Consider the following 57,671-nt stretch of genomic DNA (forward strand, 5'->3'; position numbering starts at 1 on the left):
CCTGAGGTCAATGCGGTGCTGGATAAGATGAAGGGCTTCTCAGAGCGCATCATCAGCGGCGAATGGAAAGGCTATACCGGTAAAGCGATCACCGACGTGGTGAACATCGGCATCGGCGGTTCTGACCTGGGTCCTTTCATGGTGACGGAAGCGCTGCGTCCTTACAAAAACCACCTGAACATGCACTTTGTCTCCAACGTTGACGGCACCCATATCGCCGAAACGCTGAAAGACCTCAGCCCGGAAACGACGCTGTTCCTGGTGGCGTCAAAAACCTTTACCACTCAGGAAACTATGACCAATGCGCACAGCGCGCGTGACTGGTTCCTGAAAACGGCCGGTGACCAGCAGCATGTGGCGAAGCACTTTGCGGCGCTCTCAACCAATGCCAAAGCGGTCGGCGAATTTGGTATCGACACCAACAATATGTTCGAATTCTGGGACTGGGTTGGCGGACGTTACTCACTCTGGTCAGCGATTGGCCTGTCGATCATTCTCTCTATCGGTTTCGATAACTTCGAACAGCTGTTGAGTGGCGCGCATGCGATGGACCAGCATTTTGCCACCACGCCAGCCGAACAGAACCTGCCGGTGCTGCTGGCGCTGATTGGCATCTGGTACAACAATTTCTTCGGCGCAGAAACCGAAGCGATTCTGCCGTATGACCAGTACATGCACCGCTTTGCCGCCTATTTCCAGCAGGGAAATATGGAGTCGAACGGCAAGTATGTCGATCGCGATGGCAATCCGGTGGATTACCAGACTGGCCCGATTATCTGGGGCGAACCGGGCACCAATGGCCAGCACGCGTTTTATCAGCTGATCCATCAGGGTACCAAGCTGGTGCCGTGTGACTTTATCGCACCGGCGATCACCCACAATGCGCTGGCGGATCACCATCCAAAACTGCTGTCTAACTTCTTTGCTCAGACCGAAGCGCTGGCGTTCGGCAAGTCACGCGAAGTGGTAGAGAAAGAGTTTACCGATGCGGGTAAATCGGCCGAGTCGGTGGCGCATATCGTCCCGTTCAAAGTCTTCGAAGGTAACCGTCCGACCAACTCCATCCTGCTGCGTGAAATCACGCCTTACAGCCTCGGCGCGCTGATTGCGCTGTACGAGCACAAAATCTTCACGCAGGGCGCGATCCTGAATATCTTCACTTTCGATCAGTGGGGCGTGGAATTAGGTAAGCAACTGGCAAACCGTATTCTGCCGGAGCTGGAAAATGACGAGAAAATTACCAGTCATGATAGCTCCACCAATGCCTTAATTAACCGCTATAAATCCTGGCGTTAATCTGCGGTAATTGCTCCGGGCGGCATCAGTGCCGCCCTTTTTTTGCCGATTTTTTGCCCGCCCAGGCTAATTTCCCGCTTATTATTACCCCGCTTCGGTTGGATAATTCTTAAAATGACCTAAGATAATTCTGAACATAACCTGGCCAGCATCGCCGGAATCCAGTTTAAACTGGACCTGAAACGCGAACCAACTAATAGTTACCTGTTGATTTTTAATGAGTTTAAAATTTAGCAATCCTGAGTAAATTCTGATTATTCTTATTCCGTACCAAATATAACTAAAAAAGAACAATCCGCTTTGCATCTATTTTATCCCTGGTGAAATATCCGGTATTAACCCGAAATCTTCCGATATAAAAAGGTGTTAAATTCAAACTGGCTTATTATCCCGCCATTTTTTCCTGCCCGTTCCCCTGCTTTTTCCCCTGCTGAACTCTGGTATTTTGTTGCCCTATACTGAACGCGCCCGCAATGGGACTGCCTGTGGCGTTTGCCGCGTTCTGCTCTGCGCGGCGAGTGTTGCGGGTCAGAAATCCTTCATTCACTCAATGCAGGAAACGTTGTTATGAAAAAAACCATGGTTGCCGGTGCAGCCCTGATTTTCGTTGCTGTCTCTTCCAGTGCTTTCGCAGCGCCGGAAGAAGCGGGTGCCGCAGCTGGCGCGCAGGCGGGAGCTATCTCCGCTGGCACGTCAACCGCTGTCGGTATCGGCGCACTTGGCGCGTTAGTCGGGCTCGGCATTGCTGCTTCTGGCGGCGGTGACGGTGCAAATACCGGTACAACAACCACGACCACGACGAGTACCACTCGTTGATGGATACCCAATGCGTTCGGGGACCAGACAGAGGCTGAGCAGCCACGGCGGAACCACTGACCTCGGTGAGTGATCGGCTAAGCCATGCAGCACGCTGCGCTGGAACGCGAACCCTGCGGGTATAGGACCTTTAAACATAACCACACGCCTGTGTGGTTATTTTTACTTTGGCATGACTTATCAGGGACACACAGTGCGCCAACTTCCTCTGCTGCTCGCTTGCCTGCTGCTGCAGGCCTGCACACAAACGCAAAAAGGCCTTGAACAGACCCTCATGCTGGCCGTTAACGGGCCGGATGACGTCACCGTTACCGACCAGCAGGTCGATGCCCTGCCCTATGCCAGCCTCTATGCCCGCCTCAATGACGGCCCGCGAATCTTTGTGGTGCTTGGCTACAACGAAGCAGGCCAGCAGAAATGGGTGACGCAGGATCAGGCGATGCTGGTGACACAGCACGGCCGGCTGGTTAAAACCCTGGGGCTGCCTGATAACCTGCTTAGCGTTACTAATCTGCAGCAGGATCCGCTGGCGGACAGCCTGCACCTCCGCAACGGTGCCAGCTGGACCCGCATCATGCAGTGGACCGAACAGGGCAATGTCCGCGGCGGGACGATTCGCTCCACCTTCCAGCGCGGCACCGATGAAGTGCTGACCGTCGCGGGCAACCGCATCGCCTGCCGCGTCTGGCATGAGCAGGTGAGCCTCGACAGTAGCAACCGCGAGTGGGAAAACACCTTCTGGATCGACAACAGCAGCGGCGATGTGGTGCAGGCCCGTCAGATGCTGGCGGCTGATGCCTTCCCCGTAGAGACCACCATTCTGAAGCCGGCGAAATCATGAAAAAAATTACACTCCTGCTGGCCGGATTGAGTCTGTTCAGCACTTCAGGCGCGCAGGCCGCTGCGCAGGTCACGGTCCATGCACCGCACAACGGCGCGCAGGCAGAGCTCAGCCAGGTCGCCGATCTGGCGCAGCTGGTCAGCCAGCCCGCACTTCAGCAATCGATCGACTGGCGCAGCAGCGTCATTGCGGAACGCGGCGCCAGCGCCGTCGCGCAGCAGCAGTATCAGCAGACGCTGGGCCAGTTACGCGCCTGGCGAGCCGACAGCAGTGGCGATCGTGCCGCCGCAATTGATGAAGTGATCCACCAGCTCAGTACGATAAAGGTCACCGGCCGTCAGTTCACCCCGCTCGACCCCGACTGGGTGCGTCTGCATCCGGCAGACAATCGCCGTCTTGAAGGCAGCTACGACCTCTATCTGCAAACCCGATCGGATTCCGTGTTACTGCTGGGTGCCATCGCCGGCGCGGGTAAGGTGAGCTGGCAACCGGGCCGGTCGGTACGCGACTATCTGGCCGATCACGCACGCCTGTCTGGCGCGGAACGAAATTTTGTCACGGTTATCGCGCCTTCAGGTGCGACGCAGCAGGTGCCGGTTGCTTACTGGAACCACCGTCACGCCGAAGTAGAGCCTGGCAGCATTATCTGGCTTGGCTTCTCATCGTGGAGCCTGCCCGGCGACTATGACGATCTGAATAACCGCATCCTTTCCGTTCTGACTCACCGGATACCAGACTGATGAAAAAACGTTATCTCTTCAGCCTGTTGGCTGTTTCTGTGGCGACAGCCTGTCAGGCGCAGGCGGAAACCTGGCCCGCGCCGGTGGGACCTTCACAATCTGATTTCGGTGGCGTTGGCCTGATGCAGGTGCCGACGGCACGCATGGCCAGAGAGGGCGAGTTCAGCCTGAACGCGCGCGACAACGATCAGTACCGCTATTACTCCGCGTCGCTGCAGTTGTTCCCGTGGCTGGAAACCACCGTGCGCTACACCGACGTGCGCACCCGCCGGTACAGCGCCGTGTCAGACTTCAGTGGCAACCAGAGCTACAAAGATAAAGCCTTCGATCTGAAGCTGCGTCTGTGGCAGGAAGGTTTCTGGCTGCCGGAAGTGGCGCTGGGTACCCGCGATCTTGGCGGTACCGGCCTGTTCGACAGTGAATATCTGGTCGCCAGCAAAGCATGGGGTCCATTTGATTTTACGCTCGGCCTCGGCTGGGGTTATCTCGGCAACAGCGGCACGGTTAAGAACCCGTTCTGCTCCTACAGCGACAGCTACTGTCAGCGTCCGCGGGTCGGCGAAGCCGGATCGATCAATGGCTCGCAGATGTTCCATGGCCCGACGGCCTTCTTTGGCGGCGTCGAGTATCAGACGCCGTGGCAGCCGCTGCGGCTGAAGATGGAGTATGAAGGCAACGATTATCAGGATGATTTCGCCGGCCGGCTGACGCAGAACAGCAAGGTTAACGTCGGGGCGATCTATCGCGTCACCGACTGGGCCGATATCAATGCCAGCTACGAGCGCGGCAACACCTTTATGTTTGGCGTGACCATCCGCACCAACTTTAACGATCTGCGCCAGGCGCATATCGACAGCGAGAAACCGGCCTATAACCCGCAGCCTCAGCCGAAGCTGCTGGAGCCAACCGTGGTCGGTAATCAGCTGACGGAGCTGAAGTACAATGCGGGACTCGACGGTCCACGTATTCAGACCAAAGGCCACACGCTGTATGTTTCCGGCGAGCAGACCAAATATCGTGATACGCAGGAAGGGGTCGATCGCGCTAACCGCATCGTCATGAATCACCTGCCAGCGGACATTGATACCATCAGCGTCACCGAGTCCCGTTTCAATATGCCGCAGGTCACCACCGTGACGCCGGTTGCCAGCCTGCATAATACGCTGGCCGGTTATCCGCTGGGCCATGAACAGCCGCTGCAGCAGACGCGTGAAAATCCGGTCGATCCCGGCCAGACCGAACAGGGGATGTTTATTCGTAAAGATCGCCTGAACTACAGTCTGTCGCCGGTGCTCAATCAGTCGGTAGGCGGCCCGGAAAGCTTCTACATGTATCAGGTTGGCGTAATGGCTAACGCTGATTACTGGCTGACCGATCACCTGCTGGTGGGCGGTAGCCTGTTCGGTAACCTCGCCAACAACTATGACAAGTTCAACTACAACGGCGCACCGGCGGATTCCAGCCTGCCACGCGTGCGGACCCATATCCGCGACTACGTTGAGAACAACGTCTACGTCAACGACCTGCAGGCCAACTATATGGGCCACCTCGGTAATGGCTTCTATGGTCAGCTGTATGGCGGTTATCTTGAGACCATGTATGGCGGCGTGGGCGGCGAGCTGCTCTATCGTCCGGTTGATGCTAACTGGGCGGTGGGCGTTGATGCCAACTATGTCCGGCAGCGTGACTGGGACAACATGATGGAGTTTACCCGTTACAAAGCCTCAACCGGCAACCTGACCGCTTACTGGCGTCCGTGGTTCATGCAGGATGTGCTGGTGAAAACCAGCGTCGGTCAGTATCTGGCGAAAGATAAGGGTGTCACGGTAGACGTGTCGAAACGCTTCGACAGCGGTGTGATGGTGGGCGTCTATGCCACCAAAACTAACGTGTCGTCTGAAGAGTATGGCGAAGGTGACTTTACCAAAGGGTTCTACATCTCCATCCCGATGGATCTGTTCACCGTGACCCCAACTCGCGGTCGTGCGCAGGTTAACTGGGTGCCATTGACGCGTGATGGTGGTCAGATGCTGGGCCGTAAGTACCAGCTGTATGATTTAACCTCCGATCGCGACGCGCGTTTCAATTAAGCAGGACGCGGCACCAGGCCTGATGCGCGTCAGTTGAGCGACAGGTGATAATGCAGTCTGGTGCCGTTCAGGGGCTGGCCTGCTCTGAAGCCTGAGTGCGTGTTGTTAAAAAGGGCACGATGGTAGAGGCCTGAGCGCCGCTGAAAGGGCTATCCGCAGCGCTGAGGCGTGACGTTGAGCCAGAACGCCACGCCGGGAAGCGTGGAGAGTTCGGGGCCGGCCTGGGAAGGCCGATCCCCGAACGGTTCGTCGGCACGACGTCAAAGCCGAAGGCACCGCGCAGCGGCGCGAGGATGGCCCGGCAGCAGCGGAGCTCAGGCCCGCACTGCGGCACGCCTGCCCAGAAAAAAGCCGCCACGTCTGACCGTGACAGCCTTTGCAAATTTAACCTTAACTGACGAGCATCAGGCCCTCAGCCCGCTTTTTTATTTAGTCCGCGTCGTAGCCGAGATTCGGTGCCAGCCAGCGCTCGACCTCGGTCACCGACATCCCTTTGCGCGCCGCATAATCCTCTACCTGGTCGCGCTGAATCTGTGCCACAGCGAAGTAGCGGCTATCAGGATGGCTGAAATACCAGCCGGAGACCGCTGCGCCTGGCCACATGGCAAAGGATTCGGTCAGCTGCATACCGGTCTGCTTTTCCACATCCAGCAGACTCCAGATCGCCGCTTTCTCGGTGTGCTCCGGACAGGCGGGATAGCCAGGTGCCGGACGTATGCCCTGATAATTTTCGCGAATCAACTCTTCGTTACTGAGGTTTTCGTTGGGCGCGAAGCCCCAGATCACTTTACGCACCCGCTCATGCAGATATTCCGCAAAGGCTTCGGCCAGCCGGTCAGCCAGCGCTTTCACCATGATCTTGTTGTAGTCGTCATGCTGACGATCGTACGCCTCTGCCAGCGCATCCTCTTCCAGCCCGCCGGTTACCGCGAAGGCACCGAGATAATCCGCTTTGCCGCTCGATTTAGGTGCGACAAAGTCCGCCAGGCAGTAGTTGGCGAAGTCGCTTTTTTCGGTCTGCTGACGTAAGTGATGACTCACTACTCGTACCTCGCTGCGGCGCTCATCGCGATAGATCTCGATGTCATCGCCGACCCGGTTAGCCGGGAAAATACCGACCACACCGCGCGGTTTCAGCAGTGCCTGCTGGCTTAGCTGATCCAGCATCGCATTCGCATCGGCGAACAGACGCTGCGCCTCTTCTCCCACCACGTCATCCTCAAGGATGCGCGGATATTTACCGGCCAGCGACCAGGTCATAAAGAACGGCGTCCAGTCAATGTAGTTGCGCAGCGTTTCAATGCTGGCTTCGACCGGGCTGACGCCGGGACGATGCGGCACCGGCGGCGTATAGCTCTGCCAGTCAATCGAGGTGGCGTTGTCGCGGGCCGCCTGCAATGACACCGGCGGCGTACGCGGTTTTTTACGCGCGTGCTGAATACGCACGGTTTCGTACTCTTTGCGGGTCCGCGCCACAAAATCGTCTCTCAGCGTAGCGGAGAGCAGCGAGGACACCACGCCGACGGTGCGCGAGGCGTTCTGTACGTAAACCGTCGGACCGCTGTAGTTCTGCTCAATCTTCACCGCGGTATGCGCTTTGGAGGTGGTTGCGCCACCAATCAGCAGCGGTAAGGTGAAGCCCTGCCGCTCCATCTCCTTTGCCATATTGACCATCTCATCCAGCGATGGGGTAATCAGGCCGGACAGACCAATGATGTCGGCATTCACTTCACGCGCCGTTTTCAGGATCTTCTCGCCCGGCACCATCACGCCGAGGTCAATAATTTCGTAGTTGTTGCATTGCAGCACCACGCCAACGATATTCTTTCCGATGTCATGCACATCGCCTTTCACCGTGGCCAGCACGATTTTACCGTTGCTGCGTCCCGCCTCTTTACTGGCTTCGATAAACGGCTCCAGATAGGCCACCGCCTGCTTCATTACGCGCGCCGATTTCACCACCTGCGGCAGGAACATCTTGCCTTCGCCAAACAGATCGCCGACCACGTTCATGCCGGACATCAGCGGGCCTTCAATCACCTCGATCGGACGTGGCACCTGCTGACGCGCCTCTTCGGTATCCTGCTCAATAAATTCGGTAATGCCTTTGACCAGCGAATATTCCAGTCGCTTCACCACGTCCCAGCTGCGCCACTCCGCCAGCTGTTTCTCCTGGGAGCCGTCACTTTTGCCGCCGCGGTATTTTTCCGCCAGATCCAGTAACCGCTCGGTGCCGTCATCGCGCCGGTTAAGGATCACATCCTCTACCGCGTCGCGCAGTTCCGCCGGCAGATCGTCATAAATCGCCAGCTGACCGGCGTTGACGATACCCATATCCATGCCTTTCCGGATGGCGTAGTAGAGGAATACCGCGTGTATCGCTTCGCGCACCGGATCGTTGCCGCGGAACGAAAACGACACGTTGGAGACGCCGCCAGAAATCATCGCGTGCGGCAGTTCGCGCTTGATATCTTCACAGGCGCCGATGAAATCCATCGCGTAGTTGTTGTGCTCATCAATGCCGGTCGCCACCGCAAAGATGTTGGGATCGAAGATGATATCTTCCGGTGGGAAACCGACCTGCTCGGTCAGGATGCGGTAGGCGCGGCGACAAATTTCAATTTTACGGGCGCGGGTATCCGCCTGGCCCACTTCATCAAATGCCATCACCACCATCGCCGCGCCGTAGCGGCGGACCTGACGCGCATGATGAATAAAAGCCGCTTCTCCCTCTTTCATCGAGATAGAGTTAACGATGCCTTTACCCTGAATGCACTGCAGCCCTTTCTCAATCACCTCCCATTTTGAGGAGTCGATCATAATGGGGACGCGGGCAATATCTGGCTCACCGGCAATCAGATTGAGGAAGCGCACCATCGCCGCTTCGGCGTCGAGCATCCCCTCATCCATATTGATGTCGATGATCTGCGCACCGCTTTCAACCTGCTGCAGCGCCACTTCCAGCGCTTCGTTATATTTCTCTTCTTTAATCAGCCGTTTGAATTTTGCTGAACCGGTGACGTTGGTCCGTTCGCCGACGTTAACAAACAGCGATTCGGCGGTGATGTTGAGCGGCTCAAGGCCGGCCAGGCGGCAGGCAACCGGGATGTCCGGCAGCTTGCGCGGGGCAACGCCCTCCACGGCCGCCACCATGGCGGCGATGTGCTGCGGTGTGGTCCCGCAACAGCCGCCGATAATATTCAGGAAGCCCGAGGTTGCCCATTCACCAATCTGCTGCGCCATCAGCGCCGCGTCGAGATCGTATTCGCCAAAGGCATTAGGTAAACCGGCGTTCGGGTGCGCCGTGACGTAGCCCTCGGCGATGCGCGACAGCTCCGCCACATACTGACGCAGCTCATCCGGTCCCAGCGCACAGTTCAGGCCAAAGGAGAGCGGCTCAGCGTGACGCAGGGAGTTGTAAAAGGCTTCGGTGGTCTGGCCGGAGAGCGTTCGCCCGGAGGCATCGGTGATGGTGCCAGAGATCATCAGCGGCAGCGTCACGCCGAGCGCTTCCATCTCGGTCTGCACCGCATAGATGGCCGCTTTGGCGTTCAGCGTATCAAAGACCGTTTCGATCATGATGATGTCGGAACCGCCCTCCACCAGCGCGCGGGTCGATTCGCGGTAGGCCTCCACCAGTTGATTAAAAGTGACGTTGCGGTAGGCGGGATCGTTAACATCGGGCGAGATCGAGCAGGTACGGTTTGTAGGTCCGAGCACACCTGCGACATAGCGCGGGCGATCCGGCGTTTTTGCCGTCCATTCATCGGCACAGGCACGCGCCAGACGGGCTGCTTCGTAGTTGATCTCTGCCGATAACGCTTCCATCTGATAATCCGCCATTGCGATGGCGGTGGCGTTAAAGGTATTGGTTTCGAGAATATCGGCACCGGCAGCCAGATAGGCGTCGTGGATCTCGCGGATCACCGCCGGTTTACTCAATACCAGCAGATCGTTGTTGCCTTTAAGATCGCAGGGCCAGTCGGCAAAACGGCTGCCGCGAAAATCCTGTTCATCCAGCTTATAGCTCTGGATCATGGTGCCCATACCGCCGTCCAACACCATAATGCGTTGTGCGAGTTGCTGATGTAGTGCGTCGATTTTATTGCTCACTGTTGGCCCATCCGCGTCAATCTGCTGGCTGAAATAGCTGTTCCTCATTCTGTCACAAGCGGGTTAACCCACAAAGCAACCTTAGCTGAGACATTTTCAGGTCGGCCGCTAACAGGTCTGACCAGAAAACCAGCGTTTGCAAAGCGCGTGATTAAAACGAAAATGATTTCCACATTCCTAAGGAGATTCGATCATGGCGACGCCTGTTCCCGTAAAGCGCGGCAAAAAACCTCGCGGCACTGCTGCCACTGCCGCACCCGCGGGCGGCCAGGTGCAATCCCTGACCCGCGGCCTGACGCTGCTGGAGCTGATTGCCGACTCGCACGGCAGCGTGGCGCTGACTGAACTGGCGCAGCAGGCCGGGTTACCCAACTCCACGACGCATCGTTTGCTCAGCACCATGCAGCAGCAGGGCTTTGTCCGTCAGGTGGGCGATCTGGGATTGTGGACCATCGGCGCGCACGCCTTTGTGGTGGGCAGCAGTTTTCTGCAAAGTCGTAACCTGCTGGCGCTGGTGCATCCGGTGCTGCGCAGCCTGATGGAGGCCTCGGGCGAAACGGTTAATCTGGCGGTACTGGATCTCAGCGATCATCAGGCGGTGATCATCGATCAGGTGCAATGTACTCAGCTGATGCGCATGTCCGCGCCGATCGGCGGCAAGCTGCCCATGCACGCGTCGGGAGCAGGCAAAGCGTTCCTGGCCCATCTCAGCGATGAGCAGGTTACCACGCTGCTGCATCAGAAAGGGTTGCATTACTACACGCCGAAGACCCTGATGTCGCCGCAGAGCCTGAAAGAGAATCTGGCCCAGGTACGTAAAGCGGGCTTCTCGTTTGATGATGAAGAGCACGCGCTCGGACTGCGTTGTGTCGCGGCACCGATCTATGACGAGCACGGCGAGGCGTTTGCCGCCCTCTCTATCTCCGGTCCAATCGCCCGGATGACCGACGATCGCATTACCGAGCTGGGTGCGCTGGTGATCCGGGAAGCGCGTCAGGTCACGCTGGCGTACAGTGGCCGCTGATCGCCTCCGTCGCGTAACGTACGCTGAAGCGCTGCGCCTGCCGCCAGGCGATGATTTCTTCAACATGGCCTTCGGCAATGCGTTGTTGCTGGGCTCGCCACCAGCGGGCTTCGAAGATCTCAGGATGCAGTTCCAGTAGCAAGGCACCGGTGGCGGCATCGCTGCATAAGGCGTAGCGGAAGGTCTCCGGAAACACATCGTCCGGCCCGACGCTATACCAGGGCTCGGCGCTGAGCTCATCCTCTTCGTAGCGTGCGGCCGGCACTTCACGGAAGTTCAGCTCCTGCATCGGCCGGATCTCATCGTAATCGTAAAACACCACCCGGCCATGGCGGGTTATGCCGAAGTTTTTAAACAGCATGTCGCCCGGAAAGATATTGGCTGCCGCCAGCTGCCGGATGGCATTGCCATACTCCTCAATCGCCTGGCGCCGTTGCGCAGCACTGGCCTGGGCCAGATAGAGGTTAAGCGGCTGCATACGCCGCTCCAGCCACAGATGCCGAATGATCAGCCGGTCGCCTTCAATCTGCAGCTTCTCCGCCGCACAGGCGTTCAGCTCCGCCAGCAGTTCTGGCGAGATACGCGCCAGCGGCAAGGCAAACTGCTCAAACTCCTGAGTATCCGCCATCCGTCCGACACGATCGTGCTCTTTGACCTGCTGATAGCAGGCACGCACCTGCGCTTCCGTCACCTCTTTTTGCGGCGCGAAGCGATCTTTAATCACCTTAAACACCCGATCAAAGCCCGGCAGCGTGAAGACCAGCATCACCATGCCGCGAATGCCCGGTGCGATCTCAAAGGCGGCCGTATTCTGCTCCAGCGCCTGCAGATATTCACGGTAACTTTCGGTTTTGCCATGCTTCTGGCAGCCAATCGCCATATAACGTTCGGCCAGGGTCTTGGCGGGCAGAATCGGTTGCAGCCACGCCACCAGCGCTGCCGGCATCGGCGCATAGATCATGAAATAGGCGCGGGCGAAACCAAACACAATACTGGCGTCATCCACCTCCGTCAGACAGGTATCGATCCAGAGTTCGCCCGCCTCACTGCGCTGAATCGGCAACAGGCAGGGATGGATGGCGTCCGGCAGGTGCAGGCGCGCCACCAGCCAGGCGGTTTTATTGCGATAAAACAGCTCACAACTGACTTCAAGCCAGCCCTGATCCAGATGAGAAAAGCGCGTCTGCAGATGACGGACAATCCATCCGACATCCCGTTCGCGCTGCTGCCACGGCAGCGTTAACGGCAAATCGCGCAGCACCTGCTCGATCAACGCCCGCCAGCCCTGCTGCGGATGATAGCCGCGCGCCAGCGGACGCGACGGGCTGCCCGGTGCCGAAGGTGATTGAGAGCTGAAGATAAACAGCCGTTCCGGCTGCAGATCGGCATGGCCATGCAGCCGGCAGTAGACCGAATTAAAGAAGCTCTCGGCAATTTCATAACGTGGATAGCCCGGCAATAAACTTTCATAGTGGCTTTTTACCCGCAGCCAGAACGCCTCATCCCAGCAGGCTGCGCCGTTCAGCACCCGCAGCTGATCGGCAACCAGCCCGACATGGTGATCGTAGAGATGAATTCTCGCTTTCATGGCCTGCTGCACTGCCTGCCATTCTGCCTGTTCAAAGCGCTGCTGAGCCCCGGCCGTGATGTCGAGAAAACGGCCATATTGTGCGTCGAAGCCCTGCAGGATGGTGTGTGCAATCAGCGATTCGCGTGGCGGCATTTTCAGCTCCGGTAAAGCCCGCCCGCGGCGTGCCGGGCGGAAGTCAGTCTGTCAGGGATTCACTCAGAACTGGTGCTCTTCGGTCGAACCGGTCAGCGCCGTTACCGACGATTTACCGCCCTGAATGGTGGTGGTGACCCGGTCAAAATAGCCGGTGCCCACTTCCTGCTGATGCGATGAGAAGCTGTAACCGCGATCGCGGGCGGCAAATTCGGGCTGCTGCACTTTCTCAACGTAGTGGCGCATACCCTCGCCCTGCGCATAAGCATGGGCCAGGTCAAACATGTTGAACCACATGCTGTGGATACCGGCCAGCGTGATGAACTGGAAGCGATATCCCATCTCGCTGAGCGCCTGCTGAAAGCGGGCGATGGTGCGATCGTCGAGGTTCTTTTTCCAGTTGAATGACGGTGAACAGTTGTAGGCCAGCAGCTTGCCAGGGAAGCGCGCATGAATCGCATCGGCAAAACGCTGCGCCATCGCCAGATCCGGCGTTGAGGTTTCACACCACAGAATGTCAGCGTACGGGGCATAGGCCAGCCCGCGACTGATCGCCTGCTCAATCCCGGCGTTAGTGCGGAAGAATCCTTCGGCGGTACGGTCACCACAGATAAAGGGACGGTCGTACTCATCGCAGTCTGAGGTAATCAGATCGGCCGCATCGGCATCAGTGCGCGCCAGCAGCAGCGTGGGGACGCCCATGACATCGGCCGCCAGCCGTGCCGCCACCAGTTTTTGTATCGCTTCCTGAGTCGGCACCAGCACTTTACCGCCCATATGACCGCATTTTTTCACCGCCGCCAGCTGATCTTCAAAGTGGACGGCCGCCGCGCCCGCCTGAATCATCGCTTTCATCAGCTCAAACGCATTCAGCACGCCGCCAAAACCGGCTTCCGCATCGGCGACAATCGGCAGAAAGAAGTCGGTATAGCGACTGTCGCCCGCTTCAATCCCGCTGGACCACTGAATCTGATCGGCGCGTTGAAAGGTCTGATTAATGCGCGTCACCACTTCCGGCACGGAGTTAACCGGATAGAGTGACTGATCGGGATACATCTGGCCCGCCACGTTAGCGTCGGCGGCCACCTGCCAGCCAGAGAGGTAGATCGCCTCAATCCCCGCTTTCGCCTGCTGCAAAGCCTGCCCGCCACTTAATGCGCCGAGGCTGTTGATGTAGCCCTTTTTCGCCTCTCCATTAAGCAGCGCCCACAGTTTTTCCGCGCCGCGCTGGGCCAGAGTACAGGCGGGCTGTACCGAGCCGCGCAGATTCACCACCTCTGCCGCACTGTAAGGACGGGTGATGCCTGCCCAGCGCGGGTGCTGCCAGTGCTGTTCGAGTTGCTGGATTTGTTGAGTACGTGTCATGGCAATGTCTCCGAGAGTCAGGGGATCAGGCGATAGCCCGGCAGAGTGAGGAATGAGACCAGCTCGCGTTCGGTGGTGATTTGCGCCATCAGCTGCGCCGCTTCGCCATAGCGACCGGCACTGAATTGGGTTTCGCCCAGGTTCTGCTGCAACAGGTGGAGTTCTTCGTTTAGCCAGCGCAGAAACAGTTCAGCGGTGACCTGCTGACCACTGCTTAGTGTTTGCTGATGACGTATCCACTGCCAGATTGAGGTACGGGCTATCTCTGCCGTGGCGGCATCCTCCATCAGGCCATCAATCGGTACGCAGCCGTTGCCACTGATCCAGGCTTCAAGGTATTGCAGCGCCACGCGGATATTGGCGCGCATGCCCGCTTCCGTGCGTTCACCGGTACAGGGCGCCAGCAGCGCCGCCGCCTCGATCGGCGCATCCTCTTCCCGAGTGACCGATAACTGATTAGGCCGGTTGCCCAGCACCGCATCAAACACCGCTATGGCGGTATCCGCCAGGCCGGGATGCGCAATCCAGGTGCCATCATGACCATTGTCCGCTTCCCGCTGCTTATCCTCTGTAACGCGTTGCAGTACCCAGGCATTACGCGCCGGATCTTTACTTGGGATCAGGGCTGACATACCGCCCATCGCAAACGCACCGCGTCGGTGACAGGTTTTGATCAGCAGGCGTGAATAGGCATCCAGGAAGGGCTGAGCCATGGTGACGGACTGACGATCCGGCAGTACCCGATCCGCATGCTGTTTCAGCGTTTTGATATAGCTGAAGATGTAATCCCAGCGGCCACAGTTAAGGCCGACGATGTGATCGCGCAGACTCCACAGGATCTCATCCATCTGGAAGACCGCCGGCAGGGTTTCAATCAGTACCGTGGCTTTGATGGTGCCGCGCGGCAGATCGAATCGATCTTCGCTGAAACTGAAGATCTCACGCCACCAGGCGACTTCCTGCCAGCTTTCGGTTTTGGGCAGATAAAAATAGGGGCCGCTGCCTTTCGCCAGCAACGGATGAACGTTGTGAAAGAAGTAGAGCGCGAAATCAAACAAGCCGGCGGGAATCGGATTGCCCTGCCAGCTGACATGCTTTTCCGACAGATGCAGTCCGCGCACCCGACACATCAGCACGGCGGGATCGGCGCGCAGCTGGTAAATTTTACCGGCGTCGCTGGTATAACTGAGGCTGCCCTGTACCGCTTCACGCAGGGTCAGTTGTCCCTCAATCAGCTTATTCCACTCCGGCGACAGTGAATCCTCAAAATCCGCCATAAAAACTTTTACGTTCGCATTCAGGGCGTTAATGACCATTTTGCGATCCGGCGGGCCGGTTATTTCAACCCGGCGATCTTGTAAGTCTGCCGGAATCGAACGGATCGTCCACTCACTAGCTCGAATGGAAGCTGTTTCCATATCGAAGTCTGGAAGATAGCCCCGATCGTATTGCTGCTGTCGCTGCTGGCGGACCATCAGTAACGCGTCACGCTGTGAGGCAAAGCGCGTCACCAGCGCATCTAAAAACAGAATCGCCTCGGCAGTAAGAAGCTGTTGTTCGGCGTGGTTAAAGGGCTGGCTGAAGGTCAGGGTATGGCTGATCACAGAATCTGTCATGCTGGCGCTCTCCTGTATTCAGAGGATCGAATAACGCGGATCCCCGGATCGACTGTTTTGTACACTACAGGATCAGAGCATATGCATTTAATTTATTAAATCAAAAACTATTTCCATTTTATTAGTTAAACATACTTATCCGATTGTTTTTAATGCAATTAAAGTTAGAAACTTTAAGGGAACAGTTTTCATCGCATCATTCAGGCGAAAAAAAACCGTGTCGCCAGCGGCTAACACGGTTCAGTTGAGGATAATCCCGGCCCTATTCGAGAGTAGGATTCATACGGCGTAAATCAAACGGTGTGATCTGGTAGACGTAATAGTTAAGCCAGTTGGAGAACAGCAGATTGCCATGACTACGCCAGGCGGCACGCGGCGGCAATGCCGGATTATCCTGCGGGAAGTAGTTATAAGGCACCTCAGGATTGAGGCCGGCTTCATAGTCACGGTGATATTCACCCGATAAGGTCAGTGCGTCATATTCCGGATGGCCGGTAACAAACACCAGTCGTTTGTCTTTACTCGCCATCAGGTAAGCGCCGGTTTGTTCCGATTCAGCAAATAATTCCAGATCGGTGTAATCAGTGATCAACTGGGTCGGAAAATCGGCATAACGTGAGTGCGGTGCCAGGAAATTATCATCAAATCCGCGGGTCAGTAAGGCATGCGGATGCAAGATTTGATGTTCAAAGACACCAGACAGCTTGTTGTGCCGGGTCTGCTTTGGAATGCCATACAATATATTCAATGCTGCCTGGACTGCCCAGCAAACAAACAGCGTTGAGGTGACATGCTCTTTGGCCCAGTGCAGCACACGCTGGATCTGTGGCCAGTACGCCACATCATTAAAATCGACCAGCCCCAGCGGGGCACCTGTCACGATTAAGCCATCAAAGTTGTCGTGCTGAATATCTTCAAAATTACAGTAGAAGTTATTGAGGTGCTCAGTTGGCGTGTTACGTGACTCCCGGCTGTCGATGCGTAACAGCTGAATATCGATCTGTAATGGCGAGTTGGAAAGCAGACGCAGAAACTGATTCTCCGTTTCGATCTTTTTCGGCATCAGATTCAGTATGAGCACTTTAAGCGGGCGGATCTCCTGAACACTGGCGCGCGACGATGTCATCACAAAGACATTTTCGTCACGCAAAAAATTCACTGCCGGTAATTCGTCGGGAACCCTGATTGGCATAACCTGCTCACCTCTTACAACCATATAAACGTTTAGACATCCAGATGCCCAACATTAGCCTGGTGGCTGTATAATGTCGAGGGTTCATGCGGAAAATGAAAATGTTTCAGCTTAAAGTGGCAAATAGCAGACGTAAAAAAGCCCCGCACTGCTGTGCGGGGCTTCTTCACTGGTATGATGCCTGGCAGTTCCCTACTCTCGCATGGGGAGACCCCACACTACCATCGGCGCTACGGCGTTTCACTTCTGAGTTCGGCATGGGGTCAGGTGGGACCACCGCGCTACAGCCGCCAGGCAAATTCTTTGTGCTCTGTCCTGTGTCTTTTGTGCTGATGCTGCGTTGGCCGCCCTCCCGCTACTCCGTCACATACTTCAGTATGCTCCTTCGTATCGCTCGGTTGCCGCCTTGCCTCAGCGCAAAATCCTCCGGACCCGGGTCCGCAGGACACAAACGTATCCGGTAACAAGCTGAAAATCTGTCTCTCAAAAACGCCTCTGGCGTTGTAAGGTTAAGCCTCACGGGTCATTAGTACCGGTTAGCTCAACGCATCGCTGCGCTTACACACCCGGCCTATCAACGTCGTCGTCTTCAACGTCCCTTCAGGACTCTCAAGGAGTCAGGGAGAACTCATCTCGGGGCAAGTTTCGTGCTTAGATGCTTTCAGCACTTATCTTTTCCGCACTTAGCTACCGGGCAATGCCATTGGCATGACAACCCGAACACCAGTGGTGCGTTCACTCCGGTCCTCTCGTACTAGGAGCAACCCCCCTCAATTCTCCAGCGCCCACGGCAGATAGGGACCGAACTGTCTCACGACGTTCTAAACCCAGCTCGCGTACCACTTTAAACGGCGAACAGCCGTACCCTTGGGACCTACTTCAGCCCCAGGATGTGATGAGCCGACATCGAGGTGCCAAACACCGCCGTCGATATGAACTCTTGGGCGGTATCAGCCTGTTATCCCCGGAGTACCTTTTATCCGTTGAGCGATGGCCCTTCCATTCAGAACCACCGGATCACTATGACCTGCTTTCGCACCTGCTCGAGCCGTCACTCTCGCAGTCAAGCCAGCTTATGCCATTGCACTAACCTCACGATGTCCGACCGTGATTAGCTGACCTTCGTGCTCCTCCGTTACGCTTTAGGAGGAGACCGCCCCAGTCAAACTACCCACCAGACACTGTCCGCACCCCGGATCACGGGGCCACGTTAGAACATCAAACATTAAAGGGTGGTATTTCAAGGTTGGCTCCACGCAGACTGGCGTCTGCGCTTCAAAGCCTCCCACCTATCCTACACATCAAGGCTCAATGTTCAGTGTCAAGCTGTAGTAAAGGTTCACGGGGTCTTTCCGTCTTGCCGCGGGTACACTGCATCTTCACAGCGAGTTCAATTTCACTGAGTCTCGGGTGGAGACAGCCTGGCCATCATTACGCCATTCGTGCAGGTCGGAACTTACCCGACAAGGAATTTCGCTACCTTAGGACCGTTATAGTTACGGCCGCCGTTTACCGGGGCTTCGATCAAGAGCTTCTCCTTGCGGATAACCCCATCAATTAACCTTCCGGCACCGGGCAGGCGTCACACCGTATACGTCCACTTTCGTGTTTGCACAGTGCTGTGTTTTTAATAAACAGTTGCAGCCAGCTGGTATCTTCGACTGGCTTCGGCTCGGGGAGCGAGTCCCTCCACCTACGCGCCAGCGTGCCTTCTCCCGAAGTTACGGCACCATTTTGCCTAGTTCCTTCACCCGAGTTCTCTCAAGCGCCTTGGTATTCTCTACCTGACCACCTGTGTCGGTTTGGGGTACGATTTTGTGTTACCTGATGCTTAGAGGCTTTTCCTGGAAGCAGGGCATTTATCACTTCAGCACCGTAGTGCCTCGTCGTCACGCCTCAGTGTAAAGTGAACCGGATTTGCCTGGAACACACACCTACACGCTTAAACCGGGACAACCGTCGCCCGGCCGATATAGCCTTCTCCGTCCCCCCTTCGCAGTAACACCAAGTACAGGAATATTAACCTGTTTCCCATCGACTACGCCTTTCGGCCTCGCCTTAGGGGTCGACTCACCCTGCTCCGATTAACGTTGAACAGGAACCCTTGGTCTTCCGGCGAGCGGGCTTTTCACCCGCTTTATCGTTACTTATGTCAGCATTCGCACTTCTGATACCTCCAGCATGCCTCACAGCACACCTTCGACGGCTTACAGAACGCTCCCCTACCCAACAACGCATAAGCGTCGCTGCCGCAGCTTCGGTGCATGGTTTAGCCCCGTTACATCTTCCGCGCAGGCCGACTCGACCAGTGAGCTATTACGCTTTCTTTAAATGATGGCTGCTTCTAAGCCAACATCCTGGCTGTCTGTGCCTTCCCACATCGTTTCCCACTTAACCATGACTTTGGGACCTTAGCTGGCGGTCTGGGTTGTTTCCCTCTTCACGACGGACGTTAGCACCCGCCGTGTGTCTCCCGTGATAACATTCTTCGGTATTCGCAGTTTGCATCGGGTTGGTAAGCCGGGATGGCCCCCTAGCCGAAACAGTGCTCTACCCCCGAAGATGAGTTCACGAGGCGCTACCTAAATAGCTTTCGGGGAGAACCAGCTATCTCCCGGTTTGATTGGCCTTTCACCCCCAGCCACAGGTCATCCGCTAATTTTTCAACATTAGTCGGTTCGGTCCTCCAGTTAGTGTTACCCAACCTTCAACCTGCCCATGGCTAGATCACCGGGTTTCGGGTCTATACCCTGCAACTTAACGCCCAGTTAAGACTCGGTTTCCCTGCGGCTCCCCTATACGGTTAACCTTGCTACAGAATATAAGTCGCTGACCCATTATACAAAAGGTACGCAGTCACCCCATAAAGAGGCTCCCACTGCTTGTACGTACACGGTTTCAGGTTCTGTTTCACTCCCCTCGCCGGGGTTCTTTTCGCCTTTCCCTCACGGTACTGGTTCACTATCGGTCAGTCAGGAGTATTTAGCCTTGGAGGATGGTCCCCCCATATTCAGACAGGATACCACGTGTCCCGCCTTACTCATCGAGCTCACAGCATGTGTGTTTTTGTGTACGGGAGTATCACCCTGTACCCTGCGACTTTCCAGACGCTTCCACTAACACACAAGCTGATTCAGGCTCTGGGCTGCTCCCCGTTCGCTCGCCGCTACTGGGGGAATCTCGGTTGATTTCTTTTCCTCGGGGTACTTAGATGTTTCAGTTCCCCCGGTTCGCCTTGCAGCACTATGTATTCATGCTGCAATGATGCACTGAGTGCACCGGGTTTCCCCATTCGGACATCGACGGCTGTAGCGGTTCATATCACCTTACCGTCGCTTTACGCAGATTAGCACGTCCTTCATCGCCTCTGACTGCCAGGGCATCCACCGTGTACGCTTAGTCGCTTAACCTCACAACCCACAGGCGTTTTTCAACGCTGCGTGTTGCAAGCATTTGAGAGACTCGAACATATCGTGTTTTTCATTCTTATTACGGAGAATGAAAACGACATGTCGTTTCAATTTTCAGCTTGTTCCGGATTGTTAAAGAGCAAATATCTTAAACATGACTCGTAAGTCATCTTTAAGATATGTGGGCAACACCTTTCACCTGTCACCAAGCAAGTGGCGTCCCCTAGGGGATTCGAACCCCTGTTGCCGCCGTGAAAGGGCGGAGTCCTAACCGCTAGACGAAGGGGACACGATAGTGTCGCGACTTCGCAGCCGTCTTGCTCATTACTTTTCTATCAGACAATCTGTGTGAGCACTACGCGGGAAGGTATCTTCAGGTAAGGAGGTGATCCAACCGCAGGTTCCCCTACGGTTACCTTGTTACGACTTCACCCCAGTCATGAATCACAAAGTGGTAAGCGCCCTCCCGAAGGTTAAGCTACCTACTTCTTTTGCAACCCACTCCCATGGTGTGACGGGCGGTGTGTACAAGGCCCGGGAACGTATTCACCGTGGCATTCTGATCCACGATTACTAGCGATTCCGACTTCACGGAGTCGAGTTGCAGACTCCGATCCGGACTACGACGCACTTTGTGAGGTCCGCTTGCTCTCGCGAGGTCGCTTCTCTTTGTATGCGCCATTGTAGCACGTGTGTAGCCCTACTCGTAAGGGCCATGATGACTTGACGTCATCCCCACCTTCCTCCGGTTTATCACCGGCAGTCTCCTTTGAGTTCCCGACCGAATCGCTGGCAACAAAGGATAAGGGTTGCGCTCGTTGCGGGACTTAACCCAACATTTCACAACACGAGCTGACGACAGCCATGCAGCACCTGTCTCAGCGTTCCCGAAGGCACCAATCCATCTCTGGAAAGTTCGCTGGATGTCAAGAGTAGGTAAGGTTCTTCGCGTTGCATCGAATTAAACCACATGCTCCACCGCTTGTGCGGGCCCCCGTCAATTCATTTGAGTTTTAACCTTGCGGCCGTACTCCCCAGGCGGTCGACTTAACGCGTTAGCTCCGGAAGCCACTCCTCAAGGGAACAACCTCCAAGTCGACATCGTTTACGGCGTGGACTACCAGGGTATCTAATCCTGTTTGCTCCCCACGCTTTCGCACCTGAGCGTCAGTCTTTGTCCAGGGGGCCGCCTTCGCCACCGGTATTCCTCCAGATCTCTACGCATTTCACCGCTACACCTGGAATTCTACCCCCCTCTACAAGACTCAAGCCTGCCAGTTTCAAATGCAGTTCCCAGGTTAAGCCCGGGGATTTCACATCTGACTTAACAGACCGCCTGCGTGCGCTTTACGCCCAGTAATTCCGATTAACGCTTGCACCCTCCGTATTACCGCGGCTGCTGGCACGGAGTTAGCCGGTGCTTCTTCTGCGGGTAACGTCAATCGACGCGGTTATTAACCACATCGCCTTCCTCCCCGCTGAAAGTACTTTACAACCCGAAGGCCTTCTTCATACACGCGGCATGGCTGCATCAGGCTTGCGCCCATTGTGCAATATTCCCCACTGCTGCCTCCCGTAGGAGTCTGGACCGTGTCTCAGTTCCAGTGTGGCTGGTCATCCTCTCAGACCAGCTAGGGATCGTCGCCTAGGTGGGCCATTACCCCGCCTACTAGCTAATCCCATCTGGGTTCATCCGATAGTGAGAGGCCCGAAGGTCCCCCTCTTTGGTCTTGCGACGTTATGCGGTATTAGCCACCGTTTCCAGTGGTTATCCCCCTCTATCGGGCAGATCCCCAGACATTACTCACCCGTCCGCCACTCGTCACCCAAGGAGCAAGCTCCTCTGTGCTACCGTCCGACTTGCATGTGTTAGGCCTGCCGCCAGCGTTCAATCTGAGCCATGATCAAACTCTTCAATTTAAGTTTGATTTGCTTAAACAAGTTAAGCGGTGCTCATCTGTAAAACGTCATAATGAATTTCATTATGTGTTCACTCGTGAGACTTGATATTTTTTTACGTCCGGAGACGCTGATATCAATCCTGCGAGTGCCCACACAGATTGTCTGATAAATTGTTAAAGAGCGGTGCGAGCAGCGGGTTAACCGTCTGTCGCGAGGTGGCGTATATTACGCTTTCCTCCTTCAGAGTCAACTTCTTTTTGAGAAGTTTTCTCCGGCGGCGCAGTCTCCTGTGCCTCTCAACCCGGCGGCCTGTAAGCCGTTGTTCCGTGTCGATGGAGGCGCATTATAGGGAGTTGTTCGGCAGGCGCAACCAGTAAATTGCATAAAAAAGACTGTTCGCTGCATTCCACAGCAAAACCCTCTGTTATACGCAGTTACACACAAAGTTATCCACATTCATCGGGCATAACGAATTTAGGCGAGCATCACGCAAACGTTTTCGCTACAATGCCCGGCGACGTAACGGATGCCCCTTTTCGGGGCGTTACCTGAAGTTTTCGATCTTTTCTTCTTATATAAGCAAAGGAAGGATCGTTAAGCTTGATGTAACGCTCTTATATACGCGAAACAAAGCCAAGGGATAAAACCACCATGCAACAACGTCGTCCTGTACGCCGCGCTCTGCTCAGTGTGTCTGACAAAGCCGGTATCCTCGAATTTGCTCAGGCGCTCGCTGACCGCGGTGTCGAGCTGCTCTCCACAGGTGGCACCGCTCGCCTGCTGGCAGATGCGGGCCTGCCTGTCACTGAAGTCTCTGACTACACCGGCTTCCCGGAAATGATGGATGGACGCGTCAAAACCCTGCACCCGAAAGTGCACGGCGGCATTCTCGGTCGTCGCGGCCAGGATGATGCCATCATGGCGCAGCACGACATCAGCCCAATCGACATGGTGGTGGTAAACCTCTATCCCTTTGCCCAGACGGTGGCACGTGAAGGATGCTCACTGGAAGATGCTGTTGAGAACATCGACATCGGAGGCCCGACGATGGTGCGCTCTGCGGCCAAGAACCATAAAGATGTGGCGATCGTCGTGAAGAGCAGCGACTACAAGGCTATCGTGGCCGAGATGGACGCCAACCAGAATGCCCTAACCCTTGAAACCCGCTTCGACCTCGCCATTAAAGCCTTCGAGCACACGGCGGCCTACGACAGCATGATCGCGAACTACTTTGGATCACTGGTGCCGGCTTATCATGGTGAACGCAGCCAGCCAGCCGGTCGCTTCCCGCGCACCCTTAACCTGAACTTCATTAAGAAGCAGGATATGCGTTATGGCGAAAACAGCCATCAGGATGCAGCCTTCTATATAGAAGAGAATGTCGTGGAAGCCTCCGTCGCGACCGCGCAGCAGGTTCAGGGCAAAGCGCTCTCCTATAACAACATCGCTGATACCGATGCGGCACTGGAGTGCGTTAAAGAGTTTAGCGAGCCCGCCTGTGTCATCGTCAAACATGCCAACCCTTGCGGCGTCGCGGTCGGTGATTCACTGCTGACGGCCTATGAGCGTGCCTGGCAGACCGATCCCACCTCCGCGTTTGGCGGCATCATCGCCTTTAACCGCGAGCTGGATGAAGCGACTGCTCAGGCCATTATCAGCCGTCAGTTTGTCGAAGTGATCATTGCGCCAGCGGTTTCCGAGGCCGCGCTGAAAATTACCGCGACCAAACAGAATGTCCGGGTGCTGATCTGCGGCCAGTGGCAAAACCGCGTGGCAGCGCTGGACTTCAAACGGGTTAATGGCGGCTTACTGGTGCAGGATCGCGATCTCGGGATGGTCGATGCCAGCCAGCTTCGCGTGGTCAGCAAACGCCAGCCCACCGAACAGGAGCTGCGTGATGCGCTGTTCTGCTGGAAAGTGGCGAAGTTCGTTAAGTCTAACGCCATTGTTTATGCGCGCGACAACATGACTATCGGTATTGGCGCCGGTCAGATGAGCCGCGTCTATTCCGCGAAGATTGCCGGTATTAAAGCGGGCGATGAAGGGCTGGAAGTGAAAGGCTCGGCCATGGCGTCTGACGCTTTCTTCCCGTTCCGCGATGGCATCGATGCGGCGGCAGCGGTGGGTATCAGCTGCGTGATTCAGCCTGGTGGCTCAATCCGTGATGACGAAGTGATCGCCGCAGCCGATGAGCATGGCATCGCGATGATCTTTACCGATATGCGCCACTTCCGCCATTAATCGTCTGGAGAGTGATAAATGAAAATTTTAGTAATTGGCAATGGCGGACGTGAGCACGCATTAGCCTGGAAAGCGGCGCAGTCTCCGCTGGCAGAAACTGTGTTTGTGGCACCGGGCAACGCTGGCACCGCATTAGAGCCCGCGCTGCAGAACGTGGCGATCGCTGCCACTGACATCCCTGCCCTGCTGGCCTTTGCCCAACGCGAAGCCATCGACCTGACCATCGTCGGCCCTGAAGCGCCACTGGTGGCGGGCGTGGTTGATGCCTTTCGCGCCGCAGGCCTGAACATTTTTGGCCCGACACAGGCAGCGGCTCAACTGGAAGGATCGAAAGCCTTCACCAAGGATTTCCTGGCTCGCCATCAGATCCCGAGTGCGGCCTATCAGAACTTCACCGAGGTTGAACCTGCGCTGGCCTATCTGCGTGAGAAAGGCGCGCCGATCGTGATTAAAGCGGATGGTCTGGCGGCGGGCAAAGGGGTGATTGTGGCGATGACGCTGCAGGAAGCGGAAGCGGCGGTTCAGGATATGCTGGCTGGCAACGCCTTTGGCGATGCGGGCCATCGCATTGTGATCGAAGAATTTCTCGACGGTGAAGAAGCCAGTTTCATCGTGATGGTCGATGGCGAGCATGTACTGCCAATGGCCACCAGCCAGGATCATAAACGTGTCGGCGATGGCGACACCGGCCCGAACACTGGCGGTATGGGTGCCTATTCCCCTGCACCGGTGGTCACCGATGAGATCCACCAGCGCGTTATGGATCAGGTGATCTGGCCGACAGTGCGCGGTATGGCCGCTGAAGGTAACGTCTACACCGGCTTTCTCTATGCAGGTTTGATGATCGATCAGGCCGGTCAGCCGAAAGTGATCGAATTTAACTGCCGCTTTGGCGATCCGGAAACTCAGCCGATCATGCTGCGCCTGCAGTCGGATCTGGTCGATCTTTGTCTGGCGGCCTGTGCCGGCACGCTGGATCAGAAGACCTCTGAGTGGGACCCGCGACCTTCACTGGGCGTAGTGCTGGCGGCGGGCGGCTATCCTGGCGATTACCAACAGGGCGATCAGATCCATGGTCTGCCGCTGGAAGAAGTTGAGGATGGCAAAGTATTCCACGCCGGAACACGTCTGGAAGACGATTTAGTGCTCACCCACGGTGGCCGGGTGCTGTGCGTCACGGCGCTGGGCGACGATGTTGCGGCTGCGCAGCAGCGGGCTTATCAACTGGCACAGCCCATCTCCTGGCAGGGCAGTTTCTGCCGTCGCGATATTGGCTACCGCGCCATCAATCGCAAATAAGTTAAAGGGGCACAGAGTGCCCCTTTTTCTTCGGCTTACATATCGTCTTCTTTCGGCTGCTGTGCGCAGTCATCCTGCTGACTGATCCGCAATAGCTGCACCCCTTCCGGCGCTTCCAGCCACGACACCATCAGCGGCCTGGCCGATCCACGCTGCTGCTGCGCCAGCGTCCGTAACGCATCGGCATCAAAAGCGGGCCTGACCTGCTGGCCTTCACAGCTCTTAACCAGATTGCCGCCTGACCAGTATCCCTGTCGCAGGAATATCTGACCGCTGAGCAGCGCATCGCTGACGTTGCGCATCCGTTGGGCATCGAATTTATACAGATCGACCGAATCCGCACTGACGGCTTCACGCCGGTCAGCCAGCTGCCGCTGCATGAAGTTGAGGCCGCCTTCCTGGTCGAAACGCAAGGTGACATCATCGGGTTGCTCACCTTTAACCTGACGATGAACGCTGATTAACGCCTGTCCCAGCCAGATATAATCGGTAACCTCGCCTTCACTACCGGAAAATGGCGTAAAGATGGTACGGATGTGGACGGACTGATGGTCATTATTCTTGCGCCAGATGCGTACGACGCCCCGGTCAGCAAGGTAACCACTGGCAGAAAAAGGAGGAATGTCGGGCGTGGAGCTGCAACCAAAAAGAAACAAGGAGAGAGACAGGGCGGAAAAACGCTGAAACAGCGTGGTCATGATGGCAGGCCCCTTAAACAAAAGGGGCGAATCGCCCCCTGTTTTAAAGCTTAACCGCAGTGCGACGTCTTACTTAACGGCGTCTTTCAGCGCTTTACCAGACACGAATGCCGGTACATTTGCTGCAGCGATTTTGATCTCTTTGCCAGTCTGCGGGTTACGACCGGTACGCTCAGCGCGGTGGTTCACTTTAAAAGTACCAAAACCAACCAGTTGTACAGCATCACCATCTTTCAGAGACTCAGTGATCGCAGCCAGAGTAGATTCCAGCGCTGCCTTTGCCTGGGTTTTAGACAGGTCAGCTTTTTCTGCGATCACATCAATCAGTTGAGTCTTGTTCATAAGTTATCCTTAAAGTGTATTTATCGCTTGCTAAGCAACGAGTGCGAGGGAAAAGCCATATTCTGGCACTCTTCAGCCTGCACGCACCGATAGCCACAATTTTCAGCCCCCCAAATGTAGACCAGAGAGGGGGCTGATGTGAAGCCTCCAGGCGCGCTAATTCGGGCCTGAAGTCACGTTTTGTCGCCTTACTGCTGGAAATTTATACCGATGTTGCTAATTCCCGCTTCACGCAGGTCCGATCGCAGACCTTTGATCAATTCAAGGTCACGCTCTTCGCACTCGGCGAGCAGTCGGAAAATCTCCCATTGGAGGTCCCATTCATCGATGATGGCCGGGTTTTCACGAAGCTCTTCGTCGGTCATTTCGCGTCCAGCCTGGGTCATTTCCAGCATGGCAACGGTGGTAATTGAAGTCTCACTGACTTCAATTGCGTGCTCAAGAGTGTCGCCGCTCAGCTGCGCATGAACCACTTCGCTTAACGCCACACAGGCATCAATCGCCGGATATACGCCGTAAACCTCAAATGCATCGCCATCAGGAATGGCGGCTTCGAGTTTTTCCAGCTGGCTGTCGAAGTTTATCTTCGCATCTTTGACCGTCAGGTTTTCCCAGATCAGATCAAGAATACGGCGATAGAGTGCCGGATCGGCAAATTCGGTCTGCTCGCAGAATGCCCGATAGTTGGGATACATGCGCTCGCACAGGCAGGCCATAAAAGTAAGATGCTGCCAGCTTTCCAGCTTCGCCAGACGCAGATGAACGGGATTTTGTAACATAAAGGTGGCTCTTATTCGTTTCGCTGGCGGCAGTGTAACTGCAAAAGCGCAGCACAAACAGTGTTAAAGCGCGTTTTGCCAGCGCTGGAAAGCCGGACGATTCGAGGCAACCGCATCTGCCCAGCGGGTTGGCTCCGGCAAACGGTAGCCGCGCGTACAGTTTTCAACCCAGTGCAGCGCAGTATCCAGACTGACGCGATGGCCGGTGGCGACAAACAGCGGATTGCAACGTTGCTTGCTGCGCCAGACCCAGCCGATCTGCTCACCTTTATCCATCAGTGGCTGACGGCTGCCCGGCTGCGCATCCAGTTCGGCAAATCGGCCGCACAGGCGGCGTTTCGCTACGCCAATGGTCGGGACATCCACCAGCAGACCAAAGTGCGACGCCACGCCGAGCCGCCGGGGATGCGAGATGCCGTGACCGTCGACAAACAGCAGGTCCGGTTTCTGCTCCAGCATCTGCCATGCCGCCATTAACGCCGGATACTCACGGAAGGAGAGAAAGCCGGGAATGTACGGCATGGTGGTCTCAATGCGCGCAATGCGATGCTCCACCAGCGTTAGCGAGGGATATTCAAGCACCACCAGCGCCGCCCGGGTGACCGCGCCTTCCTGCTCAAACCCCACATCCGCCCCGCCGATAAAGCGTGGCGGCAAGACGTCAAAATCATCTTCACGCACCACATCAGCGGCGCGTTGCAACTGCTCAGCGCGAAGTGCGGCAATATCCATAGTTACTCCTGATGGAAAGGACGTGACAAACGGTGCACGGCTTCTACAAATACGCCCGCGTTTTCTGGCGGAACGTCCTGATGAATCCCGTGACCGAGGTTGAAAACATGACCGGTGCCGTTGCCGAAGCGCTCCAGAATCCCGGCGACTTCCTGTTCGATACGGGCGGGCGGCGCATACAGCATTGAAGGGTCCATGTTGCCCTGCAGCGCGACTTTATCGCCAACACGACGACGTGCATCGTCGATATCCGTGGTCCAGTCGAGGCCCAGCGCATCACAGCCGGTTTCCGCCATCGCTTCCAGCCACTGACCGCCACCTTTGGTAAACAGGGTAATCGGCACGCGTCGGCCGTCATTTTCACGCAGCACGTTGTCGACGATTTTGTGCATGTAGTGCAGCGAGAACTCACGGTAATCGCGGCCGGTCAGTACGCCGCCCCAGGTATCAAATACCATCACCGACTGGGCGCCAGCACGAATCTGGGCGTTGAGATAGAGGATGACGCTGTCCGCCAGTTTATCCAGCATTGCATGCAGTGTGGCCGGATCGGCATACATCATCTTTTTGATTTTGGTAAACGCCTTACTGCTGCCGCCTTCCACCATGTAGGTCGCCAGCGTCCACGGGCTGCCGGTAAAACCGATCAGCGGCAGGTCACCGTTCAGGCTTTTACGGATGGTACGCACCGCGTTCATCACGTAGCCCAGCTCCATTTCCGGATCGGGCACCGGCAAGCGCTCGACATCAGCCCGACAGGTAATCGGATTCGAGAAGCGTGGACCTTCGCCGGTTTCGAAATAGAGGCCCAGCCCCATCGCATCCGGGATGGTCAGGATGTCACTGAAGAGGATGGCCGCATCCAGCGGATAACGGCGCAGCGGCTGCAGCGTTACCTCACAGGCCAGCTCGGCATTTTTACACAGCGACATAAAATCACCGGCTTCGGCGCGCGTCGCTTTGTATTCCGGCAAATAGCGTCCGGCCTGGCGCATCATCCACACCGGCGTCACATCAACTGGCTGACGCAACAGGGCACGCAAATAACGGTCGTTCTTCAGTTCACTCATCTTATTACTCTCTCAATTTCAGGCGTGTAGTGTAGCACTTTCACGCTCCGGCGCGGCACAGGGCGACGGTATCTTCAATCAGGCGACGCGCCACGGTGCCCGGTGGCGGCAGCAAAGGTAAGGCATCAAAACGGAACCAGGCGGCATCTAACAGCTCTTTGCCGTCATGTTGCAGATCGCCGCTGTCATACTCCGCCATAAAGGCCGTCATCAGCGACTGCGGGAAGGGCCACGGCTGAGAGGTGACATAGCGCACGTTTTTAACGCGGATGTTGCTCTCTTCCATCACTTCCCGCGCCACCGCCTGCTCCAGCGTCTCGCCCACTTCGACGAAACCGGCCAGCACGGTATAGACCTTATTGCGGTGGCGGGCATGATTGGCCAGCAGGATCTGGTCGCCATGGCGGATCGCCACGATGATGCAGGGCGCAATCTGCGGATAATATCGCTCGCGACAATGGCTGCACAGGCAGGCAAATTCATGTTTACTGTGGTGCATTTCGTGGCCGCAGTAGCCGCACCAGCGATGCGAACGGTAGAACTCCGCCAGCTGCACGCCGCGACCTGCCAGCTGAAACAGCCCGACATCCAGATCGATCAGTTGCCGCACCGAGAACATGCTTTCTGAACGCGGCTCGCAAATCAGCCAGACGTTTTCCCCCTGCCACTCGCCAATCAGTCGGGCTTTCGTGCCAGTCAGACCGAAATTTTCGGCGCTTCCGTGGGGTAAATCACCTTGTGGCAACCAAAGTTTCTGCTCGTGGCTGACAATCCACCATCCAGCGTCTACGCTTGAGATTTCGCATTGCATTTATTTCGTCATCCTTAGCGTCAACTCGCACGCTGAAGTCCTGATGTTAAGTGTGTAGATAAACAACTATAACTCACATGGAGTTAGATATGCTTAACCAGTTAGACGTCCTGGCCGAACGCGTAGGTGGCAGTAACGAACTGGTCGATTCGTGGCTGGAAGCCCGTCGCCAGCTGTTAGTGACCTATTACCATCTGGTCGGCCTGAAACCGAAAAAAGAAGCTCTGACCCGCCTCGATGAGCAGGCGCTGGATAACTTCTGTCATGGCCTGGTCGATTATCTCTCCGCCGGTCACTTTAGTATTTATGAACGCATCATCAGCGAGATGAGCGGTGACAGCCCGATGATCGCAGCAGCCCAGGTTTACCCGCCGCTGGAAGCCAACACCGAGCGCCTGATGCAACTGTACGATGGCCATTTGCAGCAGGCGATCGATGACGATAACTGCATGACGTTCCAGCAGGCGTTGTCTGAAGTTGGTGAAGTGCTGGAAGCGCGCTTCACGCTGGAAGATAAGCTGATCCAGCTGGCATGGGACAACCATCTGGCCCCCCCGCCGGTAGCCAATGACAGCCAGATGGCTCGTCCGGCGTAACGTTAATCACCGGTAAAGGGGTTGTGATTCTGTTACAGCCCTTTTATGCTGAAAGGGTTCTGGCGGCTCAGGCCTGATGAACCTTTTTTCTGTTTAAAAGTTATCGTTTTAAGCCGGTGCCTATCGGCGCAGCGTAAAACGTCTTCTTGTCGGAGTGCCCAATTGGGCTGAGACCGTTAATTCGGGATCCGCGGAACCTGATCAGGTTAGAACCTGCGAAGGGAACAAGAGTAAATATTGCCAGTACGCCAGTGTCTTGCGCTGCCCGTGCTGTTACTCCTGCCGAACTCCGGACAAGCATCATTCCCACTCAACTGGAAGATTGCTATGTCTGACTCAAAAATGACCCGTCGTGAACAGCGTGCCCAGGCCCAGGAATTTATCGATTCACTGCAAGGCGGCAACGCGTTCCCCCGTTCTGAACGTATCTGGATCACCGGCAGCCGGGAGGATATTCGCGTGCCAATGCGCGAAATCAGGCTCAGCCCGACCCACATCGGTGGCAGCCAGGATCAGCCGCGCTATGAGCCGAATGATGCGGTGCCGGTCTATGATACCGCCGGCCCCTATGGCGATCCCGCCGCGCAGATCGATCTGCATCGCGGACTGACGAAACTGCGTGCCGGCTGGATCGAAGAACGTCATGACAGCCAGCCACTGCCGCAGCGCAGTTCAGGCTATACCCAGCAGCGTCTGGCGGATGAAAGCCTCGATCATCTGCGTTTTAACGCGCTGCCTGTGCCGCGCCGCGCCCTTACCGGCCGTTGCGTCACACAGATGCATTATGCGCGTCAGGGCATCGTTACGCCGGAAATGGAGTTTATCGCCCTGCGAGAGAATATGGGCCGTGAGCGAATCCGCGACCAGATTTTGCTGCAACAGCATCCCGGCCATAGTTTTGGCGCGCAACTGCCGGATAACATCACGCCCGAATTTGTCCGTCAGGAAGTGGCCGCGGGTCGGGCCATTATCCCCGCCAACATTAACCATCCTGAATCGGAACCGATGATTATCGGCCGTCACTTTCTGGTCAAGGTAAATGCCAACATCGGCAATTCAGCGGTCAGCTCATCGATTGAGGAGGAGGTCGAAAAGCTGGTCTGGTCAACGCGCTGGGGTGCCGATACGGTAATGGATCTCTCTACCGGCCGGAATATTCATGAAACGCGCGAGTGGATTTTGCGAAACAGCCCGGTGCCGATCGGCACAGTGCCGATTTATCAGGCGCTGGAAAAAGTGAACGGCGTGGCCGAAGCGCTTAACTGGGCGGTGTTCCGCGATACGCTGCTTGAACAGGCGGAACAAGGGGTTGATTACTTCACCATCCATGCTGGCGTGCTGCTGCGCTATGTGCCGATGACGGCAAAACGGCTGACCGGTATTGTCTCGCGCGGCGGATCGATCATGGCGAAATGGTGCCTGTCGCATCATCAGGAGAGCTTTCTCTATCAGCATTTCCGCGAAATCTGTGAAATCTGTGCCGCCTACGATGTCTCACTGTCGCTGGGAGATGGTTTACGTCCAGGCTCGATTCAGGATGCGAATGACGAAGCGCAATTTGCCGAACTGCGTACGCTGGGAGAGCTGACAAAGATCGCCTGGGAGTATGATGTGCAGGTGATGATTGAAGGCCCCGGCCACGTCCCGATGCATATGATCCGCCGCAACATGACGGAGCAGCTCGACCATTGCCATGAAGCGCCCTTCTATACGCTTGGGCCGCTCACTACTGACATTGCGCCCGGTTATGACCACATTACATCAGGTATCGGTGCCGCCATGATTGGCTGGTTTGGCTGCGCCATGCTCTGTTATGTCACCCCCAAAGAGCATCTTGGGCTGCCAAATAAAGAGGATGTGAAGCAGGGATTGATCACCTACAAGATTGCCGCTCATGCCGCCGATCTCGCCAAAGGCCATCCGGGTGCGCAGATCCGCGATAACGCGATGTCAAAAGCGCGCTTTGAATTTCGCTGGGAAGATCAGTTTAATCTGGCGCTCGATCCCCATACCGCGCGCGCCATGCATGATGAAACCCTGCCGCAGGAGTCAGGCAAGGTGGCGCATTTCTGTTCAATGTGCGGCCCAAAGTTCTGCTCAATGAAAATATCGCAGGAGGTGCGGGATTTTGCCGCACGCCAGCAAGCCAGCGCTGAGCCGATTGAGGTGGGTATGGCTCAGATGTCTGAACAATTTCGCCGCCGCGGTGGTGAGCTTTACCACCCCGCCGATGCCATGAAGGAGGAGTAACAATGACTGCATTTCCTGCTACCGCGCCGCGCCTTGGGCTTTATCCGGTAGTCGATAGCGTTGACTGGATCGAACGCCTGCTGGACGCGGGCGTCCGTACTCTGCAACTGCGCATCAAAGACCAGCCGGACGAGGCCGCCGAAGCCGCTGTCGCCCAGGCGATTGCGCTGGGCAAACGCTACGATGCGCGCCTGTTTATCAATGACTACTGGCGGCTGGCGATTAAACATCACGCCTACGGTGTGCATCTGGGTCAGGAAGATCTGGAGGTGGCAGACCTGGCGCAGATCCACCAGGCCGGACTACGGCTCGGTATTTCTACCCATGATGATGCCGAACTGGATCGTGCCCTGGCTATTCAGCCCTCTTATATCGCGCTGGGCCACATTTTCCCAACCCGGACCAAAGAGATGCCCTCGGCACCACAGGGACTGGCGGAACTGCAGCGACATCTGGCGCGCCTGTCACACATTCCCACCGTGGCGATTGGCGGTATCTCTGTGGATCGCGCGCCAGCGGTGCTGGCGACGGGCGTCGGCAGTATTGCGGTGGTCAGCGCCATTACTCAGGCAGATGACTGGCGTGAGGCGACCCGTATTCTGCTGGCACTGGCCGAACCGGAGCCGTTTGCATGAGTATGACTGAGTAACCTGCCGCAAAAATAATCAACGTACTGTAACGACAGCGAAAAAGCAGGAAGGCCGCGCGCAGTGATTCATTCAGTTGCTGGCGCGGCATCGGCCTACGGCTTACGGTAACGGTCGTCAGGTGATCGTTATCTGACCAGGGCCAGTTCCCTCCCTCTTTCTGGCCCTGCTTCTTCCTTATTTAGCCACCAGCAGATCGGACGCTAAGGCAATGGGGAGATCATCATGCTGGCAGGCGCGCATCGCCCGCTCAACGGCGGCTCCCACTTTTGCCAGCGCCTGTTCAGTGTGATCATTGATCGGCAAGCCATAATTTAAGCGCAGGCAGTTACGGTATTTACCCGAGGCAGAAAACAGCGAGCCTACGGCAATCTGGATTTTAGATTCATGCAACTCGCGATTGAGCCGCACCGCATCAAAGGGTTCGGGCAACTCAATCCACATCAGAAAACCGCCCTGAGGTCGGGAAACACATATACCGCAGGGGAAGTAGTGCCGTACCCAGCAACTGAAAATTTCATAATTGCGATGGTAGATTTGCCGCATCCGCCGCAGATGAGGTTGATAATGGCCCTGACGAATAAACTCGGACACCGCATGTTGCGGCTGCGTGGCGGTAGAACCGGTAACGATGTACTTCATATGCAGAACGCGGTCCCGGTAGCGGCCCGGTGCTACCCAGCCAACCCGTAAACCGGGCGCCAGGGTTTTAGAAAAGGAGCTGCAGAGCAGAACCCGGCCATCCAGATCCAGCGCTTTAATGGTCGGCGGACGCGGATATTCCCAGGCAAGTTCACCATAGACGTCATCTTCAATTACTGCGGCGTCAAAACGTTGTGCCAGCGTCAGCAGCGCGCGTTTGCGCGGTTCCGGCATGATGAAACCCAGCGGGTTATTACAGTTCGGCACCACGACCACTGCTTTAATGGGCCACTGATCAAAGGCCAGTTCCAGCGCTTCCAGACTGATGCCGGTGACCGCATCGGTGGGGATTTCAATGGCGCGGATGCCAAAGCCGCGCAGCGTCTGCATGATGCCGTGAAAAGAGGGTGACTCCACCGCAATGATATCGCCGGGCTCGCAGACCGCGCGTACCGCCACCGATAACGCTTCATGACAGCCGGTGGTAATCACGATGTCATCCGCAGTGAGCTGACAGCCGCTGTCGATCGCCAGACGTGCCACCTGTTGCCGCAGTTCCAGCACGCCATACAGGTTGTCATAGTTGAGTAACGCCATTTCCTGCTTCTGGGCCTGGCGGCTGAATGCCTTCCACAGCGGTTTAATCGTCGGCTGGGTCAGATCCGGCATGCCACTGCCCAGCTGAAGCACATCGTTGTCCAGACGACTGTTGATCAACTCCAGTACCGCATCCCATTGGGTCACTTCAACCGGACGCTGCGCAGGCCGAGTCAGTGCCGGTATCGGCGGTGTCGCTTTCCGCGACGCGACGAAATAACCTGAACGCGACTGGGGCGTGATCATCTGCTTCTCTTCCAGCAGGTGATACGCCTGCTGGACCGTGCTGATACTGACGCCATGCTCGGCGCTAAGGCTGCGTACCGAAGGGAGACGCTCACCGCTGCGGTACAGGCCCTGTTCAATACGCTGTGCCAGCAGCGTTGCCAGATGTTCATAGCGGGTCATCGTATCCTCTCTCTTCGTTTCGCAAAGTCTTAACCAGTACAGTTAGCCACTATTATTACCATTCAGATCGGTTTCCCAGCAATCTGTATGTTAAATAAAGGTGAATTTTGCATCTGTATCATACAGCGCATTCCCAACAAAATGGTCTCAGGCAATTCAATGAGGACCGGACAATGGGATATGATGAAAATCGCGCGGGAAAACCGTTTACAGGCACCCCTTATACGCTGGTGCGTTATCTGTGGCGCAGCTTTAAACGCTGGCAGTGCCGGCGTGAAACCCGCCTCATTCTGTCGAAGCTCAGCGACGGGCAGCTGAAAGATATCGGCCTCGGTCGCGATGACTGGAAATAGCTGTACTGAAGCCAAAAAAAAACCCTGCCGAGGCAGGGTTTTTTATTTCACCAGCGACAATTACTCGTCGTTGTTACCGCCAAGACCGGCGTTCAGCAACTCGGCCAGGCTGGCTGAGGCTTCATCCGCAGTGACCTGCGGTGCAACCGGCACTTCGCCTGCCGCTTTGCGGCGCATACGATCCTGATGGTAAGCGTAACCGGTACCGGCCGGGATCAAACGACCCACGATTACGTTCTCTTTCAGGCCGCGCAGTTCGTCGCGCTTGCCTGCTACTGCAGCTTCGGTCAGGACACGAGTGGTCTCCTGGAACGATGCGGCAGAGATGAACGATTCGGTTGCCAGTGACGCTTTGGTGATACCCAGCAGGTCACGCATGAAGGTAGCGCCAACTTTTCCGTTCGCTTCCAGATCGCGGTTAGCAATCTTGATGCGAGAGAATTCAGCCTGCTCACCTTCGAGGAAGTCTGCACTTCCTGCGCTCATGATGGTTGCTTTACGCAGCATCTGACGAACGATGACTTCGATGTGCTTATCGTTAATCTTAACGCCTTGCAGACGGTAAACTTCCTGCACTTCGTTAGTGATATAACGGGTCACCGCATGCACGCCGCGCAAGCGCAGGATGTCATGTGGAGATTCCGGGCCATCGGAAACCACGTCACCGCGCTCAACACGTTCACCTTCGAACACGTTCAGCTGACGCCATTTCGGAATCATCTCTTCGTACGGCTCGCTACCATCCAGCGGTGTAATCACCAGACGACGCTTACCTTTGGTCTCTTTACCGAACGAGATAATACCGCTGATCTCGGCCAGAATTGCTGGCTCTTTCGGACGACGCGCTTCGAACAGGTCGGCAACGCGTGGCAGACCACCGGTAATATCTTTGGTACCGCCAGATTCCTGCGGAACACGCGACAGGGTGTCACCCGCGCTGATCTTAACGCCATCTTCCAGCTGAACAATCGCTTTACCTGGCAGGAAGTACTGAGCCGGCATATCGGTGCCCGGGATCAGAACGTCGTTGCCGTTGGCATCAACAATTTTCAGTGCAGGACGCAGATCTTTACCGCCCGCAGTACGCTCGGCGCTGTCCAGAACCACCAGCGAGGAGAGACCGGTTAAGTCATCTGTCTGACGGGTGATCGTCTGGCCATCAATCATGTCGGTGAAGCGAATGAAACCGCCCACTTCGGTGATAACCGGCATGGTGTGCGGATCCCAGTTTGCAACGGTTTCGCCCGCTGCAACCTGCTCACCATCACCTTTCGCCATGGTGGCACCGTAAGGAACTTTATAGCTCTCTTTGGTACGACCAAATTCGTCGATCATTTTCAGTTCAACGTTACGCGAGGTGATCACCAGCTTGCCAGCCGAGTTGGTTACCGACTTGGCATTGGTCAGCTTGATGGTACCTTTGTTCTTCACCTGAATGCTGGATTCAGCAGCCGCACGAGATGCCGCACCACCGATGTGGAACGTACGCATCGTCAGCTGTGTACCTGGCTCACCGATGGACTGTGCTGCGATAACACCGATCGCTTCACCTTTGTTGATGATGTGACCACGTGCCAGGTCGCGACCGTAGCAGTGTGCACAAACACCAAAGTCGGTTTCACAACCTACTACCGAACGGACTTTCAGGCTGTCGACTGAGTTCAGTTCCAGCACGTCACACCAGTGCTCATCGAGCAGGGTGTTACGTGGAACCAGAATGTCAGCGGTGCCAGGCTTCAGTACGTCTTCAGCAGTTACACGACCCAGTACACGTTCACGCAGTGGCTCTTTAACGTCGCCACCTTCGATGACCGGAGTCATCATGATGCCTTCGTGCGTACCACAATCGTCTTCGGTAACGACCAGATCCTGAGCAACGTCAACCAGACGACGCGTCAGATAACCGGAGTTCGCAGTTTTCAGTGCGGTATCCGCCAGACCTTTACGTGCACCGTGGGTTGAGATGAAGTACTGAAGTACGTTCAACCCTTCACGGAAGTTTGCCGTGATAGGTGTTTCGATGATGGAGCCATCTGGCTTCGCCATCAGACCACGCATACCGGCCAGCTGACGAATCTGTGCAGCAGAACCACGCGCACCGGAGTCAGCCATCATAAAGATGCTGTTGAAGGAAACCTGTTTCTCTTCTTCGCCATGACGGTTGATCACGGTTTCGGTTGAGAGGTTTTCCATCATCGCTTTAGCAACACGTTCGTTTGCCGCAGCCCAGATATCGATGACTTTGTTGTAACGTTCGCCGGCGGTAACCAGACCTGACTGGAACTGTTCCTGAATCTCAGCCACTTCGGCTTCCGCTTCAGAGATGATTTCCACTTTCTTGGCCGGGATAACCATGTCGTCGATGCCGACTGACGCGCCTGAACGGGCAGCGTAAGCAAAACCGGTGTACATGGTCTGGTCAGCAAAGATAACGGTCGGCTTCAGGCCCAAAATGCGGTAACAGGTGTTCAGCATTTTGGAGATCGCTTTTTTACCCAGCGCCTGGTTGACGATGGAGTACGGCAGACCTTGCGGTACGATCATCCACAGAATCGCACGACCAATGGTGGTGTCGATAATGCTGGTTTTCGGAACGAATTCGTCCTGCTCGTTTTTGCTGTATTCAGTGATACGAACTTTAACGCGGGCATGCAGCTCAGCCAGGCCAGCGCGATAAACACGCTCAGCTTCTTTCGGGCCGGTCAGCACCATGCCTTCGCCGCGGGCGTTCACTTTGTCGCGGGTCATGTAGTACAGACCCAGAACAACGTCCTGTGAAGGAACGATGATTGGCTCACCGTTCGCTGGAGACAGAATGTTGTTGGTCGACATCATCAGCGCACGTGCTTCCAGCTGGGCTTCCAGCGTCAGCGGTACGTGAACAGCCATCTGGTCACCATCGAAGTCGGCGTTATAAGCCGCACAAACCAGCGGGTGCAGCTGGATCGCTTTACCTTCGATCAGAACCGGTTCAAACGCCTGAATACCCAGACGGTGCAGCGTAGGCGCACGGTTCAGCAGAACCGGGTGCTCACGGATCACTTCGTCGAGGATATCCCAGACAACCGCTTCTTCGCGCTCAACCATTTTCTTCGCGGCTTTGATGGTGGTGGCGAGGCCACGCAGTTCCAGCTTGCCGTAAATGAACGGTTTGAACAGTTCGAGTGCCATTTTCTTCGGCAGACCGCACTGATGCAGGCGCAGGTATGGACCCACGGTGATAACCGAACGACCAGAATAGTCGACACGTTTACCCAGCAGGTTCTGACGGAAACGACCCTGCTTACCTTTGATCATGTCAGCCAGCGATTTCAGCGGACGCTTGTTGGAACCGGTGATCGCACGACCGCGACGACCGTTATCCAGCAGAGCATCGACCGCTTCCTGCAGCATACGTTTTTCGTTACGTACGATGATATCTGGCGCAGCCAGATCCAGCAGGCGCTTCAGACGGTTGTTACGGTTGATCACACGACGATAAAGATCGTTCAGATCCGACGTAGCAAAACGGCCACCGTCCAGCGGTACCAGCGGACGCAGATCCGGCGGCAGTACAGGCAGCACGGTCAGGATCATCCACTCTGGCTTGTTGCCAGACTGCACGAACGCTTCCAGCAGCTTGATACGCTTGGTCAGTTTTTTACGCTTGGTTTCAGAGTTGGTTTCGTTCAGCTCTTCACGCAGCTGCTCGCACTCCTGCTCCAGATCCATGTTTTTCAACAGGGCCTGGATCGCTTCGGCGCCCATTTTGGCGTCGAACTCGTCACCGAACTCTTCCAGTGCGTCAAGGTACTGCTCTTCAGTCAGAATCTGGCGCTTCTCGAGGTTGGTCATGCCACCTTCGACAACCACGTAAGATTCAAAGTAGAGCACGCGCTCGATGTCACGCAGCGGCATATCCAGCAGTAAGCCGATACGCGATGGCAGTGACTTCAGGAACCAGATGTGCGCAGTCGGCGACGCCAGTTCGATGTGGCCCATACGCTCACGGCGTACTTTAGTCTGGGTCACTTCAACGCCGCACTTCTCACAAATCACACCACGGTGTTTCAGGCGCTTATACTTTCCGCACAGGCACTCGTAGTCTTTTACCGGCCCGAAGATACGGGCACAGAACAGACCATCGCGCTCTGGCTTGAAAGTACGGTAGTTAATGGTTTCCGGCTTTTTCACTTCACCGAAAGACCAGGAACGGATCATGTCTGGCGAAGCCAGCGCAATTTTGATCGCATCAAACTCTTCGGTTTTAGTTTGCGCTTTCAGAAACTTAAGTAAGTCTTTCACGGATTAGCTCCCGTCGGAGTGAGACTCAGGGGGCGTCCAACCGAAATTGAACGCCCCATAACCAGTACAATTGCGAGCGCTTAACCCTGCGCTTTCAGGCGGCAGTGACCCGCCGCCTGAATCGGGGTTACTCGTCTTCCAGCTCGATGTTGATACCCAGCGAGCGAATCTCTTTCAACAGTACGTTGAACGATTCTGGCATGCCCGGTTCCATCTGATGGTTGCCGTCAACGATGTTTTTATACATCTTGGTACGGCCGTTGACGTCATCAGACTTAACGGTAAGCATTTCCTGCAGGGTATACGCGGCGCCGTATGCTTCCAGCGCCCACACTTCCATCTCACCGAAGCGCTGACCACCGAACTGTGCCTTACCACCCAGCGGCTGCTGAGTAACCAGGCTGTAGGAACCGGTTGAACGCGCATGCATCTTGTCATCAACCAGGTGGTTGAGTTTCAGCATATACATATAGCCAACGGTTACCTGACGTTCGAACTGCTCACCGGTACGGCCGTCAAACAGGGTAATCTGACCAGAAGAAGGCAGACCGCCGAGCTGTAACAGCTCTTTGATTTCGCTCTCTTTCGCGCCGTCAAACACCGGAGTGGCGATTGGCATACCTTTTTTCAGGTTCTCAGCCAGACGCAGAACTTCGTCGTCGGTGAACGTATTCAGATCAACTTTCTGACGTACGTCGGTGCCCAGGTCGTAAGCGCGCTGGATGAATTCGCGCAGTTTCGCGACCTCTTCCTGCTTCTTCAGCATGGCGTTGATCTTCTCGCCGATGCCTTTCGCTGCCATACCCAGGTGGGTTTCAAGGATCTGACCGATGTTCATACGTGACGGTACGCCCAGCGGGTTCAGTACGATGTCAACCGGCGTGCCGTGTTCATCGTAAGGCATATCTTCGATCGGGTTGATCTTGGAGATAACACCTTTGTTACCGTGACGACCTGCCATTTTGTCACCCGGTTGAATCTGACGCTTAACGGCCAGATAAACCTTAACGATTTTCAGCACGCCTGGTGCCAGATCATCGCCCTGGGTGATCTTACGACGCTTACCTTCGAGCTTCTTCTCAAACTCGTGTTTCAGTTCGTCGTACTGCTCTGCCAGCTGCTCCAGCTGGTTTTGCTTAGCTTCGTCAGTCAGACCCAGTTCCAGCCAGCGCTCACGCGGCAGCTTGTCCAGTTTGTCTGCTTCAACGCCACCGGAAATCAGCACGCTCTGGATACGGCTGAACAGGCCCGCTTCCAGAATCTGCAGTTCTTCAGACAGGTCTTTCTTGGCCTGCTTCAGCTGCATCTCTTCGATTTCAAGTGCACGTTTGTCTTTTTCCACGCCATCGCGGGTAAAGACCTGAACGTCGATCACGGTGCCTGACACGCCGTTCGGTACGCGCAGTGACGAATCTTTCACGTCAGAGGCTTTTTCACCGAAGATAGCGCGCAGCAGTTTTTCTTCCGGCGTCAGCTGGGTTTCACCTTTCGGCGTTACCTTGCCCACCAGAATGTCACCACCGGTCACTTCAGCACCGATATAGACGATGCCGGATTCATCCAGTTTAGACAGCGCTGCTTCACCCACGTTCGGGATATCGGCAGTGATCTCTTCTGGCCCCAGCTTGGTGTCACGCGACACACAGGCGAGTTCCTGGATGTGAATAGTGGTGAAGCGATCTTCCTGAACCACACGCTCGGAGACCAAAATGGAGTCTTCGAAGTTGTAGCCGTTCCACGGCATGAACGCGACACGCATGTTCTGGCCCAGCGCCAGTTCACCGAGGTCGGTGGACGGGCCATCTGCCAGCACGTCGCCGCGCTCAACCGGCTCACCCAGAGAAACACATGGCATCTGGTTGATGCAGGTGTTCTGGTTAGAACGGGTATATTTGGTCAGGTTGTAGATGTCGATACCGGCTTCGCCAGCGTGCATTTCGTCTTCGTTAACTTTGATAACGATACGGGATGCATCAACGTACTGTACGGTACCGCCACGTTTCGCTACGGCGGTTACACCGGAGTCAACCGCAACAGCACGTTCCATACCGGTACCAACCAGCGGCTTATCAGCACGCAGAGTCGGAACGGCCTGACGTTGCATGTTCGCACCCATCAGGGCGCGGTTGGCGTCATCGTGTTCCAGGAACGGGATCAGTGATGCACCGACAGAAACCACCTGTTGGGTGGAAACGTCCATGTAGTCAACCTGATCGCGGCTGAACAGGCTCGACTCGCCTTTGCTACGGCAGGTGACCAGGTCATCAACGAACGCACCGTTCTCATCAAGCGAGGCGTTCGCCTGAGCGATAACGTAGTTACCCTCTTCGATAGCGGAGAGGTAGTGAATCTCGTCAGACACTAAACCATCGATAACACGACGATAAGGTGTTTCAAGGAAACCGTACTCGTTGGTCTGTGCATAGACAGACAAGGAGTTGATCAGGCCGATGTTCGGACCTTCAGGAGTTTCGATTGGGCAGACACGACCGTAGTGCGTTGGGTGTACGTCACGCACTTCGAAGCCGGCACGCTCACGAGTCAGACCACCTGGGCCAAGTGCAGAGATACGACGTTTGTGCGTAATCTCTGACAGCGGGTTGTTCTGATCCATAAACTGAGAGAGCTGGCTTGAACCAAAGAACTCTTTCACCGCCGCCGAAATCGGCTTGGCGTTGATCATGTCCTGTGGCATCAGGGTATCGAGGTCGCCCAGTGACAGACGCTCTTTAACCGCACGCTCAACACGCACCAGACCCACACGGAACTGGTTCTCAGCCATCTCACCGACTGAACGAATACGACGGTTACCGAGGTGGTCGATATCGTCCACTTCGCCTTTACCGTTACGGATGTCGATCAGCTTCTTCATCACTTCGATGATGTCTTCTTTGCTCAGGATGCCTGAACCTTCGATTTCATCACGCAGCAATGAACGGTTGAACTTCATGCGGCCGACCGCAGAGAGATCGTAACGATCTTCAGAGAAGAACAGGTTCTCAAACAGGTTCTCTGCAGCTTCACGCGTTGGCGGCTCACCAGGACGCATCATGCGGTAGATCTCAACCAGTGCGCTCAGGCGATCGCTGGTTGGGTCGACACGCAGGGTCTCGGAGATATAAGGACCGTGGTCCAGATCGTTAGTGAACAGCGTTTCGATGCGCTTGTGACCCGCCTGGCTCAGCTTAGCCAGCACATCCAGCGACAGCTCCATGTTGGCCGCAATGATCAGCTCACCGGTGCTCTCATCGATATAATCTTTAGAGACCACTTTGCCCGCGATATATTCAACCGGGACTTCGATGTGCTGAATGCCATCTTTTTCCAGCTGACGGATATGGCGCGCAGTAATACGGCGTGCTTTTTCGACGTAGACGGTGCCGTTAGCTTCGATATCGAAGGTAGCGGTTTCACCGCGCAGGCGCTCAGGCACCAGTTCCATCTGCAGCTTGTTGTCACGGATTTCAAACACCACTTTCTCGAAGAAGATATCGAGGATTTCAGTGGTGGTGTAATGCAGTGCGCGCAGGATGATACTGGCCGGCAGCTTACGACGACGGTCAATACGGACGAACAGGTTATCTTTCGGGTCAAACTCAAAGTCGAGCCATGAACCACGGTAAGGGATGATACGTGCGTTATACAGCACTTTACCCGATGAGTGGGTTTTACCCTTATCGCTGTCAAAGAACACGCCAGGACTACGGTGCAGCTGAGAAACGATAACGCGCTCGGTACCATTGATAACAAAGGTACCGTTGTCGGTCATGAGCGGAATCTCGCCCATGTAGACTTCTTGTTCTTTAATGTCTTTTACGGTGCCTTCTGGCGCTTCGCGCTCATAGATCACCAGACGCAGTTTCACGCGCAGCGGTGCCGAATAGGTCACGCCACGGATCTGACACTCTTTCACGTCAAAGACAGGCTCACCTAAGCGATAGCTCACATACTGCAACTCAGAGTTGCCGCTGTAGCTGGCGATAGGGAAGACGGAACGGAATGCAGCTTCCAGTCCGTACTGACCTTCTGGATCTTGCTCGATAAACTTCTGGAACGAATCAAGCTGGATGGAAAGGAGATAAGGTATGTCCAGAACTTGCGGACGTTTACCAAAATCCTTACGAATACGTTTTTTCTCGGTATAGGAGTAAACCATAGGGTTCCTCAGCTAGCTGACAAGTCGACCCACGCTGTCCGTCCTGACAGGACAGTTCATGCAACACGATTTTGTTTGTTTCACTGGCTGCGCAGCAGCAGTGCAATACCTCTTTCTATCACGCTTAAATCATTTCATCGCTTTTGCGAGGGCAGGGAACCCGCACAGGAAAGCGGTATATTAAGTCGTCGATAGAGAAAGATATTGAGAAGAGCAACAATGGACAAACAGTGTGAAACCCCATTGAGGCCCTGTAGCGCAAAAAGGCTGGTGACCAAAAAGTCACCAGCCATCAGCCTGAAACTACTCAGACTGCAACCCGAAGGTTGTCTTACTTAACTTCAACTTCAGCGCCAGCTTCTTTCAGAGCAGCTTCAAGTGCAGCTGCGTCATCTTTGCTGATGCCTTCTTTGATTACGCCAGTTGCTTCAACCAGATCTTTGGCTTCTTTCAGGCCCAGACCAGTTGCAGTACGTACGGCTTTGATTACTGCTACTTTGTTCGCGCCAACAGCTTTCAGGATAACGTCGAATTCAGTTTTTTCTTCAACAGCTTCAGCCGGGCCAGCAGCAACAGCTACAGCAGCAGCAGCAGAAACGCCGAATTTTTCTTCCATAGCAGAAACCAGCTCAACTACTTCCATTACGGACATAGCTGCAACAGCTTCCAGAATTTGGTCTTTAGTGATAGACATGACAATTGTTCCTAAGAATCAGAAAAAGTTTATACGTTAGCAAGTACGAAGAAAAAGAATCTGGCCTTAAGCCGCTTCTTTTGCATCGCGTACAGCAGCCAGAGTGCGGACCAGTTTGCCAGCAGCGGCTTCTTTCATGGTCGACATCAGACGTGCCAGTGCTTCTTCGTAGGTCGGCAGAGTTGCCAGACGGTCAATATTAGCCGCCGTGATCAGCTCACCTTCAAAGGCTGCAGCTTTGACCTCAAATTTTGCATTCGCTTTCGCGAAATCTTTGAACAGACGAGCAGCAGCGCCCGGGTGTTCCATAGAATATGCAATCAGGGTCGGACCAACAAACGTGTCTTTCAGGCACTCGAACTGAGTACCTTCAACGACGCGGCGCAGCAGGGTGTTACGAACAACACGCATGTAAACGCCAGCTTCACGACCTGCTTTACGCAGTTCGGTCATTTTATCAACGGTAACGCCACGGGAATCCGCAACAACCGCTGAAAGCGCGCCTTTGGCTACTTCGCTGACTTCAGCAACAATCGCTTGTTTGTCTTGAAGATTTAATGCCATTAGCTTTTGCTCCTGGATTTGACCGGGGAAGGATTTCCCCGGAACTCACTTCACTTACTCACCCGAAGGGAAATAAGCGCTCGAACACGGTGAGCAGAATCCAGCTAAGAAAAAATTCTTTTGGTTCTGTCACCGTCTACGCAGGGAATTAAGCGAAATATCCGAAGATAAGCCGCTCCTGCGGTCTTGGACGGAGGCCAGGATAAGGCCTGGCTCCAACCTAAATTCTGTTTGATGCAGCAGGGTTCAAAGCGGGAAGGCGATAAACGCAGCGACCGGTTCTGACTCTCTGGTATCGGTTCTGTTATTAACAGAGCAACGGGCGTAAGATTCTAGGTGAATTTTTCGCCCGTTTCAAGCAGCAATTAGTTTGCTGTTGCGTTCAGACCCGCCTGGTCAACGGCAACGCCGGCGCCCATGGTGGTTGAAAGGCTAACTTTCTTGATGTACACGCCTTTCGCCTGTGAAGGTTTCGCTTTTTTCAGCGCAACCAGCAGGGACTCCAGGTTTTCTTTCAGTTTGTCAGCGTCGAAGTCCACTTTACCGATGGTAGTGTGGATGATGCCGTTTTTGTCGTTACGATAACGAACCTGACCTGCTTTAGCGTTCTTAACCGCTTCAGCAACGTTAGGGGTTACAGTACCGACTTTCGGGTTTGGCATCAGGCCACGTGGACCCAGAACCTGGCCCAGTTGGCCAACAACGCGCATTGCATCCGGAGAAGCAATAACAACGTCAAAGTTCATTTCGCCTTTCTTGATCTGATCGGCCAGGTCTTCCATACCTACCAGCTCAGCGCCGGCTGCTTTAGCAGCTTCAGCGTTAGCGCCCTGGGCGAAGACAGCAACACGTACTGAACGACCAGTACCGTGTGGCAGAACGGTCGCGCCGCGCACGTTCTGATCAGATTTACGCGCGTCGATGCCGAGGTTTACAGCAACGTCAACGCTTTCAACGAACTTGGCAGTCGCCAGTTCTTTCAGCAGAGCGATCGCTTCAGCAATGTCGTACTGCTTGGTCGCGTCAACTTTGTCGCGAATTACGGTCATGCGCTTGGTCAGCTTAGCCATTTCTTAGTCCTCTACTACCAGGCCCATGGAACGAGCAGTACCTTCGATGGAGCGAGTCATCGCTTCAACGTCAGAACCAGTCATGTCCGCAGCTTTAGTTTCTGCGATTTCACGTACCTGAGCACGAGTCACTTTACCGACTTTATCTTTGTTCGGCTTACCAGAACCAGACTTGATGCCTGCTGCTTTTTTCAGCAGTACGGCAGCCGGAGGCGTTTTGGTAATGAAGGTAAAAGAACGGTCGCTGTATACAGTAATAACAACAGGAGTCGGCAGACCTTTCTCTAAAGATTCGGTCTTAGCGTTGAACGCTTTGCAGAATTCCATGATGTTAACACCCTGCTGACCCAGTGCTGGACCAACCGGTGGACTTGGGTTCGCCATACCAGCTGCAACCTGCAGCTTGACGTAGGCCTGGACTTTCTTAGCCATGATATTTCCTCAAATGGGTTATAGCGCCTGAAAAGGCTCCCCGTGATAACGATTCACACGCTGTTGTCAGCGCATAAAAACAAAAGGCGCGAAATTGTAGTTAAATTTCGCGCCTGCTGCAACAGCTAAATTGTGAGCGGAAAGAGGTTAACCTTTCTCCACCTGACCGAAGTCGAGTTCAACCGGTGTTGCACGACCAAAGATGGAGACGGACACCGTCAGACGGCTCTTCTCGTAATCCACATCTTCAACTACGCCGTTAAAGTCAGCAAACGGACCGTCGTTAACGCGAACCATTTCACCTGGCTCGAACAGCGTTTTCGGACGCGGCTTATCGCCGACCTGCTGCAGACGGTTCATGATCGCATCGACTTCTTTGTCGCTGATAGGTGCCGGACGGTCAGAGGTGCCGCCAATGAAACCCATCACGCGCGGAACGCTGCGAACCAGGTGCCAGCTGGCGTCATTCATGACCATCTGGACCAGAACGTAACCCGGGAAAAACTTGCGCTCGCTCTTACGACGCTGGCCACCGCGAATTTCAACGACTTCTTCAGTCGGAACCATGACGTCGCCAAACAGCTCTTCCATGTTGTGCAATTTGATATGCTCGCGCAGCGACTGTGCTACGCGGCCTTCAAAACCGGAAAACGCCTGTACGACGTACCAGCGTTTCTTTGGAGCTTCAGACATCTCAGAACCTCAGGCCAGTGATAAACGATACCAGACGGACCAGAATACCATCCAGCCCCCACAAAATCAGTGACATCACGGCGGTAACCGCGGCAACGATTAACGTGGTGTGCAGCGTCTCCTGGCGGGTTGGCCAGATAACCTTACGCATTTCGGTTCTTGCTTCACGAGCAAAAGCCACGGTTGCTTTGCCTTTGGTCGTTAAAAGCGCAATGCCGCCGGCCGCTGCAATCAGCACAACTACAGCTAATGCGCGCAGAGGCAGTGTCACATCACGATAGAGGTAGTTACCTACAATCGCTGCAAGTAGCAGTAACACGACTACTACCCACTTTACCGCTTCCAGGCCGCGCCCGCTCCCTTGAGCTTCGGTATTCGCACTCATAAACCAACCTGCCACAATAATTCAGAAACTATTCTGCCCCGCAGTGCGAGGCATCCAAACCGAATGAGCTTTTGGGGCGTAACTCGGTCTCCTACGCCGCATAACAGAGCCTGTCTCAGCAATGATTATGATCGAAAATCACTGATGAGCCAGGTTCTATGAAGCAGCGTGCAAAAAGGGCATCAAATGATGCCCTTTTCGTGTGCATTGCGTCAAACGTTATCGATAATTAAGCGATAACTTTAGCAACAACACCCGCACCAACGGTACGGCCACCTTCACGGATTGCGAAGCGCAGACCTTCGTCCATAGCGATTGGGTGGATCAGGGTAACAACCATTTTGATGTTGTCGCCTGGCATTACCATTTCCACGCCTTCTGGCAGCTCTACTGAGCCCGTTACGTCAGTGGTACGGAAGTAGAACTGTGGACGGTAACCTTTGAAGAACGGAGTATGGCGGCCACCTTCGTCTTTAGACAGAACGTAAACTTCTGACTCGAACTGGGTGTGTGGCTTGATAGTACCTGGCTTAGCCAGAACCTGGCCACGCTGGATGTCTTCACGCTTGATACCGCGCAGCAGAACACCACAGTTTTCGCCTGCCTGACCCTGATCCAGCAGCTTACGGAACATCTCAACACCGGTACAGGTTGATTTCGCAGTATCTTTGATACCCACGATTTCAACTTCGTCGCCGACTTTAACGATGCCGCGCTCAACACGACCGGTCACAACAGTACCACGGCCAGAGATTGAGAAAACGTCTTCGATTGGCAGCAGGAACGGCATATCGATCGCACGGACTGGATCCGGGATGTAGTTATCCAGGTGTTCAGCCAGCTCGATGATTTTCGCTTCCCACTCCGCTTCGCCTTCCAGCGCTTTCAGCGCAGAACCACGAACGATTGGAGTGTCGTCGCCTGGGAAATCGTACTGTGACAGCAGGTCACGGACTTCCATCTCAACCAGCTCCAGCAGCTCTTCATCATCAACCATGTCGCACTTGTTCAGGAACACGATGATGTAAGGAACGCCAACCTGACGACCCAGCAGGATGTGCTCACGGGTCTGTGGCATTGGGCCATCAGTCGCAGCAACAACCAGGATCGCGCCGTCCATCTGCGCAGCACCGGTGATCATGTTTTTCACATAGTCGGCGTGGCCTGGGCAGTCAACGTGAGCATAGTGACGAGAAGCCGTCTCATACTCAACGTGTGCGGTGTTGATGGTGATACCACGCGCTTTTTCTTCAGGCGTGCTGTCGATTTGATCGAATGCACGCGCCTGGCCGCCATTAGTTTTAGCCAGAACGGTGGTGATAGCTGCAGTCAGGGTGGTTTTACCGTGGTCAACGTGACCGATGGTGCCCACGTTTACGTGCAGTTTGTTACGTTGAAATTGCTCTTTAGCCATCGCTTGTCCCTCTAAGACACGGATATATCAAAGATATCATCACATTAACCAGGCAATGCCTGACTGCAAGGAAGTTACAGAGAGAAAATCAGGAGGGAGATAAAGGAAGTGGTGCTGATACCCAGAGTCGAACTGGGGACCTCACCCTTACCAAGGGTGCGCTCTACCAACTGAGCCATATCAGCACATCTGGAGCGGGCAGCGGGAATCGAACCCGCATCATCAGCTTGGAAGGCTGAGGTAATAGCCATTATACGATGCCCGCATCCTGGAACTCGGCTACCTGTTCTTTCTGTAGCTTGTGAGTAACAGAGGATGTTCCCCTATTATTCACAGCCTGTCAGCGAAGCTGACCGACTTTGACTGCGCTAATGCCCAGCCTGAATTCAGGGTGAGATGTGACTCACCTGACAGATAAACAGGTTGTTTATCTGGTCTCAACCACAAGGCTGAGATGGTGGTGGGAGAAGGATTCGAACCTTCGAAGTCTGTGACGGCAGATTTACAGTCTGCTCCCTTTGGCCGCTCGGGAATCCCACCTACTTGATGGTGCCGGCTACCGGAATCGAACTGGTGACCTACTGATTACAAGTCAGTTGCTCTACCAACTGAGCTAAGCCGGCATCAAGTGACGCGCATTCTAGGAAGGTCGGCTTCAGGATGCAACAAAAAAATCGTTTAAATTGCGCTATCGCTTACTATTTGTGCAAATCATCGCAATTTGGCGCTTTTATGCAGAATTATTGTGCAATCCGGGGATATTTTGTCGGGTGTCAGACGGCCTGTGCGGGAGACTGACAGACGAATTGATTGGGCTGTTATGCTGGTCTGCACATCTCAGCAGCAAATTTATTTCGCGGTGACGGCGCTAAGTGATGCTTTTATCGCCTCTCTGGTCATCAGCCCCTCTTCGTTACGGCAAAAACAAATTCCGTGAGGCTGATCGGGACCTGTTTCCGATGTCACTACTCAGTGAGCTGTACGTTTACAGGCTGCATTGTGTTCGGTTAGAAGATAGAGATAAGCCATGCCCTCTCTTTGAACGGCTAAGCCCACAGCAGCGGCTTTAAAAGCCGAGACGGGCAGGTCAGCCTTCGCACGCTATACTCATCAGGAATAGAGCGTAGAGCGTAAAGTCATCGGGTACAGCGGGTTAAGACGTTAACAGGATTGCAGCATTTTGTGGGCATGCCGACGAAAGCGAATGCTCATTTATCTTTTTACTTCTGTTGAAAGCTATACTGGTGATACCCTCCAGCCCATTGTTCTCAATGGTAAACCTGTGATCCGCGATTCAAATTTCTCATGTTGTCTAACCTATCCGGGCGACATTCTCCTGAAAGTTACGAATTTGCGGTCAGATGCATGCTTATGGATAAAACGACACCTTTGACGACGCCTTATCTGCAGTTCACTCGTGATCAGTGGGCTGCATTGCGCGATTCTGTCCCGATGACGCTGTCAGAAGAGGAGATCGCCCAGCTGGAGGGGATCAACGAAGACCTCTCGCTGGAAGAGGTCGCAGAGATTTATCTGCCGCTTTCGCGTCTGCTCAACTTTTATATCAGCTCGAATGTTCGTCGTCAGGCCGTTCTGGAACAGTTTCTCGGCACCAACGGGCAAAAGATACCTTATATCATCAGCATTGCTGGCAGCGTTGCCGTGGGGAAAAGCACCACCGCGCGTGTATTGCAGGCACTGCTGAGCCGCTGGCCCGAGCACCGTAAAGTTGAGCTGATCACGACAGATGGTTTTCTTCATCCCAATGCGGTGCTGAAAGAGCGGGGTCTGATGAAGAAGAAAGGCTTCCCGCAGTCTTATGATATGCATCGGCTGGTGAAGTTTGTTTCCGACCTGAAATCGGGTGCCAGTCAGGTTACCGCTCCGGTCTATTCGCACCTGATTTACGATGTGATTCCGGACGGTGATAAGGTCATTCAGCAACCCGATATTCTGATTCTTGAAGGGCTTAACGTATTACAGAGTGGGATGGATTATCCACACGATCCCCATCACGTCTTTGTTTCCGATTTTGTCGACTTCTCTATTTATGTCGATGCGGCAGAAGATCTCTTGCAGAGCTGGTATATCAACCGCTTCCTGAAATTCCGTCAGGGCGCGTTTACCAATCCCGACTCTTATTTCCATCATTATGCTCAGCTCTCTGAAGCGGAAGCGATTGAAATAGCAGGCAACTTGTGGAAAGAGATTAACTGGCTGAATCTGCAGGAAAATATCCTGCCTACTCGCGAAAGAGCCAGCCTGATTATGACCAAGAGTGCTAATCATGCGGTCGATAAGCTCCGGCTGCGTAAATAAACGACATCAATAAAAAAGCCTGCAATTATGCAGGCTCTTTTATATTCAGACTGGCCGAAGGGATATTTCTCCGCCTACCCAGGATTTTATTTCGCCATCCTGCTCTAATAACAGCCCTCCCTGACTATCCACACCACGAGCAATGCCGTGCACTTCACGTTCGCCAATAAGTAACTTCACCGGCCGGTTAATAAAATTATCCAGTGCGGCCCAGCGAGCAATAAAGGGCGTTAATCCTTCCTGTTCAAACACCGGCAGAGCATCACGTAAGCTGTTAATCAGACTGGCAGCCAGTTCATTGCGGTTAACCGTGACACCCGCTTCCTGCAGGTTGATCCAACCCTGATTGATCTGTGACGCATCCGCTGTTCGCATCGCCAGATTAATCCCCGCACCCATTACAATATGCGCTGCATCACCGGTTTTACCGGTAAGTTCGACCAGGATACCCGCTAGTTTGCGATCTTTTAGGTAAATATCATTGGGCCATTTAACCCGGACATCGTCAGCACCCATCGCGCGTAATGTTTCAGCCATGACGATGCCGATAACCAGACTGAGCCCCATTGCCGCCGCAGGACCCTGATCCAGACGCCAGTACATCGACATATAGAGGTTGGCGCCAAACGGTGAGAACCATTGGCGACCACGCCTTCCGCGTCCAGCCTGTTGGTACTCCGCAATACAGGCAGCGCCAGACTGAAGTTCATGCATCCGTTCCAGCAAATATTGATTCGTTGAGTCAATAACCGGTATCACTGAAATATTGCCCTGCTTAACCCGTGAAAGTATCGCCTGTTCGTCCAGCAACTGTATCGGCGCAGACAGGCTATACCCTTTTCCGGTGACGGTATAAACGTCGAGTCCCCAGCTTTTCAACGTCTGGATATGCTTATTGATCGCGGCGCGGCTCATACCCAGCGTTTCACCTAGCTGTTCGCCTGAATGAAACTCGCCATCCGATAATATATCGACCAGCTTCAATGGAACGTTGTGGTCCTTCATGCGATCACCTCAACAGCATTACACTCACCCTGTGCCTGAATAAAACGGACTTCAGGCTCAAGCCAGACATCAAACTTTTCACCCACCCGGTTACGTACGGTACGGGCCAGCGCCACAATATCGTCAGGGGTCGCATCCTCAGCATTGATCAACACCAGAGCCTGCTGCTGATGCACGGCTGCGCCGCCCAGACGGAACCCCTTCAGCTGACACTGATCTATCAGCCAGCCTGCCGCCAGTTTGGTTTCGCCGTTCGTCAGTGGATAATTTGGCATCGACGGAAAGCGAGCCAGTAACTGGCTTGCCTGCGCCTGACTAATCACCGGGTTTTTGAAAAAGCTGCCTACATTACCGGTGACTTTAGGGTCGGGTAACTTGCTCTGACGCATCTCACAGACAGCATGATAGACATCCCAGGCGTTTGCGGTGACGGGATTCAGCGTTTTAAGATCGCCGTAGGTCAAAACCGGTTGCCACTGTTTTGGCAGGATCATTCCTACCGCTACAATCACATAGCCAGATTGGTAATGGTGTTTAAATATGCTGTCGCGATAACCAAACTCGCAGGCTTCACGATCGAGCCGCTCTGTCTGACCACTGTGCAAATTAAGCACATCGACATATTCGCAGACGTCTTTTAATTCAACACCATAAGCCCCGATATTCTGGATCGGCGCTGAGCCGACCATGCCAGGGATTAATGCCAGGTTTTCCAGGCCGGTAATGCCCTTTTCCAGCGTACTTTTCACCAGTTGATGCCAGTTCTCGCCCGCCCCAACGTGCAGTTTCCAGTGATCGAACTCATCCCGGATGCCGATGCCTTTAATGCGGTTCAGTACCACCGTGCCGGCGAAGTCTTCCAGGAACAGCACGTTGCTGCCCTCACCTAACACCATAAACGGCGTTTGTTGATGCTGGCTGGCCTGCCAGGCAGCCAGGATAGCAGCGGGAGTTTCCGCCACAATGCGTTGTTGCGTGTGGATGGCAAGCCCAAGCGTATTGTCGGCTTGTAATGAGGGATGTTGGCTGGACATTTGACGGCCTTAACTGATTAATCTGGCCGTAGTTTACCGTATCAGACGGGTGTTGCAGGGGGAATTTCAGGCTCTCAGCGAAAAATTCCGCTGATCTTCAGACGTAAAAAAGCCCCGCACTGCTGTGCGGGGCTTCTTCACTGATATAATGCCTGGCAGTTCCCTACTCTCGCATGGGGAGACCCCACACTACCATCGGCGCTACGGCGTTTCACTTCTGAGTTCGGCATGGGGTCAGGTGGGACCACCGCGCTACAGCCGCCAGGCAAATTCTTTGTGCTCTGTCCTGTGTCTTTTGTGCTGATGCTGCGTTGGCCGCCCTCCCGCTACTCCGTCACATACTTCAGTATGCTCCTTCGTATCGCTCGGTTGCCGCCTTGCCTCAGCGCAAAATCCTCCGGACCCGGGTCCGCAGGACACAAACGTATCCGGTAACAAGCTGAAAATCTGTCTCTCAAAAACGCCTCTGGCGTTGTAAGGTTAAGCCTCACGGGTCATTAGTACCGGTTAGCTCAACGCATCGCTGCGCTTACACACCCGGCCTATCAACGTCGTCGTCTTCAACGTCCCTTCAGGACTCTCAAGGAGTCAGGGAGAACTCATCTCGGGGCAAGTTTCGTGCTTAGATGCTTTCAGCACTTATCTTTTCCGCACTTAGCTACCGGGCAATGCCATTGGCATGACAACCCGAACACCAGTGGTGCGTTCACTCCGGTCCTCTCGTACTAGGAGCAACCCCCCTCAATTCTCCAGCGCCCACGGCAGATAGGGACCGAACTGTCTCACGACGTTCTAAACCCAGCTCGCGTACCACTTTAAACGGCGAACAGCCGTACCCTTGGGACCTACTTCAGCCCCAGGATGTGATGAGCCGACATCGAGGTGCCAAACACCGCCGTCGATATGAACTCTTGGGCGGTATCAGCCTGTTATCCCCGGAGTACCTTTTATCCGTTGAGCGATGGCCCTTCCATTCAGAACCACCGGATCACTATGACCTGCTTTCGCACCTGCTCGAGCCGTCACTCTCGCAGTCAAGCCAGCTTATGCCATTGCACTAACCTCACGATGTCCGACCGTGATTAGCTGACCTTCGTGCTCCTCCGTTACGCTTTAGGAGGAGACCGCCCCAGTCAAACTACCCACCAGACACTGTCCGCACCCCGGATCACGGGGCCACGTTAGAACATCAAACATTAAAGGGTGGTATTTCAAGGTTGGCTCCACGCAGACTGGCGTCTGCGCTTCAAAGCCTCCCACCTATCCTACACATCAAGGCTCAATGTTCAGTGTCAAGCTGTAGTAAAGGTTCACGGGGTCTTTCCGTCTTGCCGCGGGTACACTGCATCTTCACAGCGAGTTCAATTTCACTGAGTCTCGGGTGGAGACAGCCTGGCCATCATTACGCCATTCGTGCAGGTCGGAACTTACCCGACAAGGAATTTCGCTACCTTAGGACCGTTATAGTTACGGCCGCCGTTTACCGGGGCTTCGATCAAGAGCTTCTCCTTGCGGATAACCCCATCAATTAACCTTCCGGCACCGGGCAGGCGTCACACCGTATACGTCCACTTTCGTGTTTGCACAGTGCTGTGTTTTTAATAAACAGTTGCAGCCAGCTGGTATCTTCGACTGGCTTCGGCTCGGGGAGCGAGTCCCTCCACCTACGCGCCAGCGTGCCTTCTCCCGAAGTTACGGCACCATTTTGCCTAGTTCCTTCACCCGAGTTCTCTCAAGCGCCTTGGTATTCTCTACCTGACCACCTGTGTCGGTTTGGGGTACGATTTTGTGTTACCTGATGCTTAGAGGCTTTTCCTGGAAGCAGGGCATTTATCACTTCAGCACCGTAGTGCCTCGTCGTCACGCCTCAGTGTAAAGTGAACCGGATTTGCCTGGAACACACACCTACACGCTTAAACCGGGACAACCGTCGCCCGGCCGATATAGCCTTCTCCGTCCCCCCTTCGCAGTAACACCAAGTACAGGAATATTAACCTGTTTCCCATCGACTACGCCTTTCGGCCTCGCCTTAGGGGTCGACTCACCCTGCTCCGATTAACGTTGAACAGGAACCCTTGGTCTTCCGGCGAGCGGGCTTTTCACCCGCTTTATCGTTACTTATGTCAGCATTCGCACTTCTGATACCTCCAGCATGCCTCACAGCACACCTTCGACGGCTTACAGAACGCTCCCCTACCCAACAACGCATAAGCGTCGCTGCCGCAGCTTCGGTGCATGGTTTAGCCCCGTTACATCTTCCGCGCAGGCCGACTCGACCAGTGAGCTATTACGCTTTCTTTAAATGATGGCTGCTTCTAAGCCAACATCCTGGCTGTCTGTGCCTTCCCACATCGTTTCCCACTTAACCATGACTTTGGGACCTTAGCTGGCGGTCTGGGTTGTTTCCCTCTTCACGACGGACGTTAGCACCCGCCGTGTGTCTCCCGTGATAACATTCTTCGGTATTCGCAGTTTGCATCGGGTTGGTAAGCCGGGATGGCCCCCTAGCCGAAACAGTGCTCTACCCCCGAAGATGAGTTCACGAGGCGCTACCTAAATAGCTTTCGGGGAGAACCAGCTATCTCCCGGTTTGATTGGCCTTTCACCCCCAGCCACAGGTCATCCGCTAATTTTTCAACATTAGTCGGTTCGGTCCTCCAGTTAGTGTTACCCAACCTTCAACCTGCCCATGGCTAGATCACCGGGTTTCGGGTCTATACCCTGCAACTTAACGCCCAGTTAAGACTCGGTTTCCCTGCGGCTCCCCTATACGGTTAACCTTGCTACAGAATATAAGTCGCTGACCCATTATACAAAAGGTACGCAGTCACCCCATAAAGAGGCTCCCACTGCTTGTACGTACACGGTTTCAGGTTCTGTTTCACTCCCCTCGCCGGGGTTCTTTTCGCCTTTCCCTCACGGTACTGGTTCACTATCGGTCAGTCAGGAGTATTTAGCCTTGGAGGATGGTCCCCCCATATTCAGACAGGATACCACGTGTCCCGCCTTACTCATCGAGCTCACAGCATGTGTGTTTTTGTGTACGGGAGTATCACCCTGTACCCTGCGACTTTCCAGACGCTTCCACTAACACACAAGCTGATTCAGGCTCTGGGCTGCTCCCCGTTCGCTCGCCGCTACTGGGGGAATCTCGGTTGATTTCTTTTCCTCGGGGTACTTAGATGTTTCAGTTCCCCCGGTTCGCCTTGCAGCACTATGTATTCATGCTGCAATGATGCACTGAGTGCACCGGGTTTCCCCATTCGGACATCGACGGCTGTAGCGGTTCATATCACCTTACCGTCGCTTTACGCAGATTAGCACGTCCTTCATCGCCTCTGACTGCCAGGGCATCCACCGTGTACGCTTAGTCGCTTAACCTCACAACCCACAGGCGTTTTTCAACGCTGCGTGTTGCAAGCATTTGAGAGACTCGAACATATCGTGTTTTTCATTCTTATTACGGAGAATGAAAACGACATGTCGTTTCAATTTTCAGCTTGTTCCGGATTGTTAAAGAGCAAATATCTTAAACATGACTCGTAAGTCATCTTTAAGATATGTGGGCAACACCTTTCACCTGTCACCAAGCAAGTGGCGTCCCCTAGGGGATTCGAACCCCTGTTGCCGCCGTGAAAGGGCGGAGTCCTAACCGCTAGACGAAGGGGACACGATAGTGTCGCGACTTCGCAGCCGTCTTGCTCATTACTTTTCTATCAGACAATCTGTGTGAGCACTACGCGGGAAGGTATCTTCAGGTAAGGAGGTGATCCAACCGCAGGTTCCCCTACGGTTACCTTGTTACGACTTCACCCCAGTCATGAATCACAAAGTGGTAAGCGCCCTCCCGAAGGTTAAGCTACCTACTTCTTTTGCAACCCACTCCCATGGTGTGACGGGCGGTGTGTACAAGGCCCGGGAACGTATTCACCGTGGCATTCTGATCCACGATTACTAGCGATTCCGACTTCACGGAGTCGAGTTGCAGACTCCGATCCGGACTACGACGCACTTTGTGAGGTCCGCTT

The 57,671-nt window shown here is 54.9% G+C and carries 36 protein-coding genes, 6 tRNA genes, 6 rRNA genes and 1 riboswitch (2 of these 49 only partly in view); of the genes, 13 read left to right on the top strand and 35 right to left on the bottom strand.

Annotated elements, in window-relative coordinates:
* The 5 genes from pgi to LZU96_RS18805 all read left to right on the top strand — a co-directional run.
* Window positions 1-1,296, top strand: the 3' portion of a protein-coding gene (gene pgi / locus LZU96_RS18785) for a glucose-6-phosphate isomerase (RefSeq protein ID WP_233985588.1). 351 nt of this gene lie to the left of the window's left edge; only the last 1,296 of its 1,647 coding nucleotides appear in the window; the start codon falls outside the window, past its left edge; its stop codon occupies window positions 1,294-1,296.
* A gap of 567 nt (window positions 1,297-1,863) precedes the next feature.
* Window positions 1,864-2,112, top strand: a complete 249-nt coding sequence (gene yjbE / locus LZU96_RS18790; protein ID WP_233985589.1) for an exopolysaccharide production protein YjbE — start codon at window positions 1,864-1,866, stop codon at window positions 2,110-2,112.
* 193 nt (window positions 2,113-2,305) lie between these two features.
* Complete coding sequence (locus LZU96_RS18795; RefSeq protein WP_233985590.1) at window positions 2,306-2,953, top strand: YjbF family lipoprotein; 648 nt, start codon at window positions 2,306-2,308, stop codon at window positions 2,951-2,953.
* Entirely contained in the window at window positions 2,950-3,693 is a 744-nt protein-coding gene (locus tag LZU96_RS18800; RefSeq protein ID WP_233985591.1) for a capsule biosynthesis GfcC family protein, read from the top strand. Before LZU96_RS18795 ends, LZU96_RS18800 begins: the two co-directional genes overlap by 4 nt.
* Window positions 3,693-5,783 (top strand): YjbH domain-containing protein, encoded by a 2,091-nt coding sequence (locus tag LZU96_RS18805; RefSeq protein ID WP_233985592.1) that lies wholly within the window; start codon window positions 3,693-3,695, stop codon window positions 5,781-5,783. The genes LZU96_RS18800 and LZU96_RS18805 overlap by 1 nt, the downstream gene beginning before the upstream one ends.
* A 429-nt stretch (window positions 5,784-6,212) precedes the next feature.
* Here LZU96_RS18805 and metH read toward each other — a convergent pair whose 3' ends face one another.
* The gene (gene metH / locus LZU96_RS18810) at window positions 6,213-9,848 is read right to left on the bottom strand and encodes a methionine synthase (protein WP_419149894.1); all 3,636 of its coding nucleotides are present in this window, start codon (window positions 9,846-9,848) and stop codon (window positions 6,213-6,215) included.
* Window positions 9,849-10,089: 241 nt separating this feature from the next.
* On the opposite strand from metH, the gene iclR reads away from it, so the two are divergent.
* Window positions 10,090-10,920, top strand: a complete 831-nt coding sequence (gene iclR, locus LZU96_RS18815) for a glyoxylate bypass operon transcriptional repressor IclR (RefSeq protein WP_233985593.1) — start codon at window positions 10,090-10,092, stop codon at window positions 10,918-10,920.
* Here the strand turns inward: iclR and aceK are convergent.
* From aceK to LZU96_RS18855, 8 genes are all read right to left on the bottom strand, one after another.
* Window positions 10,895-12,643 carry a bifunctional isocitrate dehydrogenase kinase/phosphatase gene (aceK, locus tag LZU96_RS18820; protein ID WP_233985594.1) on the bottom strand — a complete coding sequence of 583 codons (1,749 nt, stop codon included), beginning with the start codon at window positions 12,641-12,643 and terminating at the stop codon, window positions 10,895-10,897. The two genes, iclR and aceK, sit on opposite strands and share 26 nt — an antisense overlap.
* A gap of 63 nt (window positions 12,644-12,706) precedes the next feature.
* Window positions 12,707-14,008: an isocitrate lyase gene (gene aceA / locus LZU96_RS18825; protein ID WP_233985595.1), complete on the bottom strand. Its 1,302-nt coding sequence runs from the start codon at window positions 14,006-14,008 to the stop codon at window positions 12,707-12,709.
* A gap of 17 nt (window positions 14,009-14,025) precedes the next feature.
* Window positions 14,026-15,624, bottom strand: a complete 1,599-nt coding sequence (aceB, locus tag LZU96_RS18830; RefSeq protein ID WP_233985596.1) for a malate synthase A — start codon at window positions 15,622-15,624, stop codon at window positions 14,026-14,028.
* 262 nt (window positions 15,625-15,886) lie between these two features.
* Window positions 15,887-16,816, bottom strand: a complete 930-nt coding sequence (gene metA / locus LZU96_RS18835) for a homoserine O-acetyltransferase MetA (RefSeq protein WP_233985597.1) — start codon at window positions 16,814-16,816, stop codon at window positions 15,887-15,889.
* A gap of 179 nt (window positions 16,817-16,995) precedes the next feature.
* Window positions 16,996-17,111 (bottom strand): 5S ribosomal RNA (gene rrf, locus LZU96_RS18840).
* 210 nt (window positions 17,112-17,321) lie between these two features.
* Window positions 17,322-20,226 (bottom strand): 23S ribosomal RNA (locus LZU96_RS18845).
* Between the two features lie 214 nt (window positions 20,227-20,440).
* A tRNA-Glu gene (locus LZU96_RS18850) sits at window positions 20,441-20,515 on the bottom strand.
* A gap of 89 nt (window positions 20,516-20,604) precedes the next feature.
* Window positions 20,605-22,146: ribosomal RNA gene (locus LZU96_RS18855) — 16S ribosomal RNA — on the bottom strand.
* Together the 16S, 23S and 5S rRNA genes with 1 tRNA gene alongside form the textbook arrangement of a ribosomal RNA operon.
* Before the next feature lie 633 nt (window positions 22,147-22,779).
* On the opposite strand from LZU96_RS18855, the gene purH reads away from it, so the two are divergent.
* Window positions 22,780-24,369, top strand: coding sequence for a bifunctional phosphoribosylaminoimidazolecarboxamide formyltransferase/IMP cyclohydrolase (purH, locus tag LZU96_RS18860; RefSeq protein ID WP_233985598.1), 1,590 nt, complete (start codon window positions 22,780-22,782; stop codon window positions 24,367-24,369).
* A gap of 18 nt (window positions 24,370-24,387) precedes the next feature.
* Window positions 24,388-25,668: a phosphoribosylamine--glycine ligase gene (gene purD / locus LZU96_RS18865; RefSeq protein WP_233985599.1), complete on the top strand. Its 1,281-nt coding sequence runs from the start codon at window positions 24,388-24,390 to the stop codon at window positions 25,666-25,668.
* A 35-nt stretch (window positions 25,669-25,703) separates the two neighbouring features.
* Here the strand turns inward: purD and LZU96_RS18870 are convergent, their stop codons facing one another.
* The 6 genes from LZU96_RS18870 to nudC form a co-directional block, all read right to left on the bottom strand.
* A complete protein-coding gene (locus LZU96_RS18870) occupies window positions 25,704-26,366 on the bottom strand; it encodes a DUF1481 domain-containing protein (RefSeq protein WP_233985600.1) in 663 nt (220 codons plus the stop codon).
* A gap of 69 nt (window positions 26,367-26,435) precedes the next feature.
* Complete coding sequence (hupA, locus tag LZU96_RS18875; protein ID WP_003850136.1) at window positions 26,436-26,708, bottom strand: nucleoid-associated protein HU-alpha; 273 nt, start codon at window positions 26,706-26,708, stop codon at window positions 26,436-26,438.
* Between the two features lie 188 nt (window positions 26,709-26,896).
* A complete protein-coding gene (locus LZU96_RS18880; protein WP_031376924.1) occupies window positions 26,897-27,487 on the bottom strand; it encodes a YjaG family protein in 591 nt (196 codons plus the stop codon).
* 63 nt (window positions 27,488-27,550) lie between these two features.
* Complete coding sequence (nfi, locus tag LZU96_RS18885) at window positions 27,551-28,219, bottom strand: deoxyribonuclease V (RefSeq protein WP_233985601.1); 669 nt, start codon at window positions 28,217-28,219, stop codon at window positions 27,551-27,553.
* A gap of 2 nt (window positions 28,220-28,221) precedes the next feature.
* Entirely contained in the window at window positions 28,222-29,289 is a 1,068-nt protein-coding gene (gene hemE / locus LZU96_RS18890) for a uroporphyrinogen decarboxylase (RefSeq protein ID WP_233985602.1), read from the bottom strand.
* A gap of 40 nt (window positions 29,290-29,329) precedes the next feature.
* Window positions 29,330-30,100: an NAD(+) diphosphatase gene (nudC, locus tag LZU96_RS18895; protein WP_233985603.1), complete on the bottom strand. Its 771-nt coding sequence runs from the start codon at window positions 30,098-30,100 to the stop codon at window positions 29,330-29,332.
* Between the two features lie 89 nt (window positions 30,101-30,189).
* Between nudC and rsd the strand changes: the two genes are divergently transcribed.
* From rsd to thiE, 3 genes are all read left to right on the top strand, one after another.
* Window positions 30,190-30,696: a sigma D regulator gene (gene rsd / locus LZU96_RS18900; protein ID WP_233985604.1), complete on the top strand. Its 507-nt coding sequence runs from the start codon at window positions 30,190-30,192 to the stop codon at window positions 30,694-30,696.
* A gap of 140 nt (window positions 30,697-30,836) precedes the next feature.
* Window positions 30,837-30,937, top strand: a riboswitch (TPP riboswitch).
* An 86-nt stretch (window positions 30,938-31,023) separates the two neighbouring features.
* A complete protein-coding gene (gene thiC / locus LZU96_RS18905; RefSeq protein WP_293001016.1) occupies window positions 31,024-32,946 on the top strand; it encodes a phosphomethylpyrimidine synthase ThiC in 1,923 nt (640 codons plus the stop codon).
* A gap of 2 nt (window positions 32,947-32,948) precedes the next feature.
* Complete coding sequence (gene thiE, locus LZU96_RS18910) at window positions 32,949-33,581, top strand: thiamine phosphate synthase (protein WP_233985605.1); 633 nt, start codon at window positions 32,949-32,951, stop codon at window positions 33,579-33,581.
* Window positions 33,582-33,770: 189 nt separating this feature from the next.
* Here thiE and LZU96_RS18915 read toward each other — a convergent pair whose 3' ends face one another.
* Entirely contained in the window at window positions 33,771-35,240 is a 1,470-nt protein-coding gene (locus tag LZU96_RS18915) for a PLP-dependent aminotransferase family protein (RefSeq protein ID WP_233985606.1), read from the bottom strand.
* 173 nt (window positions 35,241-35,413) lie between these two features.
* Between LZU96_RS18915 and LZU96_RS18920 the strand changes: the two genes are divergently transcribed.
* On the top strand, window positions 35,414-35,593 hold the full coding sequence (locus tag LZU96_RS18920; RefSeq protein ID WP_233985607.1) for a DUF1127 domain-containing protein: 180 nt from the start codon (window positions 35,414-35,416) through the stop codon (window positions 35,591-35,593).
* Between the two features lie 60 nt (window positions 35,594-35,653).
* On the opposite strand, the gene rpoC is transcribed toward LZU96_RS18920, so the two are convergent.
* From rpoC to LZU96_RS18985, 13 genes are all read right to left on the bottom strand, one after another.
* Window positions 35,654-39,877 carry a DNA-directed RNA polymerase subunit beta' gene (rpoC, locus tag LZU96_RS18925; RefSeq protein WP_233985609.1) on the bottom strand — a complete coding sequence of 1,408 codons (4,224 nt, stop codon included), beginning with the start codon at window positions 39,875-39,877 and terminating at the stop codon, window positions 35,654-35,656.
* Between the two features lie 127 nt (window positions 39,878-40,004).
* On the bottom strand, window positions 40,005-44,033 hold the full coding sequence (gene rpoB, locus LZU96_RS18930; RefSeq protein ID WP_233985610.1) for a DNA-directed RNA polymerase subunit beta: 4,029 nt from the start codon (window positions 44,031-44,033) through the stop codon (window positions 40,005-40,007).
* Between the two features lie 331 nt (window positions 44,034-44,364).
* Window positions 44,365-44,727 carry a 50S ribosomal protein L7/L12 gene (gene rplL / locus LZU96_RS18935; RefSeq protein WP_006121499.1) on the bottom strand — a complete coding sequence of 121 codons (363 nt, stop codon included), beginning with the start codon at window positions 44,725-44,727 and terminating at the stop codon, window positions 44,365-44,367.
* 66 nt (window positions 44,728-44,793) lie between these two features.
* Window positions 44,794-45,291 carry a 50S ribosomal protein L10 gene (gene rplJ, locus LZU96_RS18940; RefSeq protein WP_003848098.1) on the bottom strand — a complete coding sequence of 166 codons (498 nt, stop codon included), beginning with the start codon at window positions 45,289-45,291 and terminating at the stop codon, window positions 44,794-44,796.
* A gap of 365 nt (window positions 45,292-45,656) precedes the next feature.
* On the bottom strand, window positions 45,657-46,361 hold the full coding sequence (gene rplA, locus LZU96_RS18945) for a 50S ribosomal protein L1 (protein ID WP_031376914.1): 705 nt from the start codon (window positions 46,359-46,361) through the stop codon (window positions 45,657-45,659).
* Window positions 46,362-46,364: 3 nt separating this feature from the next.
* Window positions 46,365-46,793 carry a 50S ribosomal protein L11 gene (rplK, locus tag LZU96_RS18950; RefSeq protein WP_006121495.1) on the bottom strand — a complete coding sequence of 143 codons (429 nt, stop codon included), beginning with the start codon at window positions 46,791-46,793 and terminating at the stop codon, window positions 46,365-46,367.
* Between the two features lie 147 nt (window positions 46,794-46,940).
* Entirely contained in the window at window positions 46,941-47,486 is a 546-nt protein-coding gene (gene nusG, locus LZU96_RS18955) for a transcription termination/antitermination protein NusG (RefSeq protein WP_003848088.1), read from the bottom strand.
* 1 nt (window position 47,487) lies between these two features.
* Window positions 47,488-47,871 carry a preprotein translocase subunit SecE gene (secE, locus tag LZU96_RS18960; RefSeq protein ID WP_031376913.1) on the bottom strand — a complete coding sequence of 128 codons (384 nt, stop codon included), beginning with the start codon at window positions 47,869-47,871 and terminating at the stop codon, window positions 47,488-47,490.
* Window positions 47,872-48,100: 229 nt separating this feature from the next.
* A complete protein-coding gene (gene tuf / locus LZU96_RS18965; RefSeq protein ID WP_167429651.1) occupies window positions 48,101-49,285 on the bottom strand; it encodes an elongation factor Tu in 1,185 nt (394 codons plus the stop codon).
* A gap of 109 nt (window positions 49,286-49,394) precedes the next feature.
* Window positions 49,395-49,470: transfer RNA gene (locus LZU96_RS18970), tRNA-Thr, on the bottom strand.
* A 5-nt stretch (window positions 49,471-49,475) separates the two neighbouring features.
* Window positions 49,476-49,550, bottom strand: a tRNA-Gly gene (locus LZU96_RS18975).
* Window positions 49,551-49,740: 190 nt separating this feature from the next.
* Window positions 49,741-49,825, bottom strand: a tRNA-Tyr gene (locus tag LZU96_RS18980).
* A 7-nt stretch (window positions 49,826-49,832) separates the two neighbouring features.
* Window positions 49,833-49,908 (bottom strand) — tRNA-Thr (locus tag LZU96_RS18985).
* Window positions 49,909-50,656: 748 nt separating this feature from the next.
* On the opposite strand from LZU96_RS18985, the gene coaA reads away from it, so the two are divergent.
* Window positions 50,657-51,604 (top strand): type I pantothenate kinase, encoded by a 948-nt coding sequence (gene coaA / locus LZU96_RS18990; protein WP_233985611.1) that lies wholly within the window; start codon window positions 50,657-50,659, stop codon window positions 51,602-51,604.
* A 45-nt stretch (window positions 51,605-51,649) separates the two neighbouring features.
* Here coaA and birA read toward each other — a convergent pair whose 3' ends face one another.
* From birA to LZU96_RS19020, 6 genes are all read right to left on the bottom strand, one after another.
* The gene (gene birA, locus LZU96_RS18995) at window positions 51,650-52,609 is read right to left on the bottom strand and encodes a bifunctional biotin--[acetyl-CoA-carboxylase] ligase/biotin operon repressor BirA (RefSeq protein ID WP_233985612.1); all 960 of its coding nucleotides are present in this window, start codon (window positions 52,607-52,609) and stop codon (window positions 51,650-51,652) included.
* Window positions 52,606-53,643: a UDP-N-acetylmuramate dehydrogenase gene (gene murB, locus LZU96_RS19000; protein ID WP_233985613.1), complete on the bottom strand. Its 1,038-nt coding sequence runs from the start codon at window positions 53,641-53,643 to the stop codon at window positions 52,606-52,608. The genes birA and murB overlap by 4 nt, the downstream gene beginning before the upstream one ends.
* 150 nt (window positions 53,644-53,793) lie before the next feature.
* Window positions 53,794-53,909 (bottom strand): 5S ribosomal RNA (rrf, locus tag LZU96_RS19005).
* A gap of 210 nt (window positions 53,910-54,119) precedes the next feature.
* Window positions 54,120-57,024, bottom strand: a 23S ribosomal RNA gene (locus LZU96_RS19010).
* Window positions 57,025-57,238: 214 nt separating this feature from the next.
* Window positions 57,239-57,313 (bottom strand) — tRNA-Glu (locus tag LZU96_RS19015).
* A gap of 89 nt (window positions 57,314-57,402) precedes the next feature.
* Window positions 57,403-57,671, bottom strand: a 16S ribosomal RNA gene (locus tag LZU96_RS19020); it runs 1,273 nt beyond the window's last position.

The organism is Pantoea agglomerans (assembly GCF_021397715.1).
GTDB lineage: Bacteria > Pseudomonadota > Gammaproteobacteria > Enterobacterales > Enterobacteriaceae > Pantoea > Pantoea astica.

Coding starts and splice junctions, on each gene's coding strand:
- yjbE (WP_233985589.1), top strand. CDS start 1,864: ATGAAAAAAACCATGGTTGCCGGTGCAGCCCTGATTTTCGTTGCTGTC.
- LZU96_RS18800 (WP_233985591.1), top strand. CDS start 2,950: ATGAAAAAAATTACACTCCTGCTGGCCGGATTGAGTCTGTTCAGCACT.
- LZU96_RS18805 (WP_233985592.1), top strand. CDS start 3,693: ATGAAAAAACGTTATCTCTTCAGCCTGTTGGCTGTTTCTGTGGCGACA.
- metH (WP_419149894.1), bottom strand. CDS start 9,848: ATGGTGTTGGACGGCGGTATGGGCACCATGATCCAGAGCTATAAGCTG.
- iclR (WP_233985593.1), top strand. CDS start 10,090: ATGGCGACGCCTGTTCCCGTAAAGCGCGGCAAAAAACCTCGCGGCACT.
- aceK (WP_233985594.1), bottom strand. CDS start 12,643: ATGCCGCCACGCGAATCGCTGATTGCACACACCATCCTGCAGGGCTTC.
- aceA (WP_233985595.1), bottom strand. CDS start 14,008: ATGACACGTACTCAACAAATCCAGCAACTCGAACAGCACTGGCAGCAC.
- aceB (WP_233985596.1), bottom strand. CDS start 15,624: ATGACAGATTCTGTGATCAGCCATACCCTGACCTTCAGCCAGCCCTTT.
- metA (WP_233985597.1), bottom strand. CDS start 16,816: ATGCCAATCAGGGTTCCCGACGAATTACCGGCAGTGAATTTTTTGCGT.
- purH (WP_233985598.1), top strand. CDS start 22,780: ATGCAACAACGTCGTCCTGTACGCCGCGCTCTGCTCAGTGTGTCTGAC.
- purD (WP_233985599.1), top strand. CDS start 24,388: ATGAAAATTTTAGTAATTGGCAATGGCGGACGTGAGCACGCATTAGCC.
- LZU96_RS18870 (WP_233985600.1), bottom strand. CDS start 26,366: ATGACCACGCTGTTTCAGCGTTTTTCCGCCCTGTCTCTCTCCTTGTTT.
- hupA (WP_003850136.1), bottom strand. CDS start 26,708: ATGAACAAGACTCAACTGATTGATGTGATCGCAGAAAAAGCTGACCTG.
- LZU96_RS18880 (WP_031376924.1), bottom strand. CDS start 27,487: ATGTTACAAAATCCCGTTCATCTGCGTCTGGCGAAGCTGGAAAGCTGG.
- nfi (WP_233985601.1), bottom strand. CDS start 28,219: ATGGATATTGCCGCACTTCGCGCTGAGCAGTTGCAACGCGCCGCTGAT.
- hemE (WP_233985602.1), bottom strand. CDS start 29,289: ATGAGTGAACTGAAGAACGACCGTTATTTGCGTGCCCTGTTGCGTCAG.
- nudC (WP_233985603.1), bottom strand. CDS start 30,100: ATGCAATGCGAAATCTCAAGCGTAGACGCTGGATGGTGGATTGTCAGC.
- rsd (WP_233985604.1), top strand. CDS start 30,190: ATGCTTAACCAGTTAGACGTCCTGGCCGAACGCGTAGGTGGCAGTAAC.
- thiC (WP_293001016.1), top strand. CDS start 31,024: ATGTCTGACTCAAAAATGACCCGTCGTGAACAGCGTGCCCAGGCCCAG.
- thiE (WP_233985605.1), top strand. CDS start 32,949: ATGACTGCATTTCCTGCTACCGCGCCGCGCCTTGGGCTTTATCCGGTA.
- LZU96_RS18915 (WP_233985606.1), bottom strand. CDS start 35,240: ATGACCCGCTATGAACATCTGGCAACGCTGCTGGCACAGCGTATTGAA.
- LZU96_RS18920 (WP_233985607.1), top strand. CDS start 35,414: ATGGGATATGATGAAAATCGCGCGGGAAAACCGTTTACAGGCACCCCT.
- rpoB (WP_233985610.1), bottom strand. CDS start 44,033: ATGGTTTACTCCTATACCGAGAAAAAACGTATTCGTAAGGATTTTGGT.
- rplL (WP_006121499.1), bottom strand. CDS start 44,727: ATGTCTATCACTAAAGACCAAATTCTGGAAGCTGTTGCAGCTATGTCC.
- rplJ (WP_003848098.1), bottom strand. CDS start 45,291: ATGGCATTAAATCTTCAAGACAAACAAGCGATTGTTGCTGAAGTCAGC.
- rplA (WP_031376914.1), bottom strand. CDS start 46,361: ATGGCTAAGCTGACCAAGCGCATGACCGTAATTCGCGACAAAGTTGAC.
- rplK (WP_006121495.1), bottom strand. CDS start 46,793: ATGGCTAAGAAAGTCCAGGCCTACGTCAAGCTGCAGGTTGCAGCTGGT.
- nusG (WP_003848088.1), bottom strand. CDS start 47,486: ATGTCTGAAGCTCCAAAGAAACGCTGGTACGTCGTACAGGCGTTTTCC.
- secE (WP_031376913.1), bottom strand. CDS start 47,871: ATGAGTGCGAATACCGAAGCTCAAGGGAGCGGGCGCGGCCTGGAAGCG.
- tuf (WP_167429651.1), bottom strand. CDS start 49,285: ATGGCTAAAGAGCAATTTCAACGTAACAAACTGCACGTAAACGTGGGC.
- coaA (WP_233985611.1), top strand. CDS start 50,657: ATGGATAAAACGACACCTTTGACGACGCCTTATCTGCAGTTCACTCGT.
- birA (WP_233985612.1), bottom strand. CDS start 52,609: ATGAAGGACCACAACGTTCCATTGAAGCTGGTCGATATATTATCGGAT.
- murB (WP_233985613.1), bottom strand. CDS start 53,643: ATGTCCAGCCAACATCCCTCATTACAAGCCGACAATACGCTTGGGCTT.